We start from the raw sequence: 57,671 nt of genomic DNA on the forward strand, positions 1-57,671 counted from the left end.
TTACCGAAGACAAAAGAAGAAAAAACACACCGTTAGGCAAATAAGGGGAGGACATTTAAAATGATCGAAATTAAAGTACCTGAGCTTGCAGAATCTATTACTGAAGGAACTATCTCACAATGGCTTATCAACGTAGGCGACAAAGTTGAGAAAGGTGGCAGCGTTGTTGAGCTTGAAACTGATAAAGTCAATGTAGAAATCATTGCAGAAGATTCAGGTATTGTATCGAAGTTACTAGGCGAACCTGGGGATACAGTTGAAGTTGGTGCAACTATCGCAATTTTAGATGCAAACGGAGCACCAGTTGCAGTAAGTACACCTGCACCGGCTGCTGAACAGCCAAAACAAGAAACAACTGAAGCACCGAAAGCTACGGCACCAAATGCTGAGCAAACTACAACTTTACAAGGTTTACCGAATACGAACCGTCCTATCGCATCACCAGCTGCTAGAAAAATGGCTCGTGAATTAGGTATCGACTTAAACGACGTACGTAGCACAGATCCACTTGGACGTGTGAGACCACACGATGTACAAGCTCATGCTGCCGCACCAAAAGAAGCACCAGCTGCTCCAAAAAGTCCAGCTCCTGCTCCAGTTGCAAAAACGGAATTCGAAAAACCAGTTGAGCGCGTGAAAATGTCCCGCCGCCGTCAAACAATTGCAAAACGCCTTGTAGAAGTTCAACAAACATCTGCAATGTTAACAACATTTAACGAAGTTGATATGACTGCAATCATGGAATTACGTAAAGAGCGTAAAGATGCTTTCGAGAAAAAACATGATGTACGTCTTGGCTTCATGTCATTCTTCACAAAAGCAGTTGTTGCAGCATTAAAACAATTCCCATTATTAAATGCTGAAATTCAAGGCGATGAGCTTATCATTAAAAAATTCTATGATATCGGTATTGCAGTAGCAGCTCCAGATGGATTAGTTGTTCCAGTTGTACGCGATGCTAACCAATTAAACTTCGCTGAAATCGAAAGCGAAATTCGTAATTTAGGTATGAAAGCACGTGATAACAAACTTTCATTAAAAGAGTTACAAGGTGGTACATTCACAATTACAAACGGTGGTGTATTCGGTTCTCTAATGTCAACACCAATCCTAAACAGCCCACAAGTAGGTATTTTAGGAATGCACAAAATCCAAGTACGTCCAGTTGCAATTGATGCAGAACGTATGGAAAACCGTCCAATGATGTACATCGCTTTATCTTACGATCACCGTATTGTTGATGGTAAAGAAGCGGTTAGCTTCCTTGTTGCTGTTAAAGATATGCTTGAAGATCCAAAATCATTATTATTAGAAGGTTGATAGATTAATAATCTATTACAGGCTGTAGAATGAATTATTCTACAGCCTTTTTTTATTGCATTCATATGGGACAAATTTCATTACATAAGCTAATAATGTATGCCTAAAACGTAAGGAGGATTAAAATGAATAACCTTCCAATTGATGCAAAACTTAAAGCAAATAAGGATACTTTTTTCCTCCCCGACTCAAACGGGGGTGTCTATTTTCGAAATAATGCCAGTTCATTTCGTATGGACGGTGATGGAATTTACAACTGGATTGAAAAATTAATGCCAATGTTTAACGGGAATTATTCTTTAGCAGAAATAACCGATGGTCTCCCTCTCCCCTATCAAAATCGTGTATTTGAAATTGGAGAGATTTTATATGAAAATGGTTTCGTTCGGGATGTAAGTCAAGATGCACCTCATGAATTAAATAGCGCATTACTTGATAGATACGCTTCACAAATTGAATTTTTAGAAGCTGATTCTCATTCAGGCGCTCTAAAATTCGAAACGTATCGCGCGGCAAACGTCCTTATAATTGGTTCTGGAGATATGCTTACTTCCTTAGTTTCTTCTTTATTAGAATCAGGATTACCTACCTTTCATTACCTTGTTACAGATTATGAGGAAACAAATTACGATCGCATTCATGAGCTAGTAGAACTTGCACATGAAGTTGATGATCATGTCCTAGTTCAGGAAATAGACACGACAATTGATCGTCCCCTGCATGAAGTGTTCGAGCCTTTCGACTGGATTTTGTATGTTTCTCAAAATGGAGATATTGAAGGCCTAAGAGCAGTTCACACGATTTGTAGAGAAGTAGGAAAGAACTTCATACCTGCCGTCTGTTTATCAGCACTTGGTATAGCCGGCCCTATCGTAACAGCTAATCGTGAAGAATGCTGGGAATCCGCATGGCATCGGCTACATGAAACGACTTTACAAAATGAACATTCATCAGCATCATTTTCACCACTTCCATCTGCAATGTTAGCAAATATAATCGTATTTGAATTACTTAAGCATGTCGCTGATGATTCCTACCGAGAAAAAGAACCACAATTCTTTTTATTAAATTACGAAACACTCGAAGGAGCATGGCATCCTTTTATAAAACATCCTCTCGCAACTGATGAAAGTTTTACAATTGATACGATAGAAAATCTTTCTGAACAACTTGAGCAGCGGTCCAACCAACATACCTCAACTGATTTATTCCGCTTTTTCGACTCATTAACTTCTAAAGAAGCTGGTTTATTCCATGTATGGGATGAACAAGATTCATATCAATTACCGTTATCACAATGCCATATTCAAGTAGCTACTCCACTATCAGATGGTCCTGCTTCCCTCCTGCCTCTTATGACTTGTGGTGGTTTAACTCATAATGAAGCGCGCCGAGAAGCTGGTTTAGCAGGAATTGAAACATATGTAGCGGAAATTATGCACCGCCTTATTCCTGAACATAATGATATCGGTATTGGCGCTGGAGAAACGATGACAGAAGGTGTATACCGGGCGCTACAACAACATTTAAATAATAAATTGTATGAGCGGCAGTCACATATGCTAGAAGAAATTACGACGATTGATTTAACTGCAATTCATGATAAACATTGTAGATTTTATTACGATGCTCTCTCTACAATTCATGAAACACCTAAAATAGCAGTAAGTGAAGAGATTCTCAGCTTTCCTGTCGTTTGGGTCGGTATAAATGATCGCTGGTACGGTGCATCTAATATTAATATGACGTTAGCCTTACGAAACGCACTACAACTATCACTTCTTCATATTCAAAATGAAGAGACTCCTTATAGAGCTAATATCTTGCCTGAATCATCGATTATTTTATATGATACTGATTCTTTTAGATTAGAAATACAAGAAGAAGGAGAAATTCCAAGCACGCAATCTGTGCAGCTTGCCTTGCAACATTTAGAAGAACATAATTTTTATCCATTCGTGTTTGATTTAGCCATTGAATCATTTTTGAAAGAAAACTTAGATGGTGTGTACGGTGTATTAATTGCAAAGGAGGACAGTCTATGACTCAAAATATATTGCTTATAGGAGATGGCTTACTTGCAAACTATGTACATGATCAACTATGCAAACAATATTCTATCATTCGCCAACATAACCTTACAGAAGAACTCCCTGAAAATATTCATCTCGCTCTCGTATTACATGATGGCTCTCCTTCTACTATTCATCATGATGCCGAGCTAATGTTTCGATCGAATCATATTCCATGGCTACGTGCATTCACTTCATTTGGTGAAGGTATTATCGGTCCTTACATTCATCCTCTTGCAACTGGCTGTTCCAACTGCTCTGATGGACGCCGATTTATCGCTGGATTTGATCAACAAGAAATGTGGGCACTACAGCGGAAATATGCGTTAAAGGCAGATAATGTAACAAGGCGTGATGTACGTGCCACCCAAAATGGTATGTTACAAATGTGCCATCTTATTCGTGCAGAAACAGAGAAAATATTAACTCATAACCATTCTTCTTTAGAAAATGAACTCATTTTACTAAACTTACAAACACTGCAATGTACGCGGCATTCTTTTCTTCCCGATCCGCTCTGCCCTGTATGTAGCAATTTGCCTGATGATACGGCAGATGCAGCAGCGATTTCGTTACAACCGAGCTTAAAAACAAGCGAAGCAGCATATCGCTGTCGTTCCATTCATGAACTAAACACATTTTTAACGAGAGATTATTTAGATTATCGCGTCGGTATGTTGAACGGAAAAATGCAGCATTCTTTATTACCATTTGCTGACGTTATTATAAACATGCCATTAATGTTTGGAAATGAAGGTGTTGCAGGCCGAACTCATTCATTTGCAATGAGTGAAGCGACTGCTATTTTAGAAGGTTTAGAACGATATTGTGGTATGTCACCTCGAGGAAAAAAGACAAATGTACACGGCAGTTTTCGTGAGTTAGAGGATCATGCACTTAATCCCCTCTTGCTCGGTGTACATACAAATGAACATTATAATCGTAATAGTTTTCCGTTTAAACCGTTTGATCCTGACTATGAACAAAACTGGGTATGGGGCTACTCTTTATTACAAAACCGGCCACTTTTAGTTCCTGAATCAATTGCTTATTATAGCCTCGGTCATCGAGATGCTTTCGTGTATGAAACATCAAATGGATGTGCAATTGGTGGTAGTTTAGAAGAAGCAATTTTTCATGGCATTTTAGAAATTGTAGAGCGTGACGCCTTTTTGCTCACTTGGTATGCGGAATTACCTCTCCCTCGCCTTGATCTTAGTTCAGCAAATGATACGGAATTACAATTAATGATTCAGCGGCTGTACACGATTACTGGGTATGAATTACATGCTTTTAACGCAACGATGGAACACGGTATCCCAAGCTTATGGGTAATTGCGAAAAATACGCGTGAAAATGGAATGAACGTTGTTTGTGCGGGAGGCTCTCATTTAGACCCTGTCCGCGCTTTAAAGAGTGCCATCCATGAAATAGCAGGCATGTTACTAATAGCAGACGATGAACTCGAACAAAAAAGAGAGCACTACGAAAACTGCTTACAAGACCCTTATCTCGTAAATAAAATGGAAGACCATAGTATGCTGTACGGATTAAAAGAAGCAGAAGAACGTCTTCACTTTCTTTTACGTGACGATGCCCCGGTGCAATCGTTCCAAGAAATGAATGCATTACAATCAGTTGATCTAGATTTAACATCCGATCTTCATCAACTTTTAAACCGCCTGCAGCAATCTGGACTTGACGTAATCGTTGTAGATCAAACAGTACCTCTTATAGAAAAAAACGGATTACATTGCGTAAAAGTCATTATTCCAGGCATGTTACCGATGACGTTCGGTCACCATCTCATTCGAGTTACAGGACTGGATAGAGTATATACTGTGCCGATGACACTTGGATATACAAACGAACCTTTAACGAATGAACAATTAAATCCACATCCGCATCCGTTTCCATAGTAAAGGAGGGGATTTTATGCAGCTGGATACTTTTTTACATCATCTCCATTTTTCTATCGATGAAATTATGCCGAATCATGAAGTGGACTGGGAAGATGCACCGCTTCCTTATAAATTATACCGAAATGTACCTATCATTCCTCTCTCTTTAGAAATCCCATTATCTTTACCTAACTCTTCTACTACACCTACTTTGAAGGAGATTGGTCATTACCTTTGGTCCTCATTTGGTTTAACACAGTTATGTCAGCTAAATAGCGAAAAAATTTTATTCCGAAGATCTATCCCTTCAGGCGGCGCTTTATATCCAAATGAATTGTATATATATTTAAAGATCGATGATTATCCAGACGGTATTTACCATTACGACGCTGCGCACCACCGACTTATTTTACTTCGCGAAGGAAATTTCGATTCTTACATTACAGAAGCACTTGGCAACCGTTGTAACATACAGTCTTGTTTTGGCGCTGCATTCGTATCCACTATGTTTTGGAAAAACTACTTTAAATACAATAATTTTTCGTATCGACTTCAAGGATTAGATAGTGGTGTTCTCATCGGACAATTACTTGCATGTGCCAAACAATTCGGTTACACAAATGGCGTATACTTTCAGTTTCTAGACCGTGCAATCAATCGTTTACTCGGACTGTCAGAAGGCGAAGAAAGTGTGTATGCTGTCGTTCCTTTAAGTACAGAACCGCAAACGAATTGGTTTCACAATGATTACCGTGAAAATAAAACAGTTACTTCTCATGAGTTGTTACAGCAAATTCCGCCGTTAGCACACGAACATTTCGTTCGCTCAAAACATGTAAATGAATATCCAATGTTAACAAAAATAAATGAAGCTTCTATGATTGAATCGACAGCACACTTCCAAACACTACATCATGAAGAGCACTATCAACATCATGCGCACGCTGTACAGTTGCCGCAAGTAGAACGGTTATCGTATGATTTCTTACAACTTTGTAAAGAACGGTATTCCCCTGATGCTGACTTTACTTTCACGAAATGGGATACAGCCGAGCTCGCTACTTTACTACAAGAAGCAAGTCTCTCCTTCCCTTATTACAACGACCTTGATGGTCAGTATGTAAATGAAAATGCACGGGTCTCATTATATGGATGTTTTTATAACGTAAAAGATATAGAGAACGGTGCTTATTCTTATAACAGTAAAACACATTCCATACAGCCACTTCGATATGGAGACCTTCGTTATCCCCTTCAATCCAGTATGACGATGGATAATGTAAACCTTTTTCAAGTACCGCTTTGCCTACATGTAGTCGGAAAGAAAGATTACTATACAAATGCATTAGGCTATAGAGGATATCGTATTCACCAAATGGAAGCTGGCATACTCGTTCATAAACTCGTTTTCGCCGCAACCGCGATGGGGATGGGCGGGCATCCATTACTAAGTTTTAATACAAATTCATGTGATCAGTTATACGGGATAGATACTGGAAATGAAACGTCTCTCATTCAAATTCCTGTTGGGGCGTATCGAGCGCGGAATTGGTTAAAAGGGGATTTGCGTAATTAGAAGCACGCCGGTGGACGGCGTGCTTTTTTACTAGATTAATTTAAAAATACTCTTAATTTGTCTCGCGAATAACCAATTTTTCGTACCGTAGTTATCATTTAAACTATCTAAATTGATAGATTTCCCGTTAGCAAACTTTAATTCTAACGTTGTATTTTTGTCATTTGTTTTTAAGTTGCTATGTGTAATTGCTTCATACTTTAATTTTTCGATTTCAACATATTCATCTTTTTCTTGTCCAATCACGACATGATCTTGGAAGAAGAACAATACTTCTACTTTCTTACCGAAACAAAATACATTTTTCGTATAAATTAATGTCGCATTATCAAGTCCGACGCATACTTCTTTCATTTCTTCAACAACGTTTCCAAAGTCTTCTTCTTGTCTTGCGTTTGATTCAGCAATCCATTCTTCGATTGTTTTCATGTTAATTGCCATACTGTGCCCCCTGGTTCGATCATTGCTTTATTAAAAAATAAATACTATATGAAAATATAAGCGATAAGTACTATGTTTTCAAGGGCGAACGGTATATTCGAAATAAAGTGAAACTTTAATTAGTGGGGGTTTTCTTCATCCCCCACTGATTATCAGCCTTCACCAATCGGGCTTTTACGGGCAGCCCGCCCCCCACTTAGCTTCTTTGCTTTCGCTGAATTTTGAGGTGGGGGTCTTACTGCCCGTTAATGCAGGATAAAGTTAAATTTCAAATTAATCTACTAGAGGCACCGATTTCATTATATTTTAAACGTTTGAACGAGACATTCTTCATCATCGATTAACTGTGTTTTTTCATCAAATTCGATGTTTAGCTCCCTATATACTTTCTTCCAAAAAGAAACAGCTGGTACATTTTTCACAAGTTCGATAACGAAATATTGTCCTCGTTTCTCTTTTAGTACATTCTCAATAACTTGTTTACCGATTCCTTTTCCCTTGTACTGATTCAATATGAAAATGTCATTAATACAAAAGTCATTTTCTTTTTTCAAAAATGGACGTTCCAGTAGTAATAAAAATCCTACAATATCATTATTACTTTTAATAAAATACGGAGTGATTCCGTCATTTTCCCAAAACATGTACAAATCTTCGTATTCAAAAAATCCATTTGCCCCAATCTTTATATTAGGAGTGAATGTAGAGAGGTCATGAAGATATAGTGCATATAAATTACGTAATATTTCTTTTTCTGATTCTTGAACTGTTTGAAGTGTTACAAACATTTTTAATGATCCCCTTCCCTATATATAACTATTTCCAATTCGCTTCTTTCGCCAAAAATAATGATTCCCCTTTAACGAAAAAAATAGCACTTAAAAAGTGCTATTCTGCTCTCCTTGCCGCTTGCTGAATTGGATCCCAAACGCTGTTATATGGTGGTGCGTAACTTAAGTCGACATCTTCTAAATCGTGAATGCTCATTTTATTGAAAAGTGCCATTGCGATCACATCAATTCGTTTATCTACACCTTCTTCTCCAATTACTTGTCCACCTAATAATTGTTTCGTGTCAGAACGATATAATAATTTCAAGTAAAGTGGTTTCGCATTAGGATAATAGCCCGCCATATTTGTGGAGTCTACTTTGACTGTTTTATACGGAATATGTAGCCCTTTTGCTTCTTTTTCATTTAAACCTGTTCTTGCAAGCGTCAAATCCATAAATTTAATAATACCTGTACCTAACGTACCTTTAAATGCTCTTCGTTTATCAAGCATATTCAGTCCAGCAAGTCGCCCTTGTTTATTGGCAGTCGTTCCGAGCGGGATATGATCATGAATTTCCTTTATAACATGGTAATGCGTTGCGCAATCACCAGCTGCATATACGTCCTGCACATTCGTTTGCATATATGCATTTACTTCGATTGCCCCTTTATAATTTGTACGTATATTTGTTCCTTCAAGAAAATCAGTATTCGGCTTCACTCCAACCGATACTAAAACAAGATCTGCTTTATACGTACCTTTATCCGTTTCAATTTGTTCCACTCTTTCATTTCCTTTAAATGCTTTCACATTTTCATTCGTTAAAATTTCAATATTGTGTTTATCTGCTTCTTTATGTATATATTCAGCCATATCTGCATCATAAATCGTACCGATATGATCATTTCGCTCAATCATTCTTACTTTCTTACCAAGTTCGACGAATGTTTCTGCCATCTCCAGTCCAATCGCACCACCGCCAATAATGGTTACATCTTCAACTTTATTCGTTTCTAGCGTTTTTAATATACGCTCAGCATCTGGAATTGTTTTTAAAAGATGAACGCCTTGCAAATCTCGACCTTCCCATTCTGGCATAACAGGACGTACGCCAGTCGCGATTAATAATCGATCGTACGGAAATTCAAAAACATCTTTCGTCTTCGTATGCTCTGCGTACACGATTTTCTTTTCTGTATCTATTTTCGTTACTTCATGTCGTACTTTCGCATCAATGCCATATTTATCACGAAACGTCTTCACATTGCGCGCGACTAATTTTTCCGTTGAAGCAATAGCACCACTAATGACATACGGCAATCCACACTGCGCGTACGAATAAATTTCACCTTTTTCTAACGTTACAACATTTGCATTTTCATCGTTTCTAACAATTTGCATAGCTGCACTCATACCAGCTGCATCTCCGCCAATAATGACATAGTTCACTTTACCACTCCTTCTTTTCTACATACTCTTTACGTTTTCCATATTTTTCAGAAATAACACCTACTTCTATTGTAAAGAAAGAGCATTTCATCTTCAAATTTGGTGCACAAACCTATGCCTGAATAGGTAGCCGTCGTGTCTTATAAACAACATGTTTAATATGCTATAACAGTAACGATCGAAAGTAGGTGAAACATACATGTGCGCCGGCCTTCTCGCCCAGCTTCCAGAAGAACCGCAAGAACCAAAAGAACCGAAACCCGCCCTCTCACTTGACCAAGAATTTTCTATTAATGCAACAATCTACAGCGCTCGTGCTTGGTTATCTAACGATGATACGTTTGCACAAGATATTTGGAAAGCTACCCAATTCGCTTCAGCATCACATGCTGGCAAATCCATCTTTCCAGTCGGTTCCGTTAAAATTTTGAACTTTTCTGATGATACAATAACTGTTACTGCTTCGCCAGATTCGGATCATGCGCTCAAAATAGTTGTACCACCCCATTCCGAGGCAGCTCTAACGTCTGGTCCTTTATCACATATACAAGCTAGTACATCAGGAGGATCAAGTAAAGTCACATTTCTCTTTCACATCTTTTTCTCAAGGGATCCTGGTTCAGATAAATAACCATAAAAAAGGTACAGTTATGCACTGTACCTTTTTCACGTGTTTATTCTCTTGATTTGATCAATTCAACATTATAAGTTTCAATATCTGTTAGCTTTCCTGTAAAATACGTATTTTCTCTATACCAAGACTGTTTTGAAAAGTACGCTTGCATATCTTTCGTTTGAAAAATATGTCCATGTCTTGCGTATATTTCATTTCTAGCAATTTTCAACTGTTCTTTCGATAAATATGTTAATTCTGCACTCGTTAGTTTTCGAATATCACTATCCGGGAAGATGAAACCATTATATCCATACCGAGTCGTAGGCGGCGGAGTAACATTGTAAACAACTGGTTTTTCCGCACTTTTCTTTTGGAATGGAAGATTATAAGACGGAAGTGCAGTTACCGTTTCTACCTTCGTCGTTTCCCTTCCGTTTTCTCCATTTCGTTCTAAATAAATCGTCGCACTTCCATCAGTTGCTACAGGCCCCCATGTAATTTCTTCTCCTGCCAGCGCTGTAACTGGTTTTTGATTCACATACAATGTTGCACCAGGCACGTTCGTTTGAACCGTAATATATTGTCCTTGCAACGTTAAATCTATCGTTACGTTATTTTGACCTTGTTTCATAAGTACAACCTTTTCTTCACGTGATAGTTTCACATAATCATTTTTATATTCTGCTTGAAACACTTGAGTTCCTGGAAGAAACGGTCCATATTGCTTCTCAAACTTTTTGTCATCTGTTTTATCTATTTCTTTTCCGTTCATTTTTAAAGATGTACCTTTTTCATTTGTAAGCAATGTCGTATAATACGTCTTCGCTTTCAATTTATACCGATCAAATAAAAAGAAATACTTTCCGTCTTTCGTTAACGAAAAGTCTGCTCTTTCGATTCCGTTCCCTTGTTTTTCACCTATCCTCAACTGTTCTTTCAATTCATTCACATAAGGTGGATTTTCTTTTATATACGAAAATAGTGGCATTAGACTCTCTCTCGTTACAGTAACTGATGGATCATCTGCCGTGACGATTTCAGCTAACTTCTCCCCGTTCCTCTCTTGTAAAATAGTAATGATCCGATCTACTTGTGCCGCCTGCTTATAATACGATGATCCGTACAAATACAGTCCAACAATCACTACAGCAAGTAATGTTAAAATTGTAATGCCAACCTTTGTACCGCTGCTCATTTTCTTCTTTACTGCAAGACTCTCCCTCTTCCTCCCGCAGTTTTGACAAAATTGCACACCGTCTTCAATCTGAGTCCCACACTTTGTACATACATTCATCCATTCAACCACCTTTTCTTTAGAGGCCAGTTAATCCCTGTGTAAAGATTTGAATTATCGTGCTAATGTAAGACCACAGTACAATGAATGTTGCAATTCCAATGAAAATATTTGCGATAAAAAGAGTGTAAACAAGATCTAATCCACCGTTATCTAGTTTTACTGTAGCTACAATTATACTAATTCCCATATATGTTGTAGCCAGCCCTAATAAAATTGGTAAGAAAAAGATTAATAAAAAGCTAAACAGAAAAGAAAGCACTAATATAGCAATTACCGGAGTTGCTATCGTTCCCCATATTCCAAATACTTCAAGAAACGAAAAAGATGATTTCATCATCTTCCCACTGACAAAAATAATAAATCCGACAAATAAAGTTAAAATAAGTAAAAATAAAAAGACCGTTACAGAGTCCAAAAAGAATGTAGGAGTAGATATATCTGGTGCAAATGTTTTTGTAACAGCTGCTGCAGCACTCATCATTCTATAAAAAATACATGCCCCTAAAAAACAAATAAGAACAAGACTTACAATTCCATTTCGTACTTCAACCTTGCCACTTTTCATAATAGCTGTCGGTGCTTGTAATGCGTGTTTAAAAAACTGAAAGTAGCCACTTGCAAACCGCTTCGCTTGCTCTACCGTTTCATTTGATCGAGTTTCCTCTGCTGGTGCTACGCGTGCTTGTTGCTCACCTTCCTCCTGTGCACCACTCGCTACGGCTTCCTCCGTCAACGAATGTCCACAATTCCCGCAAAATTTTGCCTCTGCTGTATTTTCCGTATGACACGCCGGACATTTCATTATCGCATCCCCCCCCTTAAGCAGATACCATATAGGGTGTTACAAATTCAATATATGACTTTGTACATAAAACATGACTACAAGAAAAAGATTATGAAATCCTTCTTTCAAATGAAAATATATGTGCTAGCAATCTTGAAAAATAATGCTATTATGAAACAGAACAAATAACATTTTTAACAGATTGGATGACTGGTAATGGAATTAGTAAACTCAATTTTTCAAATACTCCTTACAAGCGTAATCCAATTATTTTCTTTAATTGGCGTTATCATTGTAATTGGATTTCTATTAGGTTATTTAGAATCTCTCACACGCATGTATTGGTCGAGAGCTTTCGGAAGAAAAGGATTCCTTTTAACGGCGTGGATTGGTGTTCCTATTCATGAACTTGGACATGCCATTATGTGTGTACTATTTCGTCATAAAATTGTAGCAACGCAGTTTTTCCCAACAGATACAAGCCAAGGTGCTTTAGGCTACGTACAACATCAATACAATCAAAAAAGTGTATATCAACGAATTGGGAACTTCTTCATTGGAATCGGTCCTATTATTTCCGGTATTACTGCGTTAATCCTTTTAATGCGCTATTTCGTACCAAATTCATATTTCTTATTTAATACAACCCTCGAAAAAACAATCGCTTCTACTTCTATTAATATAGAAATGGTTCAAAACATGCTTTTATCGACGTTTGTATTATTGAAAAGCTTATTTACAATAAGTAATTTATTAAATCCTTCTTTTTGGTTATTTTTATTTATCGCCATTTGTATTTCTGCACATATCGCTTTAAGTAAACCAGATATTAAAGGATCAATAGACGGTGTTATCGTCATGTTTATCCTATTATTTTTATTCAATATAATAGCAGGACTATTTCAGTACGACAGTAACCAGCTAATCGGCAAAGTGATGAAGTATAATATGTACCTCATCGCATTTTCTAGTGTGGCACTACTATTTTCTTGTATTTCTACACTTGTTAGTTTTGGGTTTTATAAAATAAGAGGAGGGCGTTCGTTTTGAACGCTCTCTTCTATTTTCAGATGACTATTTATCCGATTTAATAAGCTATTGAATTGGAATAGATGGCCCAATTACTTCGTTTTCTTTCCCCGAATACGGTACAAGTAAATATTTTCCTACCGATACATTAATTCCATCGAATCTACTAAAAGAAATGTCTCCTTCTTTATTCGATGCAAATGCCTCTTTACATATATATGTTTTTCCAGATTCTGATTCAATTTTAAAATAAATATCTTCATTTGTACTTTGTGTTACATCATAATAAATTGTTGTAGAAATCGGTGTTGAAACTACTTTTTTAACATTTACTTTATTGCCATCGGATAAAACAATTGTTTCATTTAAATCAAACGTCTGCTTCTCTTTCATCAACTGAGCTTGCGATACTTCAATATCAAATATCCATGGTTGCTCAATTACAGTATCCCTGTTGAATGTATCATAAGTAATTTCGATTTGAAGTTCGTCAGTTTTTGGCATTTCACTTAACTCAACACCACCGTAGATTGTATACATAGAATGATTTACTTCAATTGATTGTGCATCCTTTGTACTAGAAAAGTCACGGCCATTTATTCGTACCTGTGGGATTAAATATGTTTGATAATCAAATTCCACACCCTTCGCTGGCTCAAATGTTGAACTGATGAGTAGTTTATTATCATCAACTAGTACCTCATTTAAAGTCAGTTTACCGTATTTATTTTCAGCAGTTTTTCCAATAGCTGTTTTATAGGGAGAATAGTCCCGCGGTTGCTGTTCATCAAGATATTTTTCAATCAATCCAGCAATAAATGGAGTATTTGCTAAAGAAGATTGTCCAAGTGGGACTGTAATACTGACCATTAACATGCAAGCTGCTGCAACTCCGAACCATCTTTTTGACTGTTTGTTTTTCCGGAGCTTATTTTTCACACGTTTTCCCCACTTCTTTTCCTCTAATTTGGTTAAGGGAATCTCTTCAAACTCTGTGATGTCCAGCTGAATATCATTTAACTCTTTATAAATAGACATGCCCTCACACTCCATTTTTAAAAATAAAAATCTGTTTGAGCTTTTTTCTTCCACGTGACAGTTTGTTATGAATCCATGACTCTTTCACATTAAGGTGGGATGCAATTTCACGAGACGGTACACCTTCTAGATAATACTTTTCAAAAATGTTCCGCTCCGTTGCTGACAGTTCACTGAGCAATTCTTGTACGTCTAAGAAATCGTTTTGTCTTCTTTGTTCTTGATACAGACGATCATTAATCTCCGTACAGACAGTTTGTTGCCGATTTCTCGTATTTTTCCGCTGATAATCAATTGCTCGATATTTAGCAATGGCTGCTATCCATTGTTTAAACGTATTTTTACTTGGATCGAATGAGTCGACATGAAACCAGATAGCTAGTAATACATCATCTAAACATTCTTCATAATCTTGTTGATTACTCTGTACATATCTTTTAATGATAGCGCTGAGTAAACTGCCGTATGTTTGAATAATAAACGTAACGCTTTTCTCATTACGTTTTTTTATTTGTTGCACAACATTTTCTTCCGTTATCTTCAAAGCTAGACCTCCTTGTACTGCTAATTGATACCTACTTTCTAATACGAATAAAAATCAATAACTCTATCAAGATTTTTAATATTGCATACATAATCCCACCACTATATACCATTCATGTTGTTTACAATGAGAAGAGCTAGTTCATTACGAACTAGCTCTTCTCATCACTTATTGTTCTTATAATCACAATGCTCAACCGGAACACGAGCATGTCCTTCTTCATCAGTACACCATGACTGTGATTGGAAGGCAAGAAAGATACCGATCCATTCTTCTTCCTTTTCAAAGTGAATAAGTATTCCCCCGTCTTGCCATATACCATTATCACCTTTCCATTTCTCTACATTCCCTTGATTCATATGAATATCGTGTATACCGTTTCCTGGCTCGAAATGAAAGTAAGAATCAGGTGTATTTTCTTCTGGTCCCCATCTTTCACCGAACGCATAAATAATTGCTTTTTCTTCTATCGCTCGTTTTATATAACGCTCTATTTTTTCATTTAAATCATTATCCACTCCTGCTTTTTCAGCTGGTAAAGGAATCATTTGCTTCGAATCAAATACATTACCTCTTACGTAGTCTAAAGCTACTTTCGGCTCATTGTTTTTAACTTCTGTAAAACCGAATGGTAATGTCGGTAAAATGTGAATCGCCTCTGACCGAATATCGGTACTCGCAAAATATAAAACCTCTGACGGATAACTTTGCGATTTCACGTTAATTGCAATACGATAATCTACTCCTGTCTCTCCCTGTAAATGAACTTGATAATGAGGTGTTTTCCCTTTTCCAATCTTTGATTGTATAACTGTACCTTTTAACACACCGTAGTTTTTTAGGGGCATACATTTCATCTCCTATTCATTTAGTAGAAGCTTTTCATACTTAAGGCATTATCCATATAAAAAGAAAATCCTCCTTTCTCAGGAGGATTTCTTATTTTCTCAACAGATACCAAAAAATAACCTCTACCACCACAAGTAACACCGCACCCAAAATCATTAACGTCGTCTTCTTTAATAGTTCATTTTCACGATACGGTATATTACATAAATAAGCACCTAACGTAATCCGTGACGGGCAAGCGATTGTCGCTACTGATGATGCGGTGTTTTGCAGTGTTGTAACGTATTGCCACGGAAGTGCTACGTTTTGCGCAGTTTGCATTTGTAGTTTTATGAACATCGCATTTGATCCTGCGTTACTACCTGTTAAAAAGCCACCGATTCCGCCGATAAACGGAGCAACGAAAACGAAAAATGTTCCAAATGTTTCACCAGCTGTTTTTGCCAGTAATGAATGCATGCCAGATGCACCCATTAGTTCTGAAATGGCGATAAACATTGTCGTTGTAATCGCAAAAGGAATCCATTGTTTTATCGTTTGCAAGAGTGATTGTTTAATAATATGAGATGGAATGCGGAAGAAAATAATAGTAAATAAGCAAGTCATACCGAGCCAAAATCCTGGTGAATATAGTAGCTCCAGTTTATAAGAGTATGATTTCAAATCAAGAACGGCATATGACCTGAATACATCATGTAATGCTGGTACGAGGCGAGAAAGTAAAATACAAACTGTTAGGAATATATAAGGGCTAATAATTTTTATAATAGATACTTCTCTCTCCGTTGCCGCAGCATGTTCTGTCATTAAATTTTGCTCACTTTTTCCTTTTAATTTTATGATAAGAAAACCAAATGCAATTGTAACGATAGAACTTAATATACCTGCTAGTTCAACACTTACGTATGCGTTAAAAAGATAAATTCCGAGAGAAAATAATAGAAAGAAACCGAATCCTTCTTTCCACTTTTCAATAACAGCCTGCCAACCACCAACAACGTGTAAAGAAAGGATGACGAAATAAGCAAACATCGGAATGCTTAGTAGTGCCGTATTCGTGCCAAGTGTTGTAAGCGGCATATTTATAAGCTGCGAACCGATAATCGTACCAGTTGCCATTGCGCCCCATGAACTAGCTAGTAAACCAATAAATGAAAGTAGTACAGCTTGAAACGGTTTATAGCCTAATGATAGAAAGATCGGTGCTGCAACCATGAATCCAATTCCGAATCCACTTACTGATTCGATTAGCGGACAAATACCAAAACACATAAGGAGCATTTGTAATAAACGATCGTGCGTCACTTCTTCTAGAAAACGTGCTACTTGATCGATGTACCCCATTTTGTTCATGAGGTGAAATAAAAAAATACCGAAAAACAACACGTACCCGACAATAAAACAAATTAACCAACCTTTAATCGTTGCGTGCACAGTTTCACTTATCCCTAGTTGAAACGTTGGCGAGAGTAAAACGATTCCAACAGACACAACGTAAGCAATTAAAGAGGACCTTAATGACGTTTGTTTAAATAAAAATAAACAAATGAAAATCATCATAATTGGGATAAGCGCCAACAATATGGCCATGTTATCATCTCTTTTCATTAAAAATACAATTTTTAACTATTATATAACAGATGTCATAATTTTCAATTGTTTTTACTACAGATTCAAAAAAGGAGCCATTTAGCTCCTTTTTTGAATCACTCCCATTTTCTTTTATCCTGAAAAACGCTCTGCTGTCCAACTATTTTGTCTAACACAACAAACACAATATAAGCACATATTACTTGCAATACAACATTTCCAAATTTCATTAATTCAAATGAATGGATCCAGCGAAATAATTCGTTTAATAATACAATCGAAACGATACTAAATAGTTCTATACTAATCGAAAATATACATATTTCTAAAATAGATTGCTCTTGAATGCGATTTAAGTTGGAAAAGATGAATACATATCCTAAAAATAGAGCCATCACCTCTATTTTCGTCATGCTAATGAGCCAAGCGTATAATGGTACAGTTAGAAGAAGATATAGTAGTTTCCGTCTTAGCATGCTTTCTCACCCTCTAAGTTATATGTATTTTCTGTATATTTCAACATTTATTACGTAAAACAAAAAGAAGAGACTTATGCCTCTTCTTTTTGTTTTGTTGCCTGTATTAATTCACATATTTCTTCTCGCTTTTCATTTTCTAACAGCTCGATGACTTTACTTCCAACGACTACTCCATCACATATTGTAATCATTTCTTCTACATGTTCCTTCGTTGAAATACCGAACCCTGCCACTACCGGTAAATGTGTATGTGATTTTACTTTTTCTAAGTAACTATGAATTTCACCTTTAAAGTTTTGACGTACTCCTGTTACGCCCGCTACTGTAACAGCGTAAACGAACCCTTCTGATTCACTCGTAATTTTTTCAATTCGCTCAATTGGGCTCGTTACTGTAACGAGTGGAATTAGCGCAATGTTTGCCTCTCGAAGTAACGGGGCAATAATATTTTGTTCTTCATACGGTAAATCCGGAACGATCATACCGTCTACACCTGCTTCTATACAGTTTTCGATGAATCGTTCTTTTCCGAATGCGAGTACTGGATTTAAATATGTCATGAGTACAAACGGAATTTGTACTTTTTTCCTTACCTCTATTAATGCTTGAAAAATGCCTTTTAATGTTACACCGCTATCTAGCGCTCGTTTCCCTGCTCTTTGAATCGTTGGACCGTCTGCGACTGGATCTGAAAACGGAATACCTATTTCAACGATACTTGCTCCTGCTTTGTCTAGAAAACAAATTCTTTCTTTTAATTTTTCAAGGCCACCATCTCCGCCCATTACGTACGGAATAAATGCTTTCTTACCATTTTCAAACGCTGCTTTAATTTTTTCTACTCCCATTTTTTACACCTCTTCCATATAACGTTTTATACTCTCTACATCTTTATCCCCGCGGCCAGATAAACAAATGACAAGCCCTTCGTCTTTCTTCATTTGCGGCGCTAATTTGAATGCGTATGCGACAGCATGTGAGCTTTCTAACGCCGGAATAATCCCTTCTTTTTTCGTTAATAATTGAAATGCTTCTAACGCTTCTTCGTCTGTTATTGAATGATAAGAAACGCGTCCAATATCTTTTAGCAAGCTATGTTCTGGCCCAACACCTGGATAATCGAGTCCCGCTGAAATAGAATGTGCTTCTTGAATTTGTCCTTCTTCATTTTGCAGAAGGTACATCATCGATCCGTGTAAAACACCAACGCTTCCTTTCGTTAAAGTAGCTGCGTGCTTTTCTGTATGAACACCTTTCCCAGCTGCTTCTACGCCGTAAAGAGCGACTTCTTCATCGTGTACGAACGGATAAAACATGCCCATCGCATTACTACCACCACCAATACATGCAACGACTGCCTCTGGTAATTTCCCTTCTAACGCTTCATATTGTTTTTTCGTTTCTTTCCCAATTACACTTTGGAAATCACGAACAATTTGCGGGAATGGATGTGGTCCAAGAACGGATCCCATAATGTAGTGTGTATCGTGTACATGTGAAACCCAGTAGCGAAGCGCCTCGTTTACCGCATCTTTTAATGTGCCGCTACCTGCCGCTACGCTTTCTACTTTCGCTCCGAGTAATTCCATTCGGAACACATTTAATTTTTGACGTCTCACATCTTCTTCTCCCATAAAGATGACGCATTCTAATCCGAGTAGGGCACATACAGTAGCTGTTGCAACTCCGTGTTGTCCTGCTCCTGTTTCAGCGACAACTTTTTTCTTGCCCATTCGTACTGCAAGAAGTGCCTGGCCGATTGTATTGTTAATTTTATGAGCTCCTGTATGGTTCAAATCTTCACGTTTTAAATAAATCTTTGCACCGCCGCAATACTTCGTCATATTTTCAGCGAAATAAAGCGGTGTTTCTCTTCCGACGTACGTTTTTAAATAATGATTTAATTCCTTTTGAAACCCTTCATCTTGCATTGCTTCTTTATATGTTTCTTCTAGTTCTAATACAGATTGCATTAACGTTTCTGGAACGTATCGTCCTCCGTATATACCGTAGTGACCTTTTTCATCTGGATATGCGTAATTCATTTGGAACACTCCTTCGCTTTTATAATAAATTGTTTTATTTTCTCTACATCTTTCTTTCCTTCTGTCTCCACTCCGCTACTTACATCGACCATGTATGGCTGAATCGTTCGAATCGCTTCTTCTATATTAAGAGCGTTTAACCCACCAGCTAATATCGTTTTCTCTCGCAATTTTTTTGACATATGTGCGAGTAACTCCCATGAAAATTTCTTTCCATTTCCCCCGTGAAACTTTTCTTTCGGACTATCAAACAATATATAATCCGTTTCATATGTTTGAGCATTTTTCATATCACTCTCTGAAGTTACCCCAAGTGATTTTATAGACGGAATATTCAATCTTTTGATTTGATGATTGTCTTCATCTCCATGTAGTTGCACATGTGTTAACCCGCAATCATCTGCAATTTTCTCGATTACTTCTACTGATTCATTTACGAAAACACCAACCTTTAACACGTTTGTTGGAAGCTCCTGAATGATTTCTTTCGCTAGCACTGGAGTGATTTTCCGCTTACTTTCTGCAAAAACAAATCCGAGTGCATCAGCTCCGTATTCGCAAGCACGTTTTGCCGTTTCAACATCAGTGATACCGCAAATTTTCACTTTCATATGTTCACCTTACAATCTTCAAAAAAGGTATGAATAGAAGATGATGTCATAAGTGCTTCTCCAACTAATACACCTTTCGCTCCAGCTTTTTTAACACGGATAATATCTTCCTTTGAATGAATCCCACTTTCACTAACCCAAAGTAATTTCTCCTCGTTTAATCGTTTTCCAAGCTTTTCTGTTTGGCTTAAATCGACTTCGAATGTTTTTAAATTACGGTTGTTAATACCGATAACGTGCGGATTTAATTGAATTGCAATTTCTAATTCCTGCTCATCATGAACTTCAACAATTGCCTCTAATCCTTTTTCTAGTACGTAGCTGTACAGCTCTTTTAATTTTTCTTTCGTTAACGCCGCTACAATTAATAAAATAATATCTGCTCCAGCTTCATACGCCCTATCAATTTGAATCTTATCAATTATGAAATCTTTACATAAAAGCGGAATGTTACTTTCTGCTCTTGCCGTTTGTAAATCGTGAAACGATCCTTTAAAAAATTGACCGTCTGTTAAAACAGATACTGCTCCTGCGCCGCATTCTTCATATATTTTCACTTGTTTTCGTACATCAACGTGTAAATTAATATCTCCTTTTGATGGTGATGCTCGCTTTACTTCTGCAATGACAGTAAACTGCTGTAATGCTTCTACAAGTGAAAGTGTCTTTCTACTTTCTTTTAATGGTGTATACGTTTCATATAATGCCGCAACTTCCTTTTTCTTTTGGTCTACAATTTTATCTAAAATCGTCCCCACGTTAATTCACCCTTTCTAATTTTTCATTACTTGCTGCAATTAATAAGTTTAGTTTGGCTAATGCTTTTCCAGAATCAATGCTATATGCCGCTAGTGTAATTCCTTCTTCAATCGTTTCTGCTTTTCCATTTGCAAAAAGGGCTAGACCTGCATTTAATAAAACTGTATCGCGGTAAACATTCTTTTCTCCGCTTAATACTCCGAGCGTAATCTTTGCATTTTCTTTCGAATCCCCGCCTCTAATCTCTTCGTTTTTCACTATTGAGAAACCATATTTCTTAGGTTCAATACTCGTTTCTACTATTTCATTATCTTTCAAAATGACAACATAATTCTCTCCTTGTAATGATGCTTCATCTAAAAATCCACTTCCGTTTACGACAAGCGCTTGTTTTCTGCCTAGTTTCTGTAATACTTGCGCAACTGGTAGTAACATATCTCGTTTATAAATGCCGACAAATTGTGTTTCTAAATTTACCGGATTTGTTAAAGGACCAATTAAGTTAAAAATCGTCGGCACATTCAATTCTTTTCTTATTTTCATAATGCGTCTTAATGCTGGATGCATCGCTGGTGCAAATAAAAATGCGATGCCGACATGCTCTAATAAATGATCAATTTCGTTTGGCATACTGTTAATATTTACACCGAGTTCTTCTAATAAATCTGCACTTCCTGTTTTACTAGAAACAGCTCGATTACCATGTTTTGCAACCTTTACGCCAGCTCCTGCCAGTACAAATGCCGATGTTGTACTAATATTAAACGTTTGGGCACCGTCACCACCCGTCCCACAATTGTCCATCGCTCCTTGTATATGGTTCGAAAACGGTAATGCCTTTTCACGAAGAGCTCGAACAAGGCCATATATTTCTTCTGCTGTTTCACCTTTCGCTTTCAGTAGTACTAAGAAAGCTGCAATTTCACTCTCCAATATGTTTTCATTTAATAAAAGAAGCCCTGCTCTATACATCTCCTCTTCTGTTAAATTTTGTCCCTCCACTAATTTACGAAGATAGTTATTCATACTCTTTCCTCCTCCTTCACTTCTGTTAAAAAGGCACGTATTAACTTTCCACCTTCTTCTGTCGCGATTGATTCCGGATGAAACTGTAATCCGAATAGCGGATAATAATTGTGACGAACTGCCATAATTTCTCCATCGTCCATCGCTGTCGCTAGTATGTCAAAACACTCTGGCAAGCTCGTTTGCGCTGCAACAAGGGAATGGTAGCGCATCGCCGTTAATGGCTGTGTTACATATGAAAAGATTGAAGTTCCATTATGTTTTACACGTGATGTTTTACCGTGTTTAATGCGTCCTGCTCTTACAATGTCTCCTCCAAATGCTGATATAATTGCTTGATGACCAAGGCAAATACCTAATATGGGAACGTTCTTATAAAAATGACGAATCACTTCGATACAAATGCCAGCATCCTCTGGTTTTCCTGGTCCTGGCGATAGTACAATTCCTGTTGGATTCATCCCTTCTAACTGTTCTATCGTTATTTGATCATTTCTTACGACAACAACTTCTTCCTCGCATTCACCTAACAGTTGATACAAGTTATATGTGAATGAATCGTAATTATCAATTAGTACAATCATTTCATTACCTCCAAAAGCGCTCTCGCTTTATTTAACGTCTCTTCATATTCAGCTACTGGGTCTGAATCATAAACAATTCCCGCTCCTGCCTGAACGTATGCTTTTTCATCCTTTACAACCATTGTTCGAATGGCGAGCGCCATATCAAGATTCCCTGAAAAACTAACGTATCCAACTGCACCTGCGTATACATTTCTTTTTTCATTCTCTAGCTCATTTATAATTTCCATCGCTCTAATTTTCGGAGCTCCCGACACTGTTCCTGCTGGTAGGCAATACGCTAATGCATCAAATCCACTCATTCGTTTTCGCAATGTTCCGTAAACTTCTGATACAATGTGCATAACGTGAGAGTATTTTTCTACTTTCATATATTTATCTATCGTCACGGATCCAATTTCACTTACTCTGCCAATATCATTTCGCCCAAGATCTACAAGCATCATATGCTCCGCTCGTTCTTTCTCATTTTCTAACAGTTCTTTTTCAATTTCCGCATCTTGCTCCTTCGTTTTCCCTCTCAGCCTCGTACCCGCAATTGGGTTCGTCATCACCTTATCTTCTCTAACTGATAACAAGCTTTCCGGCGAAGAACCGAGTACAACATAATCTTGAAAATCGATATAGAACATATATGGTGACGGATTGGCAATTCGAAGTTTTCGGTATAACGCGAATGGATCCCCAATACATTCACTTTGCAAACGCTGTGACAGTACGACTTGGAATATGTCCCCGGCTCTTATATGTTCTTTCGCCGTTTCTACCATCGCGCAAAATTCTTTTTCTGTTATAGAAGAAGTGAATGATAATGTTGATTTTATTTCAGTTACTTCCGCTTCTTCTCCCCTCAGCACTTCCTCTTTATATACTTGCAATCTTTCATATACTTCTTCATAATCTGCTGAATCATCTTCCCTGCATACATATACAAATGATAATTTTTGACGTAAGTGGTCATACACGATAAACTCACGATATAGTAAAAGGTGTACTTCTGGAATATTTAGTGGATCGTGTAAATCTGCTCCAATGTTTTCATATTGCCGAATGACGTCATAGCCAATATAACCAACTGCTCCTCCGCAAAACGGGAATGGACTGTCTACTTGAGCTGACGCGATTTCTTCTTCTAACACTTGTAGTACGTTACCTTGCAACTCTTCTGCCCGGCCGTAAATCGTTCGTTCTACTTCCGTACCAACACTTTTCACTTCACCATATGGATTACATCCTAAGTAAGAATAGCGTCCTTTATCTTGATGAAGCTGCGAACTTTCTAATAAAAACTTTTTCTTTCCTTTCATACGTCTATATAAAGAAATTGGCGTAATGCTATCTCCTTCTTCTTCAGCGATTACTAAAAATGCTCTTCCCTGTTCTTTTTGCTTCATAAATTCCTCTTTTGTCATCATGCCTTTCACCTCAATCTGAAAAATAAAAAAGTCCCCTACATATCGAAAATATGTAGAGGACGATAAATTTACCGTGGTACCACCTCATGTTGGACGCAAAAGCATCCCGCTTTATTCAGGTACAAAATATATACCTTATCCTTGTAACGGCGGAACCCGGGTTGCCTACTAAAAATAATTGTTCAGCATACCTCTCGTAAGCCCATTCCGTATATGGCACCGCACCGGGCTCCCACCTATCCCCGGTTCTCTGTAACGTCTCCAATATACGTACTCTTCTTACTTCAACGATTTCATTTATTTAATTTTTTGTACACAAAAAGGGAGTACTCATCCTATAGAAAGGACGGGTACTCCCGTGGTGCCACCTTAATTCGTTACGAATGTAACGCACTTTACCGTATCAAAAACAATACGTGTCTCTTGTATCGATGAGATCATGTCGCCAAAGCCTACTTCTTTCGTTTCGGTTTGGAAGCTCCGAAGCCCATTCCACATCAATTCCATACTGATTCGCACCAACCATCAGCTCTCTGACATGTTCATCATGTGTACTCTTCTTCATCAACGCTTGCATTTTTTTAAGTTGCACTCATTATAGACCTTACTTTTTTCATAAGTCAATACTTTTTAAAAAATTTTATTTTTCTCTCCTTTCAATATTATATTGACAAAACAACCTCTTTTTATGTAAATATAATAAATACTCTATTAAAAATAAGGTTTTTTGTATGAATATTATATATTAAAAAAGTAAAATGATATCAAAAAACGCTTACATTTCTGAAAATTCATATTTCTGTATGGATTTTTCAGAATAATCATGATAGATTATAAATATGCATAACGCATCAAAAGACATGACAAAAGGAAGGGGAACTTCATGAGTACGCAGATGTTAACTTTAACTTCAATCTCTATTTACATGCTCGGGATGTTAGTCATTGGCTATTTCGCCTATAAACGAACGTCCAACTTAACAGATTATATGCTTGGCGGGCGTACACTAGGCCCCGCAGTAACAGCATTAAGTGCTGGAGCATCCGATATGAGTGGTTGGCTTTTAATGGGCTTACCCGGTGCAATGTTTAGCGTTGGATTGAGTAGTAGTTGGATTGCGATTGGCCTAACACTAGGCGCATACGCAAACTGGCTTTATGTCGCTCCTCGCTTACGTACCTACTCTGAAATTGCAAACAACTCTATTACTATCCCAGAATTTTTGGAACACCGCTTCCACGACAAATCTCACATGCTACGTTTAGTATCCGGACTTGTTATTATGATTTTCTTTACTTTTTATGTAGCTTCAGGATTAGTTTCAGGCGCTGTATTATTTGAAAATTCATTTGGTATGAACTACCACGTTGGATTATTCATTGTTGCAGGCGTTGTTGTCGCTTACACATTATTTGGTGGTTTCTTAGCAGTAAGTTGGACAGACTTCGTACAAGGAATCATTATGGTAATTGCTCTTATTCTTGTTCCTATCGTAACAATTATGAATTCGAACGGACTTGGACCTGCATTTGATACAATTCGTTCTGTAGATCCAACACGTCTAGATATTTTTAAAGGTGCCTCTACTTTAGGAATGATTTCTTTATTCGCATGGGGCCTTGGTTATGTTGGACAACCTCATATTATCGTACGCTTTATGGCGATTTCTTCTGTAAAAGAGATTAAAAGCGCACGAAGAATTGGTATGAGCTGGATGATTTTCTCTGTTGTTGGAGCTATGTTTACTGGTCTTATCGGTATCGCTTACTATTCACAACAAGAGTTAACATTATCTAACCCAGAAACAATTTTCCTTGAACTAGGAAAAATTTTATTCCATCCACTTATTACTGGATTTTTATTAGCAGCTATTTTAGCAGCTATTATGAGTACAATTTCATCTCAATTACTCGTTACTTCTAGTGCTATAACCGAAGACTTATATCGTACATTCTTTAAACGCTCTGCTTCTGATAAAGAGCTTGTATTTGTCGGTCGTATGGCTGTACTTGTTATTGCATTAGTTGGGTGCGCATTAGCGTTTAAACAAAATGATACGATTTTAGCTCTTGTTGGATACGCTTGGGCTGGTTTCGGTTCTTCATTCGGACCTGCTATTTTATTAAGCTTATATTGGAAACGTATGACGAAGTGGGGCGCACTTGCTGGTATGATTTCTGGTGCCTCTACTGTTATTATATGGACTCAATTCGAATTCTTAAAAGATTTCTTATATGAAATGATTCCAGGTTTCGCTATTAGTTTACTAGCCATCGTAATTGTTAGTTTACTAACACAACCTTCAAAAGAAGTTGAAGAGCAATTTGAGAATTTCGAAAAACAACATAGTCATAATCTATAAAGGAAAAGCTCTGCTGTTATCGTATCAGCAGAGCTTTCTTTTTATGAAAGTTCGACAATCTTCTACTCGAATTTAACAATTTCTTTATGTTTCGTTAAATTAAACATAACACTAGTCCTTTATAGTAGTACTATCAGCACTTATACAGGAAGGGGACTCCAACATGTTAGCAGCTTTCCAGCAACAACAAACACGAAAATTTTCACCTATTACAAATACTTCTGCGTCTCGTTTGAACATACAACCTAATCCACCTAAAATTTCAATCGCTCCTTCTGTTATTTCAGTCATTGGTGTTCATATGGAAAAAAATAAGTTGAAAGTAAGAACTGGACAAAGCACTGAGTTATCAGCCTCCGTTTTACCAGTGCAAGCAACGAATAAAGAACTTATTTGGACAAATATGAATGCTGATGTTATCACAATGTATCCAAAAGGTGATACGGTAACGATTACTGGAAAAAGTGCCGGAAGAGCAGTCGTAATTGTCACAACTACTGAAGGAAAGTTCCGTGACCTATGTATTATTCATGTACAACCTTATATGACAAATCCAAAGTAAAAGAGTGGCTTCCTAGCCACTCTTTTACTTGATTTCAATGTTTGAATTTTTACTTGTAACAAGATTGATGAATTGGTCTTTATCTTTAGGAGAAATAACTTCTGTTTTATGTGCGCCGTAAACAATTTCAAGTCGATCTAATGACAATGCATGAGCAGCTATTGGATTTTTCGTATTTGAAATTTGTTTTATATCTCGTATAAATATGCTTTTTTTAACGAGACCTGATCTAATTGTAATTGTTTCTTCTCCGACGATGTATTTTGTCGAAAACCAACTCCACATAAATAATATTGCTAACGGAATTGTAAAAAATAAAAGAAAATACTCTTTTCCTGCAAATAGAGGAGCAAAACACGCTCCAATGACAACGAAAAAAATCGGATATAACCATATATCTTTTTTTGATGGAAATTCCATTAAACTTCCCTTCCTCCCCTATATTTCTGTAAAACAAAAAGAGAAGTATCACAACTTCTCTTTTCTCCTCTAACATTATAATTCCTGTGTATACGCCGGCTCGTTTACTACATTTTTTGCTGTTCGTTTTTGTTGCTGTAGTAAGAAAACAGATACACCAAACAATACGAGCATGCTACCGATAATTTGCATTACATTTAGTCTTTCACCGAGTAAGAAGAACGCTAATATAGATGCTCCAACTGGTTCACCTAAAATACTCATTGAAATTGTTGTTGCATTTACGTAGTTTAATAACCAATTATTAATGACGTGTGACACTGTCGGCACAACCGCAAGTAAAAGAAAAACGGTCCAGTCCCACTTCGTATAACCTGTAAAAGGCACTTGCAATACTATATTATAAATCCCCATAAAAATACCTGCGAATGCAAAAACTGTAAAGCTATAAATCCAGTGTGATACTTTCTTTACTGTTGTTTGCCCGATAAATAAATAACCAACAACCGCTAGGACACTTAAAAAGGATAATATATCTCCATAAATTGCTTGTTCACTTAACCCTAAATCTCCCCACCCAATACACATTACGCCTAGTATCGCTATTCCCATTGTCGCAATGGCTGAGTATGTTGTTCTTTCTTTAAATAAGAAAAAACCTCCAACTAAAGATACGATTGGTTGAAGCGCTAAAATAATCGTCGAACTAGCAACTGTCGTATGCTTTAAAGATTCAAACCACAAAAGAAAATGAAGCGCTAAAAAGAAACCAGATCCAATTAAAAATCCCCAATCTTTTATTTGAATCTTACTAAACTCTTCCCGTTTTTTCCAAACGATAGGCAGCATAATAAGTACGATAATCCATAATCGATACATACTTAATATTGAAGATGGTGCTGAGGACATCTTTACAAAAACTGCTGCGAATGAAATGGCTATAATGGAAATTGCTAATGGTAGCGCGATTGATCTTTCTTGTTTCAAATTCCGTCTCCCCTCTCACCTGTCAAAAATCCCACTTCATTATATCCGTTTTCTTTCACAACTTAAATACTAATTTTTTAGATTCTTCGTACCATTATGGTAAAATAGAAACGAAAGCACCTATTAGTGAATATTTCTTTCTTTTTCACTACAAGTGTCGCTCTTACAATCATTACAGTAAATTTTTATTTAGGGGGATCTACATGAATCAAACAATAGGGAGAATTGAAGAAATTTCATTTTATAGCGCATCACTTCAAGAAGATGTTACACTTCTCGTTTACTTACCGGTAAATTACACACCACTACACAAACATACAGTTGTAATTGCACAAGATGGTAGAGATTATTTTCAGCTTGGTAAAGCGCACCGTGTAATTGAGCGCCTTCGTGAAACTGAAGAAATTGACCGTACAATTATTGTCGGTATTCCATATAAAAATGTACACGATCGTAAAGAAAAATATTTCCCAAATGAAGTAAAAAACGCTGCGTATATTCGTTTCCTTGCTCATGAACTTGCACCATATATCGATGAAAACTATCCAACGTACCAAATGGGAAAAGGTCGTGTGTTAATTGGTGATTCTCTTGGCGGGACAGTTTCCTTCATGACTGCACTTATGTATCCGCATACATTCGGTAAAGTCGTTATGCAATCACCATTTGTGGATGAAACAGTGATGAACTTAGCAAAAGACTTTAAAAATCCGGAGGCGCTAGACCTTTATCACGTCATTGGGACAGAAGAAACAGCTGTAAAACGCACTGATGGACAAGTATCCGATTTCGTTGGGCCGAACCGTGAGCTCAATACGCTTCTGACAGATAGAAATTTCATCACGCATTACGAAGAATTTGAAGGTAACCACACGTGGAAATATTGGCAAACTGATTTACCGAAAGCTTTCTCTCATATTCTATCAATGAAATAATAGAGAGCAGTATTCAGAATAATTTGATATAATAGATTGAGAGAGTTATTTTCTCAAAATCTAACTAGACTTACAAAGGGAGGAATTGGAACATGAAATTAGGCATTGTAATTTTTCCATCTAAAATGATTCAAGATAAAGCGAACGGATTGCGTAAACGTTATGATCCGCACTACGCATTAGTTCCGCCACATATTACATTGAAAACACCCTTTGAGACGCAAGATGAACAATTAGAATCGATTGTAAAAGAGTTACATACAATCGCAAGTAAAACGAACCCTTTCACCCTTCATGTCGGAAAAGTTGGTTCATTCGCACCGGTTAATAATGTTCTTTATTTTAAAGTAGAAAAAACACCTGAACTTACTTTCTTAAATGAGGAAATGCATAGCGAATTCTTTATACAAGAACGCGAGTACGCTTTCGTACCTCATTTAACAATCGGACAAGGCTTATCAGATGCAGAGCATGCTGATGTATTAGGTCGATTACGTATGAAAGATTTCTATTATGAACAACCAATTGATCGCTTCCATCTTCTATATCAATTAGAAAACGGAACGTGGACTGTATACGAAACATTCCACCTTGGAAAGGGGAACAACTAATTTGCACGCACAGATCGTACAAACGGACGAACAACTAAGAGATGCATTCTCTGTACGTAAGCAAGTATTTGTGAATGAGCAACAAGTTTCTGCTGACGAAGAGTATGATGAGTTTGAGGAAACTTCAACACACGTTGTTATATATGATAATGATGTTCCAGTTGGTGCTGGTCGTTTTCGCATACTGGATGGAATAGGAAAAATGGAACGCATTTGCGTACTAGCTTCCCATCGTAAAAAAGGCATTGGAAAAATTGTTATGGATGCACTTGAAGCGTATGCGAATGAAAACTCGCTACCAAAATTAAAGCTGCATGCCCAAACACATGCTGAAGATTTCTATAAGAAGCTTGGATATGTAACGCATTCTGATGTATTCATGGAAGCAAATATTCCTCACATCGTTATGATAAAAGAATTGTAATTTGAAAACAGGAGGTATCCCCTCCTGTTTTTTACATTGCTATTTTCTTTTTCTTCCGCTAAAGTTAAATGTTGATGCTATAGTTTTGAAGGTGAATATATGACACAAGAAAAATTTTCACAAAAATCATTAACGCACGCTGACATTCCGCGTGCAACATATCATATTCCGAAAACATCTACCCATTTAATTATGGAAGAAGATGCAGATGCGGCGTATTTTCGCGCTCTCGAACAACAAAATATTTTTTTAAATGAAAAACAATTAGAGGCTGTGCGAACGACAGAAGGCCCTGTCCTTACATTGGCTGGTGCCGGAAGCGGGAAAACATCTGTTTTAACAACCCGCGTAGGTTATTTAGTAAATGTAAAACAAGTTCATCCACGAAATATTTTATTGCTTACATTTACACAAAAAGCAGCTGAAGAAATCCGAAACCGTGTAGCAAATTTACCAGGTATGAATCGTGCTGCAAGTAGCTACGTTGTTGCTGGTACATTCCACTCTGTCTTTTTAAAATTGCTTCGTAGTCAAGGATATAATCAGCAAATTTTAGCAAATGAAAAACATAAACAAATTATGATAAAGAAAATCTTGAAAGAATTGCGTCTAAAAGACGATTATGATGCTGAAACAATGCTCGCTATGATTTCACTTGAGAAAAACAAATTGAATCGTCCGAAAGATGTAAAAGCAAAAACACCCGTTGAACAAGAATTTAAAGAAGTATACGAGCGTTTTGAAGAAGTGAAACAACGATATAATTATATTGATTTCGATGACATCTTATTAGAAACATATTATATGTTAGAAAATAACGCTCCTTTGCTTACCCAATTACAACAACGTTTCCACTATATTGAAGTAGATGAGTTCCAAGATACATCGTATGCACAATATGAAATTGTAAAATTGTTAGCCACGCCAAGAAATAATTTATTTATCGCGGGTGATGACGACCAGGCGATATATGGCTGGCGAGGAGCAAGTCACCAAATTATTTTATCTTTTCCAAAAGAATTTGATAACACTACGATTATCGCACTTAATACGAATTATCGATCCAATCCTTTTATCGTCGGACTTGGAAATGAAGTTATCAAACTAAATCAAGAACGTTTTGATAAAGAGCTATATTCTGTGCGTGAAGAAGGTGTACAACCTTTTTACGCAAGACCTGCTACGACTCTTGATGAAGCAAATCAAATTTTGCAGCTCATTCAAGAAAAAGTAGATAGCGGCGAACGCAACTATAAAGATTTTTGTTTACTGTATCGCACACATTCTGTAAGCCGTTCGTTACTTGATCAGCTTACAATTCACAAAATCCCATTTATTAAGCACGGGGCGAGTCAATCATTTTATGAACATTCTTTAATTAAGCCTGTATTAGATCATTTAAGACTGGTGATTGAACCGTTTCGACTAGAATCACTTTCAAATATATTGCCAACTATGTATATCGGGCGTGATGATTGTATTTCATTTATTGAACGTGAACAATGGAAATATGGTGAGGGGCGGTTCCCTTCTCTTCTTCATTTCTTATTATTAAATCCGAGCTTAAAACCTTTTCAAGTAAAAAAGGTAAATGAGCGTATCGATTTTATTAAATTTATAAAAGAATTAGAACCGAAAAAAGCATTAAAAGAAATTATTCATGGTAAAGGAAAGTATTTAGAGTACTTACAAAGTAACGATCGTTCTTCCTTTACGATGCATAAAGATATACAAGAAGAAATGTTAGAAGAATTAATGGAGTCCGCAACTCGTTTCACCGATATTCCAGCTTATTTACAATTTATTGATGAAGCAATTCAAGGTCAAAAAGAAATGGAAGCATTAAAAACAATGCCGGAAAAAAATGCTGTTTCGCTTATGTCTATTCATAACGCAAAAGGCCTTGAATTTCCATGCGTCTTTTTACTTGGAGCGAGCGATGGTATTCTTCCCCATACTTCTTCTTTAAAAGATGCAAATGATCGTGTTACAGAGACTTCTGAAGCTTTAGAAGAAGAACGTCGACTACTTTATGTCGCAATTACACGTGCGAAAGAAGAACTTTACATTTCCTCTCCGCAATTTTTTAGAGGAAAAAAATTAGATATATCTCGTTTTTTATATACTGCGCGAAAAGATTTACCTGAAAAGACATCCACTAAATAAGGATGTCTTTTTTTATATTGCATTATGTACATCCCTACTATATAAATTCCCTGCTTTTATCGTAAGAATTAACGTAATATCAACCATATCTCATTCATATTGTAATAGTGTATGTCAGAACTCACGATAAGGAGTGAACATAATGAGCTGCAATTGTAACGAAGACCATCATCACCATGATTGTGATTTCAACTGTGTATCGAATGTCGTTCGTTTTATACATGAATTACAAGAATGCGCAACTACAACATGTGGATCCGGTTGCGAAGTTCCATTTTTAGGTGCACATAACAATGCATCAGTAGCGAATACACGTCCTTTTATTTTATACACAAAGACTGGAGAACCTTTTGAAGCATTTGCACCATCTTCAAGCCTTACTAGTTGCCGATCTCCCATTTTCCGCGTAGAAAGTATAGATGATGATGACTGTGCTGTACTCCGTGTATTAACTGTAGTTTTAGGTGATGGTACCGCTGTACCACCTGGTGACGACCCAATCTGTACGTTTTTAGCTGTACCAAATGCAAGACTAATATCAACCTCCACTTGCATTACTGTTGATTTAAGTTGCTTCTGCGCTATTCAATGCTTACGAGATGTTTCTATTTAAAACTAAATAATGAGTTAAGCATGGATTGGGTGGCAGATAATTCTGCCACCCAATCCATGCTTAAAGAGTATTCTTATGTAAATTTCTTAAAATTGGGAACTTGTCTAGAACATAGAACCTGTCCTTTTCATTAACTGAAAGTAGAAACAGATAAAGGAGTGAAAAACATGTTCTCTTCTGATTGCGAATTTACTAAAATCGATTGCGAGGCGAAACCAGCTAGTACACTACCTGCCTTTGGTTTTGCTTTCAACGCGTCTGCACCTCAGTTCGCTTCACTATTCACACCACTACTATTACCTAGCGTAAGTCCAAACCCAAATATTACTGTTCCTGTAATAAATGATACAGTAAGTGTTGGAGATGGCATTCGAATTCTACGAGCTGGTATTTATCAAATCAGTTATACATTAACAATTAGTCTTGATAACTCACCTGTTGCACCAGAAGCTGGTCGTTTCTTCTTATCATTAGGTACGCCAGCTAACATTATTCCTGGATCAGGTACAGCAGTTCGTTCTAACGTTATTGGTACTGGTGAAGTAGACGTATCCAGTGGTGTTATTCTTATTAACTTAAACCCTGGTGATTTAATTCAAATTGTACCAGTTGAGTTAATTGGAACTGTAGACATTCGTGCTGCAGCATTAACAGTTGCACAAATTAGCTAGTAAAAAGCGGTATTTCTTCATTAGAAATACCGCTTTTTATATTTATAATAAAAAACACTCACAGTAATATGAGTGTTTCATTCTTCATAATGTTTTATTGTGTTCTTCTTTTTCCCGCAATTACATCCCTTTTTCTTCACAAATCCTTGTTGTTGTAATTGTTCTTGGTATGCCTGTTGTTGTGCTTGGTGTTGTTGCTGTATATGATACCATTGCTGCAGGTCATATGAATTTTGCCTTGGACTATTACTCACAGCAAACATCTCCTCTACTGTCAATTCTGTCTATTCACTATATGAACAACTCTTTATTTCCGTTCCCTCATTCTTTTAAACTCCGCTTTTTCTCGTATTATGAAAATATATTATTCTCCCATAAAATATCCTGTAATCGTTTCAATGATTGCCGCTGCTCCTGCAATAGCTAATAATGCAAGTAAAGGCTCTGCAACGATAGGAATCCAATTATATAAAACTAATAAAAAAGCACTAACCCATACACCTGTACACCAATAACAGCTTAATAATTCGCCAACCCACTTTCTTAATCCTTTACCTTTTACTTTTGTAAAAGTTGATATACTTCCATCTGGCTCTGTAATCTCTAACTCATCAATAAACGGTCTTCGCAAAAAGGCTGTAATTTTATCATAAACAATTAAACGAGTGAGCCTAAAGGCAGCTAACGCAAAAATAAAAAATAAAAGCCAGCTTGTAAACAGCATGATTCCACCTTCCCTTATCTTCTTTCGCCTATTTAAAAAAAAAGGTCTTGAGATTGTGACCAAATCTCCTCGACTCCAATATCTTATTAATGTAAATACAAACAAGAAGATAAGGAGTGACATTAATGAGTTGTAACGAAAATAAACACCATAGCTCTTCTCATTGTGTAGTTGACGTTGTAAAATTCATCAATGAATTACAAGATTGTTCTACAACAACGTGTGGATCTGGTTGTGAAATTCCATTTTTAGGTGCACACAACACTGCATCAGTAGCAAATACACGCCCTTTTATTTTATACACAAAAGCTGGCACACCATTTGAAGCATTTGCACCATCTGCAAGCCTTACTAGCTGCCGATCTCCAATTTTCCGTGTGGAAAGTGTAGATGACGATAGCTGTGCTGTACTACGTGTGTTAACTGTAGTATTAGGTGATACTTCCCCTGTACCACCTAATGATGACCCAATTTGTACGTTTTTAGCTGTACCAAATGCAAGACTAGTATCGACATCTACTTGTATCACTGTAGATTTAAGCTGTTTCTGTGCGATTCAGTGCTTACGCGACGTTTCTATCTAATAAGTTAAGTAAACTAAAAAACTATTGGGGTGGTAGAAGATTTTCTACCACCTTTACATATTTAAAAGCCAGCCATACTAATCGATTGGATATCATCTATAGACAACTTAATATCTCGCATACTATTTGGCGGCATAATAGCTACAATTCCATTACGATACGATATGATTGATCCAACATATGAGACTGTAGCTGTTTTTATTCTGCACCTTATTTTCGGAATATAATGAGGGCGATTTAATAAAAAATGAATCTTCTCTTCATTATTCATATCCTTAAATGATTTATTATACGGGACAGTTCTCACTGGCTCTTGTTGCTCTTGTTGCTCTTGCTGCTCTTGCTGCTCTTGTACTTGTTCCGCTTCTTCCATTTTTTCTTCTACTTGTTGCTCTTCTTGTTGCTCTATTACCTCTTCCACAGCACTACTTACAATATTTTCGTTTCTATTACTTTCCTCTTTTCGATCTTCATTTTCAAAGTTTGTTAAGATAATTCTTTTTATTTTCGGTGCAGCAAGTTCCAAATTTACTTGCGCAATATATAACAACGGTTTTCCAACTGTTGAACTTTTATTTTTATTCTTCACACTCGTCCCTCCCACTTCCATACGTAGCTGAATAAATCGTGTACTATTATAGTTATATTCATAACGTGGTAAGAACTTTCGTTAAAAATCGTTCTTTCTAAGAACAAATAAAAAGGACAATCTCAACATTTAGAGATTGTCCTTTAAAAATTAATATTATATTTATCCTAGGATATGATACCCTGAATCAACATGAATGTTTTCTCCTGTTACGCCGCGTGCTAAATCACTGAATAAGAATACTGCTGTATCCCCAACTTCTTCTGGAGTTGTTGTACGACGAAGTGGTGCGCGCTCCTCAATTTCTCTTAAAATTGAGTTAAAGTCGCCTACGCCTTTTGCAGATAACGTACGAATTGGTCCTGCAGAAATAGCGTTAACGCGAATGCCGTGTTGGCCTAAATCGTTAGCTAAATATTTTACGCTCGCTTCTAATGAAGCTTTCGCAACACCCATAACGTTATAGTTTTTCACAACGCGCTCGCCGCCAAGGTATGTTAACGTTAAAATATTTCCGCCTTCTGTCATTACTTTCTTCGCTTCTCTTGCTACAGCTGTTAAAGAGAATGCACTAATATTTTGTGCAAGTAAAAATCCATCGCGAGAAGTATCTACAAATTCACCTTTTAAATCATCACGATTTGCAAAAGCAATACAGTGTGCAACACCGTGAATTGTACCAACCTCTTGCTTGATTGTTTCAAAGCAAGCTGTAAGTTCTTCATCATTTGTTACATCACAAGGTAATACAAGTGATTCTTGTCCTTCTAATGTGTCCGCTAATTCACGAACGTTTCTTTCTAAACGTTCTCCTGCATATGTGAATATTAATTTTGCACCTGCATTATGCAAAGAGCGAGCAATTCCCCACGCAATACTTCTTTGGTTCGCAACGCCCATAACAACAAATGTTTTCCCTTGTAATAGTTCCATGATATATCCTCCCAGAATTACTTATACTTGTTATTAGTACCTGATACTATAATTATAGTACCATAAAACCTCTTAAAGGCAAACAAAAAAGTCATTAACTTAAATTTTGTTAATGACTTTTTGTTTCTATAAAAAACCGCTCTAATCCTTCTTCCCAAGAAGGCATTTGTGAAAAACCATTTAATCGTAGCATGTTATGTTGGAAAACAGAATATTTCGGTCTAGCTGCCGCCGATCCAAATTCTTCGGTTGAAACAGGTAATACATTCACTTTCATATTTGCATCCGAGAATATTTTTTTGGCAAATTCAAACCAAGAACATGAGCCTCTATTTGATACATGATACGTACCGTATAAAGAAGTGTGAATGAGCTTATTAATCATCACATTTAAATCCGCCACATAAGTAGGAGAACCAATTTGATCCGCTACAACAGATAATTCTGCTCTTTCTTTTCCTAACCGCATCATCGTTTTCACAAAATTGTTTCCATACTTACCATATAACCACGATGTTCGAACGATAAAATATTTATTATGTAACTCTTTGACAAACTGCTCTCCCGCATACTTAGAAGCCCCGTATACATTTATCGGTGATGGATTATGAAACTCATGATAGCCATCTGGTCTGTCACCTTGAAATACATAATCGGTACTAATATAAACTAATTTCGCCCCTACTAATTGTGAAGCAACCGCTACATTTCGAGCTCCTATTGCATTTATTACATAAGCAAGGTCTTGTTCTTTCTCAGCATGATCAACCTTCGTATACGCTGCACAATGAATAATTATATGTGGCCTTATTTCTTGTACCAATTGCTGCATTCGGGATATATTTGTTATATCTAGTAACTTTTTATCAAATGGATATATGTCATATTCTTCAGCATTTAACTCTTCTTGTAGTTGCTTTCCCAATTGACCATTTGCTCCCGTTATGATAATCCGTTCTTTCATTTATATGCCCCTTATTTTTCTTTTAGTGGTTTCCACCATTCTATATGATGTTCATACCATTCCACCGTTTCTTTTAGCCCCTGTTCAAACGTATACTGCGGTTCCCACCCGAGCTCATTCTTCATCTTTTGTGCATCAATCGCATAACGACGATCATGCCCTAAACGGTCTGTAACATACGCAATATCTTCTTTCGTTTTTCCTAAGAGAGATATAATTTGTTCCACAACATCTACATTGGTTTTTTCATTATTTCCACCTATATTATATACTTCTCCTATACGTCCCTTATGCAGAACAACGTCAATCGCACTACAATGATCCGTTACATGTAACCAATCTCTTACATTTAATCCATCGCCATATAACGGTAGTTTTTTTCCTTCCAGCGCATTCGTAACCATTAACGGAATTAACTTTTCAGGATATTGATACGGCCCATAGTTATTGGAGCAACGCGTTACTATAACTGGTAATTGATATGTTTTATAATAAGATAAAGCTATCATGTCGGCGCTCGCCTTGCTTGAAGAGTATGGACTATTTGGAGCTAACGGGGTTTCCTCGGTAAATCGCCCTGTTTTCCCTAAAGAGCCGTACACCTCATCTGTTGATACTTGCACGAGTTTAATATGTGGATATTTTTTTACTAATTCTAATAAGGTGACTGTCCCAATTACATTTGTATCATAAAAAGGGATCGGATTTTCAATACTACGGTCCACATGTGATTCAGCTGCGAAATTGACAATTACTTGCACATCACGTTCCTTAATAACATGCTCCAGCAGCTCTCCATTTTGAATTTCACCTTTTACAAAATAGTAATTCGGATGATCTTGAATAGACTTTACATTATTTAAGTTTCCACTATATGTTAATGCATCGAAATTAATAATTTTATATGTTTCATAGCTTTGTAACATGTAATGAACAAAGTTACTTCCAATAAATCCAGCCCCACCTGTTACTAATATATTCATAAACAACTCTCCTACTCAAAAGCTATCTTCATATTCCTGAAGCAACGGTAATATTCGATCTTTGTCAGACAAAATAGGATTTGTTACCGGCCATGGAATTGCTAATTCTTTATCTTCCCAAAGTACCCCTGAGTCATGATCGGCACTATAATACTCATCTACTTTATACATAACAATAGTATGCGGTACAAGTGTACAAAAACCATGTGCAAATCCTTTTGGCACTAACAATTGCCGATGATTATCCGCGCTTAAAATATATCCTCTCCACTGTTTAAACGTTGGTGAATCTTTTCGCAAATCAACGATAACGTCATAGATTGCTCCTTGCATAGCTTGAATAAGTTTCGTTTGTGCTTTCGGATTTTTTTGAAAGTGTAATCCCCGAATCGTTCCCGCTTCTGCCGAATACGAAACATTATCCTGTACAAATGAATACGTAACTCCCAATGTTTCTAGCACCTTCTTATTATAACTTTCAGTAAAAAAGCCACGCTCATCTCCAAATAACCTCGGTTCTAACAATTTCGCGTCGGTAAAGTTTGTTTCTATAACTTTCATATTCTCACCTATTCTCCGTTAAACTGTTTACCAAAGTTTATATCCCGCGCTAACGTATTCGCCCTTTGAAGAGAAACATGAGTTCCTGCATCAGTCCACCAACCGCTCATTTCATTATAAGTAAGTACCCCTCGTTTTAAATACCAATTATTGATATCTGTAATTTCAAGCTCTCCCCTTGCGGAAGGTTTTAATTCTTTTATATAAGAAAAGACTTTCGGGTCATATAAATAAATTCCTGTGACTGCATAGGAACTTTGCGGCTCTTTCGGCTTTTCTTCAATTTCAATTATTTTACGATTTTGAATATTTGCTACGCCAAATCTCTCAGGATCATCTACAGATTGCAGCAGTACTTTCGCACCTTCTTTTTGATTTGCAAACTCTTCAACATACGGACGAATATCATCCGAAAAAATGTTATCGCCTAATATAACTACCATGCGATCATTCCCAACAAAATCTTCACAAAGCCCTAATGCTTGTGCAATTCCGCCAGCCTTATCTTGCACACGATACGTAAAGGACACGCCAAACTCTTGACCGCTTCCTAAAAAACTAACAACATCTCCCATATGCTCTTTACCTGTAATAATCATAATATCTGTAATCTCACATTGTTTCAGCTTATATACTGCATGATAAATCATTGGGTAACGTCCAACAGGAAGCAAATGTTTATTCGTTACTTTTGTTATTGGATATAGCCTCGATCCAGTACCACCTGCTAAAATAATTCCTTTCACTCTGCATCTCTCCCTTATGATGGAGATAAAATATCTTTATACTGTTCTACAAACACTTTTCGATCTTTCTCATATGTATCCGCATCAAATTCATCTCCGTTATAATGAATACACCATAAATTTGATTGATTTGGGATACCAATTAAATAACCAGCCCTTTGAAACTCTAAAGACTGTGATACATCATAAAAGTGGAACCCTTGAAACAAATCTTCTCGCCACGGAATATCATACTGCGTTGCCATGAATAAGCCATCAATTGCCTGCACCGACATAAAAGATTGCCTTCCATAAAACCCCTGATCTAAATTTAATAATTGATAATTCCGTCTTCTATACTCAATCACTTTCCCTACTAAATTTTTCCCTTCCCACCATATCCCGTTACTCGGTAAAAATTGGGCTCCAGCTACTCCAATTAAGCCGAGCTTTTCATTATCTTTAAAAAGGGAAATAATTGTATAGAACATCTCTCGATTAATAAGATAAGTATCCTGATGTATATAAACCTTATACTTCGCGGGATATGAAAGTGCTCGGTTATATGCGCTTGCCATACTTTTCGCATCTCGTATCGGAAAAATTTGTACGACATAATCAGGGGGAACAAAAAGGTTTCTTATTTGTCTCTCGCATTGTTCAAATAGCTCTTCATTATTTACACAAACAACAACTAATATTGTACGATCCTTCATTTTGTAGCCCCTCTATTCGTCTTGATTTACATCTGACATATAGTTCTCCACAAATATCTTTCTATACTTGTCATAGTTGGTCATATTCACATCAATATGATAGTGAATGCACCACGCATCACGCTGTACAGGAACCCCAACTGTATAGCCAGCTTTTCTAAATTCAAACGACTGAGATACATCATAATAGTCAAACCCATCAAACAAGTCTTCTCGCCAGGGAATATCGTATTGCGTTGCCATCAATAAACCGTCGATACATTCCACAGGCATAAATGTTTTTGACTCATGGTACGGCTGTTCTTGAGTTGCCATATAAAATAAATCGTTCATATAACCAATTACTTTCCCAATAACTCCCTTGCCTTCATTCCATATCCCGTTTGGAGGAACATATTGGGCTCCAATCATTCCAATCATTCCAAGATGTTCATGTTCGTTAAATAATTGAAGTAATCCATATAAAAATGCCACATTCATAATGAAAACATCTTGGTGTATATATACTTTATATTTCGCTGGATGCGAAATCGCTTGATTATATCCGCTCGTCATACTTTTCGCATTCCGAATTGGCATAAATTGTACAGTATACCCTGGAGGCACTGCTAAGCTCAATATATGTCGTACACACTGTGCATACATTTTCCGATCATTTATACATGTAACAAATAATATTGTTTTTTCAGCAGCACTCATAGCTGTGATTTTTCTGCTTCAATAATATACTGAAATACGACCGTCTCAGCCATGAAGCCACTTCCAAGACGATATTTTTTACAAATTCCATATAATTCCTCAATAAGTGGTTCGTACATTTTATGATCAACATATACACGATCTACTTTACTAATCGAATAACCTGCTTTTAAAAACATTCGGAGCATTTCATTAAATGTAAAGAAACGAATATGCGTTTTATCTAATAAACCATATTCTGTATACGTCCAATTTCCAGCAAGTAACGGCGCTAATACTGAAATGTGAGCAACGTTTGGTATACTTGCTAAAATCACACCATTTTCTTTTATATATGGCTTTACTTTTTCTATTACAGCCCACGGATCAAATAAATGCTCTAATACGTCTCCGAATATGACGCAATCAAATTGCTCCTCCTCATAAGGGAGATCTATTTTCTCTATATCCCCTAAAATAACATGATCAAGTCTTTCTTTTGCTTTTTCTGCCGCCTCTGGGAATGCCTCAATTCCGGATACACGTATGCCATTTTCTTTTATAGCTGCTCCCAATGCACCGCCCGAGCAACCAATATCAAGAACTTCTTTCCATTCCTTTTTTATATGCTTTAATAAATTCGGATTCGCTGCATTGTAATAATGCTCGGACTTTTCTTCATATAGAGAACTTTTTTCACGATTCATTTTACACACTCCTTATGCAAATTGAATTTGAAATATAAATCTCATTCACCAAATATTGGTTCCATTACTGATACACTAATATATAACCAATCTATTAGTGTTAGAATAACGATAAATCATTTCTAACAAAACGAAACTTATTACACTTTATATTGTTTATCAAAAACACCCCGAAAATATTTGCGGTTATATTCAATTGCAGCATTATTCGGAACATAAGAAGCTGCTAGTTCATTGTAATAATAAGCTTTATCTTGCTCTCCTAACTTGCTATAACAAATACACATTTGTAAATAGGGAAGCCATGTGTAGCTCGCTGGACTATGAAACGGACTCTCCGTCGCCATTGGTACTTCCGTTGCAAGTTTAAACCAAAATATCGCTTCGTTATATTTTTGTTGTTCCATATATATATATCCTATTCTTGTACAATTCTCTCCTCTAGGAACATCATATCGAAACGACTTCACGCAAGATTCAACTGCTTTCTCCCACATTCCAATCTTTGCATAGCAATCTCCTAACTTACCACATGCATAAATTTTCTCTTCATACCATCCTTCGTCTTGATTAAGAAATGTTTCATATAGTAGAACTGCATCATCATATTTTTGATTATCCATGGATTCATTCGCGTAATAAAATAAATCTCTCGGACTCAATTCTTCTCCAGCTGCTACAGCATCTTGAAAAATTTTCAAATTACGATTTGTTACCTTTTTTTCTTTTTTATGTGTAATAGCAACATTACTACTAAAAGTTTCACCAGAAATAGCTAAATATTCATGAACCTTTCCAAACCATTGAAATTGTTTTTCACGCTTTACAAGTCGATTTCTTTTTGTACAATATAAAGGTTTCCCGTTAGAATCCATTGCAAGATGATACGGCATCGAAACTGCATCCACATTAGGATCTAATTCTCTTTTTAATAGGATCAATGCCTCTTGAGCATCTTCTAATAACACATCATCAGCATCTAGCCATAATATATATTCTTGTGTTGCTTTCGAAAAAGAAAAATTTCTAGCTGCCGCAAAATCATTAATCCATGGAAAGTCATATATGTTGGAAGTATATTGAGCTACAATTTCTTTCGTTCGATCAATGGAACCTGTATCAACTACAATAATTTCATCAACAATTTTTTCTACTGCCTCTAAACATCGACCTATTGTATCTTCCTCATCTCGAACAATCATACATAAACTAATTGTGATTCCTTGCTTGTTCAACATAATCACCCTCTTCCAAATCAATCATATGTTATACATACAATAAACTTTCCACTTTTTTAACTTACACAAGCAGTTTAAGATTTCTTTTCAATAATTCAAATGTCCGTGTCATTTTCTTCCGGTTTTGCATCTACTATATAATGAACGCTTTATGGAGGTGAATTTATGTCAAATAATAATTATTCAGATGGATTGAATCCCGATGAATCTTTATCAGCTAGTGCATTTGACCCTAATCTTGTAGGACCAACATTACCACCAATACCACCGTTTACCCTTCCTACCGGACCAACTGGGCCGACTGGACCGACTGGGCCGACTGGGCCAACTGTACCAACTGGACCGACTGGGCCGACTGGACCGACTGGACCAACTGGACCGACTGGACCGACTGGACCGACTGGACCGACTGGACCGACTGGACCGACTGGACCGACTGGACCGACTGGACCAACTGGAGACACTGGTACTACTGGACCAACTGGGCCAACTGGAGACACTGGTGCTACTGGACCAACTGGGCCAACTGGAGACACTGGCGCGACTGGACCAACTGGTGCTACCGGACCGACTGGACCAACTGGGCCAACTGGACCGACTGGACCATCAGGGCTAGGACTTCCAGCAGGATTATATGCATTTAACTCCGGTGGAATTTCTTTGGATCTTGGACTTAATGCTCCAGTACCATTTAATACTGTTGGATCTCAGTTCGGCACAGCAATTTCTCAATTAGATGCCGATACTTTCGTAATTAGTGAAACTGGATTCTATAAAATCACTGTTATCGTATATACTGCAGCCGTAAGTCTATTAGGAGGACTTACAATCCAAGTAAATGGGGTACCTGTACCTGGTACTGGAACGACTTTAATCTCAGTTGGAGCACCTATCGTTGTTCAAGCAATTACGCAAATTACGACAACTCCATCATTAGTTGAAGTAATTGTTACAGGACTTGGATTATCATTAGCTCTTGGTACGAGTGCATCCATTATTATTGAAAAAATCGCTTAATTTTTTCCTTAGCAGTAAAACTGATATCAGTTTTACTGCTTTTTCATTTGTAAATTCAATCATTAAATCCTTCTTTTCTACATAGTCATAATGTTGTATGACATTCTTCAGGAGGCAATTATATGGAAAATAAATCGGCTGTCCAGCTTTATCTTGAGTTATTAAAGAAAACAATTTTATTTGAAATATGGCTAGAATACGAACCATACTTACCTGCTTCTTTACATATATCTAAAGAACTATCATATGAACCAGTTACGGTTCCACTTCCTTTATTTCTTAAGCAGTATATAGAAAATCACAATTTAAAAATCGTTAATCCTAATGTTTCAAACGATGAGCGTCAAGGTGGCAAGGATTGGCCAAGAGCTGCACACAGTATGGTTGGTCGAAAACGTATGAATCAATTACAAGAGGCGATGGAAACTGTAGTCAGGGAAAATATAGAAGGCGATTTTATTGAAACTGGTGTATGGCGCGGAGGATCATGCATTTTTATGAATGGGTTTTTACAAGCAAACAACATTAAGGATCGTACTGTATGGGTTGCCGATTCGTTTGAAGGTCTGCCCGCACCTAACTTAGAACAATATCCGAAAGATTACGGTGATTATTTGCACACATTCGATTACTTACGAGTTTCTTTAGAAACAGTGCAAGAAAACTTTAGAAAATATGATTTATTAAATGATCAGGTGAAATTTTTAAAGGGTTGGTTTAAAGATACATTGCCTTCAGCACCGGTAGAAAAAATTGCAATTGCTCGCCTTGATGGTGATATGTATGAATCAACGATGGATAGTCTTGTAAATTTATACGATAAAGTTTCAACAGGTGGCTTTATTATTATTGATGATTATGGATTGATAACATGCGCAGAGGCTGTAACAGATTTCAGAAGTGAAAGAAACATAAAAGCTCCTATGACTCAAATTGATGATTTCGGTATTTATTGGCGAAAAGAATAGGATACAATTTTATTTTTTTGAGGGGTTCTATCACACTACTTATTCATAAGGACCTATCATGTAAAGTTCCCCTCACTATAAATGATTAACTTATATATGCAATAAAAATCTCTTACTTTACTACAAGGACGGAGTGAATGTATGAACGAAAATGAGAAAAAAATCACATTAATTCCACCCCCAGAACTCGTTCAATATGTAGGTGGTGACTTTGAAGAAGTTGGAAAAGAGTTTATACAGTATTTTATTGAATTTGGAAATTTAAAATCAAATGAAACAGTGTTAGATATAGGCTGCGGCATCGGCCGAATGGCGGTTCCATTAATGAATTATTTAAGTGATGATGGTACTTATTATGGATTTGACTTATTCAATGCGGGAATTACATGGTGCAAAAACAACATTTCAACACGCCGTAACAATTTCCATTTTGAACATGTCGATATATATAATCAATTCTACAATCCCGAAGGAAAAGAAGATGCTTCCGAATACAAGTTTCCATATGAAGATGAATCATTTGATTTTATTTTTTTAACGTCAGTATTTACCCATCTCCTTCCGAAAGAATTAGAACATTACGTATGCGAGATTGCACGAGTTCTAAAAAAAGATGGGAGATGTTTTATTACTTTCTTTTTAATTAATCCTGAATCTTCCTATTACTTAAACGCAGGACTAAGTACGTTAGGTTTTTATCATCAAATTGACAATTGTTATGTTCTAAATAAAGATATCCCGAACTTCGCAGTTGCCTATCCTGAAGAAGATATTCGTATCCTATTAAATAAGTATGGGCTAGAAGTACAGACTCCCCCTCATTATGGTTCATGGTGTAGCAGAACTAAACACACAAGTTATCAAGATATTATTCTTACACAAAAAACTTCTGAAAGGTAGTTGTATATGAATAATATTAAAAATCCGCCTCTCGTTTCCATCCTTATTCCCACCTATAATCGACCACATTATTTTAAAATTGCTTTAGAAAGTGCATTAGCACAAACGTATTCAAATATTGAAATTATTGTAGGAGACGATAGCACAAATAATGAAACAGAAAAATTAATATACAGACATTATTTACATAAGCATAAACATATAACGTACATTCGAAATGCTTCTACTCTAGGACAATTTCATAACGCCCTTATGCTCTTAGAACAGTCAAATGGAGAGTACATAAATTTCTTAATGGACGATGATATATTTTATAATAATAAAATCGAAAAAATGATGTCTTATTTCCAACAAGACTTAAATAAAAATCTCGCGCTTATCACATCCTATCGCACTTGGATTAATGATAATGGAGATATAATTGAACAACATCCCTCCATGAAAAAATTATATGATGAAGATACTCTACTAAATGGGAAAGCTTTTGGAAACCGTATGCTTATACTGGGACAAAACATTATTGGTGAACCTACGACTGTACTCTTTCGAAAAGATCTATTAGCAGAACCATTCGGCACTTTAAATGGTAGAAAATATGGTTGTAGTGTTGATATGGCCTCTTGGATAAGTTTACTGTCAAAAGGTGATGCAATGTATATAACTGAGCCCTTAAGTTCATTCCGCCTTCATACGGGACAGCAAGTACATTACAAATTCCTTGAAGGCTGTGAAGATTTTTTACATCTCGTTTTAACCTCCAAAAAATATGGTTTCTTACAAGATAGCACCCGTTATAAATCGAGTCTGTTAAAAGCTTGCGAATGGCACGATGATGCTGTGAATTTTTATCAGCTATACCCAAACCTCATTCCAACTTCCGATACACATGCCCGTCTCTCCTATTGTTTAAATATCATTACAAAAGAACTCCGAGAAATATAGTCCATCACACGGTAGGCACTATTCCTTCCGTGTGATGTATGACTTCCCACAAATAGTGGAATAAATGTATGCATAGTCTGCTTGTATATTATTTTTATCATGACATGATCCATATACTTACTAGGCGATAGAAAGGAATACATACATTGAAAGATCCAAATTCTCAATATCAAATAGACTACGTATTACTATTCATCTTATTTGCCATTGGGACTGTTAGTTGCTTTGCAATTGCAAGTGCACAAGCCTCTTTACCACCATTTTTGCAAAATGTAAATTTTGTATTAAAGCAAATCCAATGGTACTTCATTGGATTTATAGCCATCGGTTTTATTATGATTATCGATTTCGATCGTTATCAAAAAATTGCTTGGTATTTATATAGCTTTGCATTGGTACTACTAATTGGACTAGAACTTCAAGTACCAGGTGCCGTTACAATAAAAGGTGCGACCGCTTGGTACAGGCTTCCAGGCATCGGAAATTTCCAGCCTTCTGAAATTATGAAATTGTTTTTAATTATCGTCACCGGACGAATTATAGCAAATCACAATGAGAAATATTTTTTCCGAACAATACACAGCGATTTTTTATTACTTGGAAAAATATGTGCAACAAGTTTGCCACCCCTACTACTTATTGCAAAGGAACCTGATTTAGGAAACACAATGGTAATTTCAGCTATGCTCGCAGCAATGATACTAGTTTCTGGTATACGTTGGCGTTTTATTTTCGGATTAGTTTCTGGTATTTTTGTAGCTGGCGTTACATTAACGTATATTTTTTTTACTCATACAAAATTCTTTAAAGCACACATTTTACAAGAATATCAACTAAATCGCTTCTACGGCTGGTTAGCGCCATACAAATATGATGCGCAAGGCTATCAATTAAGACAAGCTTTCTTAGCTACTGGATCAGGGGAAATGCAAGGAAAAGGTTGGGAAAATGGACAAGTATACTTTCCAGAACCACATACGGATTTTATTTTCACCAATGTCGCTGAGCAATTCGGCTTTTTAGGCGCAAGTGTCATTGTTTCACTTTTTTTCCTACTTATTTTCCGCATGATTCATATCGCTTTAGGAAGTAATGACCCTTTCGGTAGTTACATCTGTGCTGGTACAATCGGAATGTTTACTTTTCAAGTATTTCAAAATATCGGGATGACCATCGGATTACTACCTATTACAGGAATTACATTACCCCTTATGAGCTACGGAGGAAGTTCCTTACTCACATACATGATAGCGATTGGCTTCGTTTTAAACGTTCGCTCAAGAACGAAAATCTTTATGTTTAAATGACGAGCAAAAACAGTATATTTTTATCTCTATCCTTTTTTAGATATACTAATGAAAAATATGGTGGAGGTTTAAATATGAAATTTGACATTATAGGGGATATTCATGGATGCTTTCAAGAGTTTCAAGATTTAACGACGAAACTCGGATACAACTGGAATAGTGACCTGCCGTTTCACCCTGACCAACGTAAGCTTGCTTTTGTTGGTGATATTACAGATCGCGGCCCTCATTCATTACGTATGATTGAAATTGTATGGGAACTTGTCATAAATAAAAAAGTAGCTTATTACGCTCCGGGAAATCACTGTAATAAACTATACCGTTTTTTCCTTGGGCGTAATGTGACAATCGCTCATGGACTCGAAACAACTGTTGCCGAATATGAAGCACTGCCTTCTCATAAACAAAACATTATAAAAGAAAAATTTATCACCCTTTACGAGCAATCCCCTTTATATCACGTACTCGATGAGAAAAGGTTAATTGTATGTCACGCTGGAATTCGGCAAGATTACATAGGAAGACAAGATAAAAAAGTACAAACCTTTGTATTATATGGCGATATTACAGGAGAAAAACATGCTGACGGCTCTCCTGTCCGTCGCGACTGGGCACAAGAATATAAAGGAAAAACTTGGATTGTATATGGACATACACCAGTTAAAGAACCTCGCTTTGTAAATCATACAGTCAATATTGACACTGGAGCTGTATTTGGTGGCAAACTAACCGGACTACGTTATCCTGAGATGGAGACCGTTTCCGTCCCTTCCTCCCTGTCTTTTGTCCCTGAGAAATTTCGCCCAATTTCATAACTATCCTTATTTCAGATACCATTCACAAATTACGAGGATTACCGTATCATTTAGGCGGCTCTCCTATAAAAACTAGGTAAAGTAATTAAAAAAAGATGCAATAAAGTGCATCTTTTTTTAATTACACGGCATATACTGTCGCAGGAGGTGACAGAATGAAGAAAAAATCTTCTAAACAAAAAAGAAAATGCCCGCCTTTTTATCTGCCCATGTACGGAATTAACAACTGGTGCAGCATTCGAGCTGCAGCTTTAGAAGAACCGGACGGACAAGGGGCTTCCCCCAAAAACAAAGCTAAACCAAAATATGTCTCTTTAGAAAATGCTGTAATGAGCCGCATAATCGATAATAGAAAAACAAAGATGCAGCAAAAAAATAAACCTCTCTCTACTCACACTGAACAGGTTGTGCCTTCTGAGCAAACAGAGAAAAATACAGAAGAAGACATCCCTGTAGCAATAAATAAAAAAGCAGAATCAGAAATTCCAGCTGCTATTATAAATCAAGTGAAAAAAATAAGAGAAGCATTAGCACCATCCAATGATATACAAACAGAAAAAACGATCATAATTCAAACTCCTGCACCTGAAAATACAAAAGTAAAAAAAGGGGGACGATATGCACATGCAGAGGGGCTTCACTCTAATGCAGAGGGTACAGCTTCACATGCAGAAGGACTTCTTACACACGCAAAAGCTTCTTTCTCTCATGCGGAAGGATCAAAAACGAAAGCAACTGGACATAGTTCCCATAGTGAAGGAAGTGAAACGACAGCAGGTGGCTCTTATTCTCATGCGGAAGGTAAACATACAATCGCTTTAGGCGAAGCAGCACATGCAGAAGGAACCGCGACTATCGCTAACGGATTCTCTTCTCATGCGGAAGGTAATCATACATCAACAGCTCATTTTGCAGGTAGCCATATTATGGGGCGCTTCGGCACAGCAGAAGAATCTTATTCTTGGTTTATTGCAAACGGCACAAATGAAACCGATCATAATATCGGTGCAAAGTGGCTTGCTCATAATGGGGAAATGTATATTGATGGCGCTTCTTACAATGCAAGTGGAACTGATTTTGCACAAATGTTTGAAACAACAGACAATAATTTTATTGATGTAGGTTATTTCGTTACATTTAGTAGCGAAGAAAAAATTCGGATCGCTACTTCAAACGATTCATTCATTTTAGGAATATCTAGTGCAACCCCCGCCCTTATAGGAAATAGCGGTGCTTTAAGTTGGCAAAAACGCTATAAAACAGATAACTTTGGAAAACGCCAATATGTACGTACGGAATCGCAAGACATACAACCTCTTTTAAATACAGAATGGGATCCAACTTGCAAATATATAGCAAGAAAAGATCGTACCGAGTGGCTTCCTGTCGGATTAATTGGACAAATGTTAGTACGCGATGACGGCACTTGCGAAACGCATGGATATTGTCGTCCAAATAACGATGGCATTGCTACAAAATCCGAAAGTGGCTTTTTCGTTATAAAGCGCACGGGTGAAAATCAAATTTTAATATTATTCCGCTAAGAAAAAAGGGAACAAAATTCTTCGTTACATAAGAATTTTGTTCCCTTTTTAAGTATACCTTAATACCTCTTCCATATCGCTTGGAATCGTTGTAGTGAAAGACATTTCCTTCTCTAAAATAGGATGATAAAACGTCAAAGATGTACTATGAAGTGCTTGACGTTTTATCACATCTCTTCTTCCTCCATATAAATCATCACCAAGTAACGGGTGGCCTATATGAGCCATATGTACACGAATTTGATGCGTTCTTCCGGTCTCAAGCTCAAGTGATACATGCGTCTTATGATTGGCGCTATCCATCACTCTAAAATGAGTAACTGCTCTTTGCCCATTTTCACAAACGGTTCGCTCAATAATGCTATCCGATTTTCGTCCAATCGGTGCATCAATCGTTCCTTCTCGTTCTATCATCTCACCGTGAACAATTGCTTCATATGTTCTTTTCACAGCTTTTTGTTGATGCTGTTTCGATAAAAGATGATGCACGAAACGATTTTTTGCAATAAGCATAAGCCCTGAAGTATCACGATCTAATCTTGTTACGATATGCACCGTACTTGCAAGATGCTGCTTATCATAATGAGATAAGAGCGCATTCGCAACACTACCTGCCGGATGTTCTCTAGACGGAATCGTTGACATGTTCGCCTCTTTGTTTATGACAAGAACCGCATCATCTTCATATACAATACATAAAGGGATATCTTCTTTAATCATCCCTTCACTTCTTTCTTCCACTGGAAAAAAGACACGTAATTCTTCACCAGCTTGCAACTGATGACGAACACTGGCATGTTGATTATTTACTTCAATAGCTCCGCCGCGAAATTTTATATCCGTTAAGGCGGCTTTAGAAATCCCTTTTGTTTTTAAAAATTCTCTAACTAAAGTTCCCTCTTCAGCCGATTCTATATCCCATTTCAATGTAAATCTGTTCAAATATATAAACCCTTTCTATTTATCTGCAACAAACGAGTCACGAACTCGTTTCCAGAACGGGAACGGACGGAAACGAACAAATCGTACTTTCTCGTTTGCAACGCGATACTGGATTGATTTCACATCTTGATGAACCATCGTTAAATGGTCCACCGTAATTTGTAAGTTCATTCCTGCAGCCGGCTTCAACACACATGTATGATGCTTCGGCAATACGAGTGGCGAGCCTACAGTACGAAACACACGGTTATTAATAGATGCCATTTCTGCAATTTGAATCGCTTCAATAGAAGGGTGAATAATCGCTCCGCCAAGCGCCTTATTATACGCAGTACTTCCCGAAGGAGTAGAAATACAAAGGCCATCCCCGCGGAACGTTTCAAAGTACTCTCCGCGTATTTCCACTTCTGTTACTAATGTACCTTCCGCACTTTTAACAGTTGCTTCATTCATCGCCAAATACTGTGACTCTTTACTCCCATTCACATAGCGAATAATCACTTCTAAAAGCGGATATTCCACCACTTGGAATGGTGTTTTAGCAATTGCAATTACTAATTTCTCTACTTCTGTCGGTAACCAATCTGCATAGAAACCTAAATGCCCTGTATGTACACCAACAAATGCTGTTTCATCCAATCGATTATAATAACGATGAAATGCATATAAAAGCGTTCCATCTCCCCCAACAGAAATTACAATATCGGGTTCCTTTTCATCCATTATAAATCCAAAATCTAGCAAGTATTCTTTCATCGTGCTTGCCAGTGTATCTGATGATTGATCTCCCTTTGACATAATTGTAAATTTCATCGCCCAACACCCTTTAGTTTATGATTCGGAATCTTTCGTTTCTTGTTTTCTTGAAAAAGCTTTCTGCGCTTCTTGAATCTCAAGACGAATAGAAGACATTTCTTCATCTAATAAAAACGCCGCTTCCGCTGCGCGTTGCAAGCGTATTTTAATATCTTCAGGAAAACGTCCACTATATTTATAATTTAAAGAATGCTCAATTGTTGCCCAAAAATTCATTGCTAACGTGCGTATTTGGATTTCTACCAATACTTTTTTTTCTCCCTGAATCGTTTGAACGGGGTAACTAATGACAACGTGATAAGAGCGATAGCCGCTATCTTTCTTTTGCGTGACATAATCACGTTCTTCCACGATTTCAAAGTCATTTCGTTTTCGAAGATATTCTACAACAGGCTTAATCTCATCAACAAATTGACACATCATTCGAAGGCCCGCGATGTCTTGCATATCTTCTCTCAGCCGGTCTAACGGTACATTTCTCTTCTCCGCTTTATCAATAATACTAGCAACCGACTTTACCCTTCCTGTTACAAACTCAATTGGAGAATGCTCTGTTAACATTGCAAATTGAGTACGCATTCCTTTTAGTTTCACTTTCAGCTCTGCCACCGCTTGATGGTAAGGTGCTAAAAATTCTTCCCAATTTCGATTCATTTCAACCACCACCAAAATCAATCCATTTGCTTATAGAAATACTTTTTCTACAGCAGTTACTAGTTCTTCTCCGTAATTTGCATTACCTTCAATATTTTCAACTAAATATTCTACTTCTTCTTTTAAATTTTCTAATTCCATTTCAACGTCATTCACACGAACGAACATTACTATATCGTTATTCATCGCTTCATGCATTGCTTCCCAGCATGTGTGCGGAATACTTACATAAATGAAAGATGATTCGTTTTCTAAAATATATAAAAATGATAAATTGTCTGAGTCTACAAGTACGTGATTACGCGCACTTAACTCCTTTACCTCTATTTCATTATTTTCCGCACAAAAAATAAGCGCATTCTCTCTCTTTTCTACGCTCTTAACTTGAATTTTATTTTGCATGCTCTAACTCCTCCATCTCAACTTCCTGTCTTACTTAACAGTATTATTGTATCATAACATGGACGCAAACAAATAAAACATTGAACCAAATTTATGAAAAAGCGATAATGTGTAAAGAATTATTTTTTAAAAGGAGCGCGCATACAATGACACAAGAAATTGAAATTGAATTTAAAAATATTGTTACAGAAGAAGAATTCGATACATTATGTAAATCATTCTCTATTGAGGTATTTACGAAACAGGTGAATCACTACTTTGAAACACCGGGCTTCTCGTTAAAAGAAGCTGGCTCTGCACTTCGTATTCGTCATAAAGGAGAAACTTATACATTAACATTGAAACAACCTGCAGAAATCGGCTTGTTAGAAACGCATCAAGTCGTAACAGAAGACGAAGCAAGAATGATGATGGAAACAAACGTAATCATTCCAGGGGCTGTAATGGATCAACTACACAAATTACAAATTCCTGTTTCCACTTTAACTTATATGGGTAGTTTAACAACTGAAAGAGCCGAAACACTATTTGAAGGCGGAACGCTTGTCTTTGATCATAGTTTCTATTACAATCACGATGATTATGAAATTGAATTTGAAGTGCAAGATGAAGAAACAGGAAAAGCTGCATTTATTCATTTATTAAAACAGCACGACATACCAATCCGTCATACAAATAATAAAGTAAAACGCTTTTTCCTTGCCAAACAAAACAAAGCACGCTAAAGTGAAAATTCCACTAGTGAATACGTTCTACTAGTGGACATATCTCACTTTTTAAAAGGAAAAGATTCTTTTACATTTGAAAAATAAGCAAAGAACGTTATGAAGGCTGTTTATTTGCCCTCTAGAACATTCCATTGCTACAATAGATATACATTTCATGGAAAAAGGAGTTTATAAAGGATGAGCAAGCAACCGATGACACCATTTGAAGCAATTGGCGGTGAACAATGCATTGCAATATTAGTAGACACGTTTTATTCCTATGTCAGTAAACACCCTGACCTATCTCCCATCTTCCCGGATGATTTAACAGAAACCGCTAGGAAGCAGAAACAATTTTTAACGCAATATTTAGGTGGTCCTAATTTGTACACTGAAGAACATGGTCATCCTATGTTAAGAGCACGCCATCTTCCGTTTGAGATTACTCCAAAACGAGCAGAGGCTTGGCTATCATGTATGGAGCAAGCAATGGATGACACAGGAGTGCACGGTCATATAAGAGAGTTCGTTTTTGAACGTTTAGCGTTAACTGCTCAGCATATGGTTAATACTCCAAACGAAACAGGTGAAGTGTAATGGATAAGCAGGAAGCAACGCATATAAATATGCCATCTCCTTCCGCATGTGAGCATAAGTCTGTAGAAGCATATTTATTTATTGATCCACTTTGTAAAGATTGCTGGGAAATTGAGCCCTTTATTATTAAACTATGGCTTGAATACGGGAAATACTTCTCTATTCGTCATATCGTAACAGGAAAAGTGGATGGAACGAACGCTTCCTCACACAAATGGAATAAACCTGCTAATATTCGATTTGTGTGGGAAAAGACAACAAGTTTACAAGGTTTTTCATGTGATGGAAAGGTACATATGCAAGAAGCATCGTCAACACCATATTTAGTTTCGATGGCAATTAAGGCAGCGGAGTTACAGGGCCGAAAAGCAGGTTCGAAGTTTTTGCGAAAACTCCAAGAATACATTTTCCTTGAAAATGTATCAAACCCTGACTGCGAATTATTACTTGCATGTGCAAGAGATAGCGATATTGATGTAGAAGAATTTAAAAAAGACCTACATTCCGCTAGCGCAAAAAAAGCTTTCCAATGTGACTTAAAATTTACAAATGAGATGCACATTACAGAAATACCTTCTCTCGTATTCTTTCATGCGAATTCAGATGAAGAAGGTATTAAAATCGCTGGAACTTATTCCTACGACGTATACGTACAATTATTGAAAGAACTTGTAAAATGTGAAATCGAGCCAGAACCATTACCACCTTTAGAAGTGTTACTAGAAGCAACGCAATTTATATCTTCAAAAGAAGTAGCATTTATATATGACTGCTCGCAGCAAGAGATCGAGCGTGAACTGAAAAAATTACAACTGAAACGAAAAGTACAAATGATTGACGTAAAATGTGAGCGTTATTGGAAATGGATAGCAAAAGAAAAAGACCTGGTGTAAAACACCAGGTCTTCTTCTTTACGGCTTATAAAAATATTAAAGGGGATGGGAGAAATTTTCACGTTCAAACAAAGGGGTATATGTTTGTATGTGAATTCGTTCACGCTTATTATATTACAAGATTCGACGTCAGATGACAACCCCTTTTGTCGAATTTCACACTTTTGTCACATTCTAAACGTTTTCATTTCTGAATAAGCTATAAAAAAGCTATTTTGGAGGTGTTCCGTATGAAAAAAACGTATATTTTACTTATCTTACTAGCTGTCATCGTTTCTTTTTTCTTGTACATCCTCTCTCTACTACAAGCTTTTCCTAAAATTATTGCCTTCCCTCTTTTATTTGGAGTCATTGTCATCGCTCTCTCTTATTTCAACCATAAAAAACGATTTAAAGGGTTTTAACTACAAAAATCACCTGTAAAACTGCCTTCTAATTTAGAAAAAAGAAAGAAATTCACCTTATCCCTTCGACAAATATCGACAAAAAATATTAAAAACAAAAAAGACGAGGTAAATTCCTCGTCTTTACAATTACTTCTCTTCAAATAATAATGCTTCTAATTCATTTAATTTCTCTTCAAATACTTGTAGCGCTTCTTTTACCGGTTCTGGAGATGCCATATCTACTCCAGCTTTTTTCAGCACTTCAATTGGATAATCTGAGCTTCCTGCTTTTAAGAACTCATTAATGTAACGTTCTACTGCTGGTTGCCCCTCTTCTAAAATTTGTTTAGATAAAGCCGTTGCTGCACTAAATCCTGTTGCGTATTGGTATACGTAATAGTTGTAGTAGAAGTGCGGAATACGCGACCACTCTAAACCAATTTCTTCATCGATTACTAAAGCATCACCGAAATATTTCTTATTTAAATCATAGTAGATCTTCGTTAACATGTCTGGCGTAACCGCATGTCCTTCTTGTACTTTCTTATGAATAATATGCTCAAACTCTGCGAACATCGTTTGACGGAATACAGTACCACGGAATCCTTCTAAATAATGATTTAATAAGTATAGACGCTCTTTCTTATCTTCTGTCGTTTTTAATAAATAATCGTTTAAAAGTGCTTCATTACAAGTTGATGCTACTTCCGCAACGAAGATTGAATAATCACCGTATACGTGCGGCTGCGTCTTTCTTGTATAGTAACTATGCACGGAATGACCGAACTCATGAGCAAGTGTATATAAATTATTTACATTATCATGCCAGTTCATTAAAATATACGGATTTGTTCCATATGCACCAGATGAATATGCTCCGCTTCGCTTTCCTTTATTCTCATACACATCTACCCAGCGATTTTCATATGCTTCTTTTAAAATGTCAACATACTCATCACCAAGTACGTTTAAAGACTTTAATAACATGTCTTGTGCTTCTTCATACTTCACGTTCATTTTCACTTCTGGTACAAGTGGTGTATATAAATCATACATATGAAGCTCATCAAGTCCTAGTGCACGCTTACGAATATCAATGTAACGATGTAGCAAGTGTAAATTATCATTTACAGATTCAACAAGTTGATCATACACCGCTTCAGGAATATTATTATTACTTAATGCCGCTTGACGTGCAGAATCGTATTTACGAACACGCGCATTGAAATTATTACGTTTCACAGCTCCGCTTAACGTGCTTGCAAATGTGTTCTTATATTTCCCGTACGTTTCATATACAGCTTTGAATGCATCTTCGCGCACACGACGATCATCACTTTCTAAAAACTGAATGTAACGACCATGTGTAATTTCCACTTCTTCTCCATCCTCACCTTTAATAGATGGGAATTTCAAATCCGCATTATTC

Annotated in this window: 62 protein-coding genes and 2 other annotated features (1 of these 64 only partly in view); of the genes, 26 read left to right on the plus strand and 36 right to left on the minus strand. The window is 36.7% G+C overall.

Features of this window, described 5'->3' with window-relative positions; translation table 11 throughout:
- Positions 1-60: 60 nt before the first annotated feature.
- From odhB to DM800_RS12165, 4 genes are all read left to right on the plus strand, one after another.
- Entirely contained in the window at positions 61-1,320 is a 1,260-nt protein-coding gene (gene odhB / locus DM800_RS12150; RefSeq protein ID WP_147786890.1) for a 2-oxoglutarate dehydrogenase complex dihydrolipoyllysine-residue succinyltransferase, read from the plus strand.
- Between the two features lie 125 nt (positions 1,321-1,445).
- Complete coding sequence (locus tag DM800_RS12155; protein ID WP_087984772.1) at positions 1,446-3,365, plus strand: putative thiazole-containing bacteriocin maturation protein; 1,920 nt, start codon at positions 1,446-1,448, stop codon at positions 3,363-3,365.
- Complete coding sequence (locus tag DM800_RS12160; RefSeq protein ID WP_087984771.1) at positions 3,362-5,311, plus strand: TOMM precursor leader peptide-binding protein; 1,950 nt, start codon at positions 3,362-3,364, stop codon at positions 5,309-5,311. Before DM800_RS12155 ends, DM800_RS12160 begins: the two co-directional genes overlap by 4 nt.
- 16 nt (positions 5,312-5,327) lie before the next feature.
- The gene (locus DM800_RS12165) at positions 5,328-6,869 is read left to right on the plus strand and encodes a SagB family peptide dehydrogenase (protein ID WP_087984770.1); all 1,542 of its coding nucleotides are present in this window, start codon (positions 5,328-5,330) and stop codon (positions 6,867-6,869) included.
- A gap of 30 nt (positions 6,870-6,899) precedes the next feature.
- On the opposite strand, the gene DM800_RS12170 is transcribed toward DM800_RS12165, so the two are convergent.
- The 3 genes from DM800_RS12170 to DM800_RS12180 all read right to left on the minus strand — a co-directional run bounded on the left by DM800_RS12170 (position 6,900) and on the right by DM800_RS12180 (position 9,533).
- Entirely contained in the window at positions 6,900-7,310 is a 411-nt protein-coding gene (locus DM800_RS12170; RefSeq protein WP_075308507.1) for a DUF3908 family protein, read from the minus strand.
- 299 nt (positions 7,311-7,609) lie between these two features.
- Positions 7,610-8,098, minus strand: coding sequence for a GNAT family N-acetyltransferase (locus tag DM800_RS12175; protein WP_087984769.1), 489 nt, complete (start codon positions 8,096-8,098; stop codon positions 7,610-7,612).
- 100 nt (positions 8,099-8,198) lie between these two features.
- Positions 8,199-9,533, minus strand: a complete 1,335-nt coding sequence (locus DM800_RS12180; protein ID WP_147786891.1) for an FAD-dependent oxidoreductase — start codon at positions 9,531-9,533, stop codon at positions 8,199-8,201.
- A gap of 199 nt (positions 9,534-9,732) precedes the next feature.
- Here DM800_RS12180 and DM800_RS12185 point away from each other — a divergent pair, with 199 nt between their 5' ends.
- Positions 9,733-10,164 carry a hypothetical protein gene (locus DM800_RS12185; protein WP_147786892.1) on the plus strand — a complete coding sequence of 144 codons (432 nt, stop codon included), beginning with the start codon at positions 9,733-9,735 and terminating at the stop codon, positions 10,162-10,164.
- Positions 10,165-10,207: 43 nt separating this feature from the next.
- Here DM800_RS12185 and DM800_RS12190 read toward each other — a convergent pair whose 3' ends face one another.
- Positions 10,208-11,443: a TcaA 3rd/4th domain-containing protein gene (locus DM800_RS12190; RefSeq protein ID WP_147786893.1), complete on the minus strand. Its 1,236-nt coding sequence runs from the start codon at positions 11,441-11,443 to the stop codon at positions 10,208-10,210.
- A 19-nt stretch (positions 11,444-11,462) separates the two neighbouring features.
- Positions 11,463-12,248, minus strand: a complete 786-nt coding sequence (locus DM800_RS12195; RefSeq protein WP_147786894.1) for a zinc ribbon domain-containing protein — start codon at positions 12,246-12,248, stop codon at positions 11,463-11,465.
- Positions 12,249-12,446: 198 nt separating this feature from the next.
- On the opposite strand from DM800_RS12195, the gene DM800_RS12200 reads away from it, so the two are divergent.
- Entirely contained in the window at positions 12,447-13,280 is an 834-nt protein-coding gene (locus DM800_RS12200) for a hypothetical protein (protein ID WP_097907860.1), read from the plus strand.
- Positions 13,281-13,325: 45 nt separating this feature from the next.
- On the opposite strand, the gene DM800_RS12205 is transcribed toward DM800_RS12200, so the two are convergent.
- The 12 genes from DM800_RS12205 to trpE all read right to left on the minus strand — a co-directional run bounded on the left by DM800_RS12205 (position 13,326) and on the right by trpE (position 24,199).
- Complete coding sequence (locus tag DM800_RS12205; protein WP_147786895.1) at positions 13,326-14,297, minus strand: DUF4179 domain-containing protein; 972 nt, start codon at positions 14,295-14,297, stop codon at positions 13,326-13,328.
- A gap of 4 nt (positions 14,298-14,301) precedes the next feature.
- Positions 14,302-14,841: a sigma-70 family RNA polymerase sigma factor gene (locus tag DM800_RS12210; protein WP_147786896.1), complete on the minus strand. Its 540-nt coding sequence runs from the start codon at positions 14,839-14,841 to the stop codon at positions 14,302-14,304.
- Positions 14,842-15,005: 164 nt separating this feature from the next.
- A complete protein-coding gene (locus DM800_RS12215) occupies positions 15,006-15,689 on the minus strand; it encodes a DUF2278 family protein (protein ID WP_147786897.1) in 684 nt (227 codons plus the stop codon).
- Between the two features lie 91 nt (positions 15,690-15,780).
- Entirely contained in the window at positions 15,781-17,280 is a 1,500-nt protein-coding gene (locus DM800_RS12220) for an L-lactate permease (protein ID WP_147786898.1), read from the minus strand.
- 116 nt (positions 17,281-17,396) lie between these two features.
- Complete coding sequence (locus DM800_RS12225) at positions 17,397-17,756, minus strand: DUF4029 domain-containing protein (protein WP_087984759.1); 360 nt, start codon at positions 17,754-17,756, stop codon at positions 17,397-17,399.
- A gap of 74 nt (positions 17,757-17,830) precedes the next feature.
- Entirely contained in the window at positions 17,831-18,607 is a 777-nt protein-coding gene (gene trpA, locus DM800_RS12230) for a tryptophan synthase subunit alpha (RefSeq protein ID WP_147786899.1), read from the minus strand.
- Between the two features lie 3 nt (positions 18,608-18,610).
- Positions 18,611-19,804: a tryptophan synthase subunit beta gene (gene trpB / locus DM800_RS12235; protein ID WP_147786900.1), complete on the minus strand. Its 1,194-nt coding sequence runs from the start codon at positions 19,802-19,804 to the stop codon at positions 18,611-18,613.
- Positions 19,801-20,415 (minus strand): phosphoribosylanthranilate isomerase, encoded by a 615-nt coding sequence (locus DM800_RS12240; RefSeq protein WP_147786901.1) that lies wholly within the window; start codon positions 20,413-20,415, stop codon positions 19,801-19,803. Before DM800_RS12240 ends, trpB begins: the two co-directional genes overlap by 4 nt.
- A complete protein-coding gene (gene trpC, locus DM800_RS12245) occupies positions 20,412-21,173 on the minus strand; it encodes an indole-3-glycerol phosphate synthase TrpC (protein ID WP_088062512.1) in 762 nt (253 codons plus the stop codon). The genes DM800_RS12240 and trpC overlap by 4 nt, the downstream gene beginning before the upstream one ends.
- A 1-nt stretch (position 21,174) precedes the next feature.
- Positions 21,175-22,200 carry an anthranilate phosphoribosyltransferase gene (gene trpD, locus DM800_RS12250; RefSeq protein ID WP_147786902.1) on the minus strand — a complete coding sequence of 342 codons (1,026 nt, stop codon included), beginning with the start codon at positions 22,198-22,200 and terminating at the stop codon, positions 21,175-21,177.
- On the minus strand, positions 22,197-22,784 hold the full coding sequence (locus tag DM800_RS12255; RefSeq protein WP_147786903.1) for an aminodeoxychorismate/anthranilate synthase component II: 588 nt from the start codon (positions 22,782-22,784) through the stop codon (positions 22,197-22,199). The genes trpD and DM800_RS12255 overlap by 4 nt, the downstream gene beginning before the upstream one ends.
- Complete coding sequence (gene trpE, locus DM800_RS12260; protein ID WP_147786904.1) at positions 22,781-24,199, minus strand: anthranilate synthase component I; 1,419 nt, start codon at positions 24,197-24,199, stop codon at positions 22,781-22,783. Before trpE ends, DM800_RS12255 begins: the two co-directional genes overlap by 4 nt.
- Before the next feature lie 52 nt (positions 24,200-24,251).
- Positions 24,252-24,496, minus strand: a binding site (T-box leader).
- A gap of 42 nt (positions 24,497-24,538) precedes the next feature.
- Positions 24,539-24,776: a binding site (T-box leader), on the minus strand.
- A 306-nt stretch (positions 24,777-25,082) separates the two neighbouring features.
- Here trpE and putP point away from each other — a divergent pair.
- Together putP and DM800_RS12270 are read left to right on the plus strand one after the other, a co-directional pair.
- A complete protein-coding gene (putP, locus tag DM800_RS12265; protein WP_147786905.1) occupies positions 25,083-26,561 on the plus strand; it encodes a sodium/proline symporter PutP in 1,479 nt (492 codons plus the stop codon).
- Positions 26,562-26,724: 163 nt separating this feature from the next.
- Entirely contained in the window at positions 26,725-27,123 is a 399-nt protein-coding gene (locus tag DM800_RS12270; protein ID WP_046958298.1) for an Ig-like domain-containing protein, read from the plus strand.
- A 24-nt stretch (positions 27,124-27,147) separates the two neighbouring features.
- Here DM800_RS12270 and DM800_RS12275 read toward each other — a convergent pair whose 3' ends face one another.
- Together DM800_RS12275 and DM800_RS12280 are read right to left on the minus strand one after the other, a co-directional pair.
- Positions 27,148-27,543, minus strand: a complete 396-nt coding sequence (locus tag DM800_RS12275; protein WP_147786906.1) for a PH domain-containing protein — start codon at positions 27,541-27,543, stop codon at positions 27,148-27,150.
- A gap of 75 nt (positions 27,544-27,618) precedes the next feature.
- Positions 27,619-28,530 (minus strand): DMT family transporter, encoded by a 912-nt coding sequence (locus DM800_RS12280; RefSeq protein WP_098802251.1) that lies wholly within the window; start codon positions 28,528-28,530, stop codon positions 27,619-27,621.
- Between the two features lie 203 nt (positions 28,531-28,733).
- On the opposite strand from DM800_RS12280, the gene DM800_RS12285 reads away from it, so the two are divergent.
- The 6 genes from DM800_RS12285 to exsF all read left to right on the plus strand — a co-directional run bounded on the left by DM800_RS12285 (position 28,734) and on the right by exsF (position 33,950).
- Positions 28,734-29,465, plus strand: coding sequence for an alpha/beta hydrolase (locus DM800_RS12285; RefSeq protein WP_001076844.1), 732 nt, complete (start codon positions 28,734-28,736; stop codon positions 29,463-29,465).
- A 92-nt stretch (positions 29,466-29,557) separates the two neighbouring features.
- Positions 29,558-30,076, plus strand: coding sequence for a YjcG family protein (locus DM800_RS12290; RefSeq protein WP_000765870.1), 519 nt, complete (start codon positions 29,558-29,560; stop codon positions 30,074-30,076).
- Position 30,077: 1 nt separating this feature from the next.
- Positions 30,078-30,500: a GNAT family N-acetyltransferase gene (locus DM800_RS12295; protein WP_046957039.1), complete on the plus strand. Its 423-nt coding sequence runs from the start codon at positions 30,078-30,080 to the stop codon at positions 30,498-30,500.
- A gap of 99 nt (positions 30,501-30,599) precedes the next feature.
- Positions 30,600-32,666, plus strand: coding sequence for an ATP-dependent helicase (locus tag DM800_RS12300; protein WP_147786907.1), 2,067 nt, complete (start codon positions 30,600-30,602; stop codon positions 32,664-32,666).
- A 142-nt stretch (positions 32,667-32,808) separates the two neighbouring features.
- Positions 32,809-33,279, plus strand: a complete 471-nt coding sequence (cotY, locus tag DM800_RS12305; protein ID WP_048545119.1) for a spore coat protein CotY — start codon at positions 32,809-32,811, stop codon at positions 33,277-33,279.
- A 167-nt stretch (positions 33,280-33,446) separates the two neighbouring features.
- The gene (exsF, locus tag DM800_RS12310) at positions 33,447-33,950 is read left to right on the plus strand and encodes an exosporium protein ExsF (protein ID WP_000492937.1); all 504 of its coding nucleotides are present in this window, start codon (positions 33,447-33,449) and stop codon (positions 33,948-33,950) included.
- Between the two features lie 77 nt (positions 33,951-34,027).
- Here exsF and DM800_RS12315 read toward each other — a convergent pair whose 3' ends face one another.
- Together DM800_RS12315 and DM800_RS12320 are read right to left on the minus strand one after the other, a co-directional pair.
- Positions 34,028-34,213: a hypothetical protein gene (locus DM800_RS12315; protein WP_033657682.1), complete on the minus strand. Its 186-nt coding sequence runs from the start codon at positions 34,211-34,213 to the stop codon at positions 34,028-34,030.
- A gap of 101 nt (positions 34,214-34,314) precedes the next feature.
- Positions 34,315-34,674, minus strand: coding sequence for a DUF1360 domain-containing protein (locus tag DM800_RS12320; protein ID WP_000899655.1), 360 nt, complete (start codon positions 34,672-34,674; stop codon positions 34,315-34,317).
- A gap of 125 nt (positions 34,675-34,799) precedes the next feature.
- On the opposite strand from DM800_RS12320, the gene exsY reads away from it, so the two are divergent.
- Positions 34,800-35,258, plus strand: a complete 459-nt coding sequence (gene exsY / locus DM800_RS12325; RefSeq protein WP_098189661.1) for an exosporium assembly protein ExsY — start codon at positions 34,800-34,802, stop codon at positions 35,256-35,258.
- A 61-nt stretch (positions 35,259-35,319) separates the two neighbouring features.
- Here exsY and DM800_RS12330 read toward each other — a convergent pair whose 3' ends face one another.
- From DM800_RS12330 to DM800_RS12375, 10 genes are all read right to left on the minus strand, one after another.
- Positions 35,320-35,868 carry a spore coat CotO family protein gene (locus DM800_RS12330; protein WP_097890445.1) on the minus strand — a complete coding sequence of 183 codons (549 nt, stop codon included), beginning with the start codon at positions 35,866-35,868 and terminating at the stop codon, positions 35,320-35,322.
- Between the two features lie 141 nt (positions 35,869-36,009).
- A complete protein-coding gene (gene fabI / locus DM800_RS12335; RefSeq protein WP_000421885.1) occupies positions 36,010-36,780 on the minus strand; it encodes an enoyl-ACP reductase FabI in 771 nt (256 codons plus the stop codon).
- Positions 36,781-36,889: 109 nt separating this feature from the next.
- Positions 36,890-37,744 carry a dTDP-4-dehydrorhamnose reductase gene (gene rfbD, locus DM800_RS12340; protein WP_147786908.1) on the minus strand — a complete coding sequence of 285 codons (855 nt, stop codon included), beginning with the start codon at positions 37,742-37,744 and terminating at the stop codon, positions 36,890-36,892.
- 11 nt (positions 37,745-37,755) lie between these two features.
- Positions 37,756-38,727, minus strand: coding sequence for a dTDP-glucose 4,6-dehydratase (gene rfbB, locus DM800_RS12345; protein ID WP_147786909.1), 972 nt, complete (start codon positions 38,725-38,727; stop codon positions 37,756-37,758).
- Between the two features lie 15 nt (positions 38,728-38,742).
- Positions 38,743-39,288 (minus strand): dTDP-4-dehydrorhamnose 3,5-epimerase, encoded by a 546-nt coding sequence (gene rfbC / locus DM800_RS12350; protein WP_147786910.1) that lies wholly within the window; start codon positions 39,286-39,288, stop codon positions 38,743-38,745.
- 8 nt (positions 39,289-39,296) lie between these two features.
- Positions 39,297-40,034 (minus strand): sugar phosphate nucleotidyltransferase, encoded by a 738-nt coding sequence (locus DM800_RS12355; RefSeq protein WP_088062492.1) that lies wholly within the window; start codon positions 40,032-40,034, stop codon positions 39,297-39,299.
- A gap of 14 nt (positions 40,035-40,048) precedes the next feature.
- Positions 40,049-40,729, minus strand: coding sequence for a glycosyltransferase family protein (locus tag DM800_RS12360; protein WP_147786911.1), 681 nt, complete (start codon positions 40,727-40,729; stop codon positions 40,049-40,051).
- Between the two features lie 12 nt (positions 40,730-40,741).
- Positions 40,742-41,428, minus strand: coding sequence for a glycosyltransferase family protein (locus tag DM800_RS12365; protein ID WP_088062488.1), 687 nt, complete (start codon positions 41,426-41,428; stop codon positions 40,742-40,744).
- A complete protein-coding gene (locus DM800_RS12370) occupies positions 41,425-42,114 on the minus strand; it encodes a class I SAM-dependent methyltransferase (protein ID WP_046957029.1) in 690 nt (229 codons plus the stop codon). Before DM800_RS12370 ends, DM800_RS12365 begins: the two co-directional genes overlap by 4 nt.
- Positions 42,115-42,254: 140 nt before the next feature.
- Entirely contained in the window at positions 42,255-43,352 is a 1,098-nt protein-coding gene (locus DM800_RS12375; protein ID WP_088062484.1) for a glycosyltransferase, read from the minus strand.
- A gap of 165 nt (positions 43,353-43,517) precedes the next feature.
- Here DM800_RS12375 and DM800_RS12380 point away from each other — a divergent pair, with 165 nt between their 5' ends.
- The 7 genes from DM800_RS12380 (at position 43,518) to DM800_RS12410 (ending at position 50,845) form a co-directional block, all read left to right on the plus strand.
- The gene (locus tag DM800_RS12380; protein WP_147786912.1) at positions 43,518-44,369 is read left to right on the plus strand and encodes a BclA C-terminal domain-containing protein; all 852 of its coding nucleotides are present in this window, start codon (positions 43,518-43,520) and stop codon (positions 44,367-44,369) included.
- A 122-nt stretch (positions 44,370-44,491) separates the two neighbouring features.
- Positions 44,492-45,337, plus strand: coding sequence for a TylF/MycF family methyltransferase (locus tag DM800_RS12385; RefSeq protein ID WP_088062481.1), 846 nt, complete (start codon positions 44,492-44,494; stop codon positions 45,335-45,337).
- A 141-nt stretch (positions 45,338-45,478) separates the two neighbouring features.
- Positions 45,479-46,237 (plus strand): class I SAM-dependent methyltransferase, encoded by a 759-nt coding sequence (locus tag DM800_RS12390; protein ID WP_088121629.1) that lies wholly within the window; start codon positions 45,479-45,481, stop codon positions 46,235-46,237.
- 6 nt (positions 46,238-46,243) lie between these two features.
- Positions 46,244-47,179, plus strand: a complete 936-nt coding sequence (locus DM800_RS12395; RefSeq protein WP_088608369.1) for a glycosyltransferase family 2 protein — start codon at positions 46,244-46,246, stop codon at positions 47,177-47,179.
- A 146-nt stretch (positions 47,180-47,325) separates the two neighbouring features.
- A complete protein-coding gene (locus tag DM800_RS12400) occupies positions 47,326-48,486 on the plus strand; it encodes an FtsW/RodA/SpoVE family cell cycle protein (protein ID WP_147786913.1) in 1,161 nt (386 codons plus the stop codon).
- Between the two features lie 74 nt (positions 48,487-48,560).
- Positions 48,561-49,301 (plus strand): bis(5'-nucleosyl)-tetraphosphatase PrpE, encoded by a 741-nt coding sequence (gene prpE, locus DM800_RS12405; protein WP_147786914.1) that lies wholly within the window; start codon positions 48,561-48,563, stop codon positions 49,299-49,301.
- A 155-nt stretch (positions 49,302-49,456) separates the two neighbouring features.
- Positions 49,457-50,845, plus strand: a complete 1,389-nt coding sequence (locus DM800_RS12410) for a peptidase G2 autoproteolytic cleavage domain-containing protein (protein WP_147786915.1) — start codon at positions 49,457-49,459, stop codon at positions 50,843-50,845.
- Between the two features lie 48 nt (positions 50,846-50,893).
- Here DM800_RS12410 and DM800_RS12415 read toward each other — a convergent pair whose 3' ends face one another.
- The 4 genes from DM800_RS12415 to DM800_RS12430 are packed head-to-tail and all read right to left on the minus strand — an operon-like array spanning position 50,894 to position 53,659.
- Positions 50,894-51,787 (minus strand): RluA family pseudouridine synthase, encoded by an 894-nt coding sequence (locus DM800_RS12415; RefSeq protein ID WP_087984736.1) that lies wholly within the window; start codon positions 51,785-51,787, stop codon positions 50,894-50,896.
- A 15-nt stretch (positions 51,788-51,802) separates the two neighbouring features.
- Positions 51,803-52,600 (minus strand): NAD kinase, encoded by a 798-nt coding sequence (locus DM800_RS12420; RefSeq protein ID WP_000673190.1) that lies wholly within the window; start codon positions 52,598-52,600, stop codon positions 51,803-51,805.
- 18 nt (positions 52,601-52,618) lie between these two features.
- Positions 52,619-53,257 (minus strand): GTP diphosphokinase, encoded by a 639-nt coding sequence (yjbM, locus tag DM800_RS12425; RefSeq protein ID WP_001081480.1) that lies wholly within the window; start codon positions 53,255-53,257, stop codon positions 52,619-52,621.
- A 30-nt stretch (positions 53,258-53,287) separates the two neighbouring features.
- The gene (locus DM800_RS12430) at positions 53,288-53,659 is read right to left on the minus strand and encodes a UPF0738 family protein (protein WP_001179996.1); all 372 of its coding nucleotides are present in this window, start codon (positions 53,657-53,659) and stop codon (positions 53,288-53,290) included.
- Between the two features lie 146 nt (positions 53,660-53,805).
- Here DM800_RS12430 and DM800_RS12435 point away from each other — a divergent pair, with 146 nt between their 5' ends.
- The 4 genes from DM800_RS12435 to DM800_RS29170 all read left to right on the plus strand — a co-directional run bounded on the left by DM800_RS12435 (position 53,806) and on the right by DM800_RS29170 (position 56,260).
- Entirely contained in the window at positions 53,806-54,384 is a 579-nt protein-coding gene (locus tag DM800_RS12435; protein WP_098077730.1) for a CYTH domain-containing protein, read from the plus strand.
- Between the two features lie 180 nt (positions 54,385-54,564).
- The gene (locus DM800_RS12440) at positions 54,565-54,963 is read left to right on the plus strand and encodes a globin domain-containing protein (RefSeq protein WP_000043382.1); all 399 of its coding nucleotides are present in this window, start codon (positions 54,565-54,567) and stop codon (positions 54,961-54,963) included.
- Complete coding sequence (locus tag DM800_RS12445) at positions 54,963-55,856, plus strand: ClpXP adapter SpxH family protein (protein WP_000360672.1); 894 nt, start codon at positions 54,963-54,965, stop codon at positions 55,854-55,856. Before DM800_RS12440 ends, DM800_RS12445 begins: the two co-directional genes overlap by 1 nt.
- Positions 55,857-56,086: 230 nt before the next feature.
- Positions 56,087-56,260 carry a hypothetical protein gene (locus DM800_RS29170; protein ID WP_046957017.1) on the plus strand — a complete coding sequence of 58 codons (174 nt, stop codon included), beginning with the start codon at positions 56,087-56,089 and terminating at the stop codon, positions 56,258-56,260.
- A 129-nt stretch (positions 56,261-56,389) separates the two neighbouring features.
- Here DM800_RS29170 and pepF read toward each other — a convergent pair whose 3' ends face one another.
- Positions 56,390-57,671, minus strand: the 3' portion of a protein-coding gene (gene pepF / locus DM800_RS12450) for an oligoendopeptidase F (RefSeq protein ID WP_087984733.1). It continues 545 nt past the right edge of the window; the window shows 1,282 of its 1,827 coding nt (coding positions 546-1,827); its start codon lies off the right edge, out of view — the gene reads right to left on this strand; its stop codon occupies positions 56,390-56,392.

This window comes from Bacillus sp. AY18-3, assembly GCF_008042305.1.
Lineage (GTDB): Bacteria > Bacillota > Bacilli > Bacillales > Bacillaceae_G > Bacillus_A > Bacillus_A wiedmannii.

Excerpts from the sequence above, each read along its gene's own strand:
- odhB (WP_147786890.1), top strand. The coding sequence starts at position 61 with ATGATCGAAATTAAAGTACCTGAGCTTGCAGAATCTATTACTGAAGGA.
- DM800_RS12215 (WP_147786897.1), bottom strand. The coding sequence starts at position 15,689 with ATGCCCCTAAAAAACTACGGTGTGTTAAAAGGTACAGTTATACAATCA.
- DM800_RS12420 (WP_000673190.1), bottom strand. The coding sequence starts at position 52,600 with ATGAAATTTACAATTATGTCAAAGGGAGATCAATCATCAGATACACTG.
- DM800_RS12170 (WP_075308507.1), bottom strand. The coding sequence starts at position 7,310 with ATGGCAATTAACATGAAAACAATCGAAGAATGGATTGCTGAATCAAAC.
- DM800_RS12225 (WP_087984759.1), bottom strand. The coding sequence starts at position 17,756 with ATGCTAAGACGGAAACTACTATATCTTCTTCTAACTGTACCATTATAC.
- DM800_RS12175 (WP_087984769.1), bottom strand. The coding sequence starts at position 8,098 with ATGTTTGTAACACTTCAAACAGTTCAAGAATCAGAAAAAGAAATATTA.
- DM800_RS12220 (WP_147786898.1), bottom strand. The coding sequence starts at position 17,280 with ATGGCCATATTGTTGGCGCTTATCCCAATTATGATGATTTTCATTTGT.
- DM800_RS12315 (WP_033657682.1), bottom strand. The coding sequence starts at position 34,213 with ATGTTTGCTGTGAGTAATAGTCCAAGGCAAAATTCATATGACCTGCAG.
- DM800_RS12445 (WP_000360672.1), top strand. The coding sequence starts at position 54,963 with ATGGATAAGCAGGAAGCAACGCATATAAATATGCCATCTCCTTCCGCA.
- DM800_RS12255 (WP_147786903.1), bottom strand. The coding sequence starts at position 22,784 with ATGATTGTACTAATTGATAATTACGATTCATTCACATATAACTTGTAT.
- DM800_RS12440 (WP_000043382.1), top strand. The coding sequence starts at position 54,565 with ATGAGCAAGCAACCGATGACACCATTTGAAGCAATTGGCGGTGAACAA.
- prpE (WP_147786914.1), top strand. The coding sequence starts at position 48,561 with ATGAAATTTGACATTATAGGGGATATTCATGGATGCTTTCAAGAGTTT.
- DM800_RS12290 (WP_000765870.1), top strand. The coding sequence starts at position 29,558 with ATGAAATTAGGCATTGTAATTTTTCCATCTAAAATGATTCAAGATAAA.
- trpB (WP_147786900.1), bottom strand. The coding sequence starts at position 19,804 with ATGAATTACGCATATCCAGATGAAAAAGGTCACTACGGTATATACGGA.
- rfbB (WP_147786909.1), bottom strand. The coding sequence starts at position 38,727 with ATGAATATATTAGTAACAGGTGGGGCTGGATTTATTGGAAGTAACTTT.
- fabI (WP_000421885.1), bottom strand. The coding sequence starts at position 36,780 with ATGGAACTATTACAAGGGAAAACATTTGTTGTTATGGGCGTTGCGAAC.
- trpE (WP_147786904.1), bottom strand. The coding sequence starts at position 24,199 with ATGATGACAAAAGAGGAATTTATGAAGCAAAAAGAACAGGGAAGAGCA.
- cotY (WP_048545119.1), top strand. The coding sequence starts at position 32,809 with ATGAGCTGCAATTGTAACGAAGACCATCATCACCATGATTGTGATTTC.
- DM800_RS12390 (WP_088121629.1), top strand. The coding sequence starts at position 45,479 with ATGAACGAAAATGAGAAAAAAATCACATTAATTCCACCCCCAGAACTC.
- yjbM (WP_001081480.1), bottom strand. The coding sequence starts at position 53,257 with ATGAATCGAAATTGGGAAGAATTTTTAGCACCTTACCATCAAGCGGTG.
- DM800_RS12165 (WP_087984770.1), top strand. The coding sequence starts at position 5,328 with ATGCAGCTGGATACTTTTTTACATCATCTCCATTTTTCTATCGATGAA.
- DM800_RS12275 (WP_147786906.1), bottom strand. The coding sequence starts at position 27,543 with ATGGAATTTCCATCAAAAAAAGATATATGGTTATATCCGATTTTTTTC.
- DM800_RS12155 (WP_087984772.1), top strand. The coding sequence starts at position 1,446 with ATGAATAACCTTCCAATTGATGCAAAACTTAAAGCAAATAAGGATACT.
- DM800_RS12410 (WP_147786915.1), top strand. The coding sequence starts at position 49,457 with ATGAAGAAAAAATCTTCTAAACAAAAAAGAAAATGCCCGCCTTTTTAT.
- DM800_RS12320 (WP_000899655.1), bottom strand. The coding sequence starts at position 34,674 with ATGCTGTTTACAAGCTGGCTTTTATTTTTTATTTTTGCGTTAGCTGCC.
- DM800_RS12365 (WP_088062488.1), bottom strand. The coding sequence starts at position 41,428 with ATGAGTGCTGCTGAAAAAACAATATTATTTGTTACATGTATAAATGAT.
- DM800_RS12370 (WP_046957029.1), bottom strand. The coding sequence starts at position 42,114 with ATGAATCGTGAAAAAAGTTCTCTATATGAAGAAAAGTCCGAGCATTAT.
- DM800_RS29170 (WP_046957017.1), top strand. The coding sequence starts at position 56,087 with ATGAAAAAAACGTATATTTTACTTATCTTACTAGCTGTCATCGTTTCT.
- exsY (WP_098189661.1), top strand. The coding sequence starts at position 34,800 with ATGAGTTGTAACGAAAATAAACACCATAGCTCTTCTCATTGTGTAGTT.
- DM800_RS12385 (WP_088062481.1), top strand. The coding sequence starts at position 44,492 with ATGGAAAATAAATCGGCTGTCCAGCTTTATCTTGAGTTATTAAAGAAA.
- rfbC (WP_147786910.1), bottom strand. The coding sequence starts at position 39,288 with ATGAAAGTTATAGAAACAAACTTTACCGACGCGAAATTGTTAGAACCG.
- DM800_RS12200 (WP_097907860.1), top strand. The coding sequence starts at position 12,447 with ATGGAATTAGTAAACTCAATTTTTCAAATACTCCTTACAAGCGTAATC.
- DM800_RS12270 (WP_046958298.1), top strand. The coding sequence starts at position 26,725 with ATGTTAGCAGCTTTCCAGCAACAACAAACACGAAAATTTTCACCTATT.
- DM800_RS12205 (WP_147786895.1), bottom strand. The coding sequence starts at position 14,297 with ATGTCTATTTATAAAGAGTTAAATGATATTCAGCTGGACATCACAGAG.
- trpD (WP_147786902.1), bottom strand. The coding sequence starts at position 22,200 with ATGAATAACTATCTTCGTAAATTAGTGGAGGGACAAAATTTAACAGAA.
- putP (WP_147786905.1), top strand. The coding sequence starts at position 25,083 with ATGAGTACGCAGATGTTAACTTTAACTTCAATCTCTATTTACATGCTC.
- DM800_RS12330 (WP_097890445.1), bottom strand. The coding sequence starts at position 35,868 with ATGGAAGTGGGAGGGACGAGTGTGAAGAATAAAAATAAAAGTTCAACA.
- DM800_RS12435 (WP_098077730.1), top strand. The coding sequence starts at position 53,806 with ATGACACAAGAAATTGAAATTGAATTTAAAAATATTGTTACAGAAGAA.
- DM800_RS12300 (WP_147786907.1), top strand. The coding sequence starts at position 30,600 with ATGACACAAGAAAAATTTTCACAAAAATCATTAACGCACGCTGACATT.
- DM800_RS12380 (WP_147786912.1), top strand. The coding sequence starts at position 43,518 with ATGTCAAATAATAATTATTCAGATGGATTGAATCCCGATGAATCTTTA.
- DM800_RS12240 (WP_147786901.1), bottom strand. The coding sequence starts at position 20,415 with ATGAAAGTGAAAATTTGCGGTATCACTGATGTTGAAACGGCAAAACGT.
- trpA (WP_147786899.1), bottom strand. The coding sequence starts at position 18,607 with ATGGGAGTAGAAAAAATTAAAGCAGCGTTTGAAAATGGTAAGAAAGCA.
- DM800_RS12185 (WP_147786892.1), top strand. The coding sequence starts at position 9,733 with ATGTGCGCCGGCCTTCTCGCCCAGCTTCCAGAAGAACCGCAAGAACCA.
- DM800_RS12285 (WP_001076844.1), top strand. The coding sequence starts at position 28,734 with ATGAATCAAACAATAGGGAGAATTGAAGAAATTTCATTTTATAGCGCA.
- DM800_RS12160 (WP_087984771.1), top strand. The coding sequence starts at position 3,362 with ATGACTCAAAATATATTGCTTATAGGAGATGGCTTACTTGCAAACTAT.
- DM800_RS12190 (WP_147786893.1), bottom strand. The coding sequence starts at position 11,443 with ATGAATGTATGTACAAAGTGTGGGACTCAGATTGAAGACGGTGTGCAA.
- exsF (WP_000492937.1), top strand. The coding sequence starts at position 33,447 with ATGTTCTCTTCTGATTGCGAATTTACTAAAATCGATTGCGAGGCGAAA.
- DM800_RS12195 (WP_147786894.1), bottom strand. The coding sequence starts at position 12,248 with ATGAAATGTCCGGCGTGTCATACGGAAAATACAGCAGAGGCAAAATTT.
- DM800_RS12360 (WP_147786911.1), bottom strand. The coding sequence starts at position 40,729 with ATGAAGGATCGTACAATATTAGTTGTTGTTTGTGTAAATAATGAAGAG.
- DM800_RS12395 (WP_088608369.1), top strand. The coding sequence starts at position 46,244 with ATGAATAATATTAAAAATCCGCCTCTCGTTTCCATCCTTATTCCCACC.
- DM800_RS12375 (WP_088062484.1), bottom strand. The coding sequence starts at position 43,352 with ATGTTGAACAAGCAAGGAATCACAATTAGTTTATGTATGATTGTTCGA.
- DM800_RS12430 (WP_001179996.1), bottom strand. The coding sequence starts at position 53,659 with ATGCAAAATAAAATTCAAGTTAAGAGCGTAGAAAAGAGAGAGAATGCG.
- rfbD (WP_147786908.1), bottom strand. The coding sequence starts at position 37,744 with ATGAAAGAACGGATTATCATAACGGGAGCAAATGGTCAATTGGGAAAG.